General features: G+C 74.6%; 37 protein-coding genes (1 of these 37 only partly in view). 17 read left to right on the top strand and 20 right to left on the bottom strand.

The window, feature by feature from the left end; translation table 11 throughout:
• Nucleotides 1-260 precede the first annotated feature (260 nt).
• From ACFYNO_RS28445 to ACFYNO_RS28435, 3 genes are all read right to left on the bottom strand, one after another.
• Nucleotides 261-608 carry a cupin domain-containing protein gene (locus tag ACFYNO_RS28445; protein ID WP_388018532.1) on the bottom strand — a complete coding sequence of 116 codons (348 nt, stop codon included), beginning with the start codon at nt 606-608 and terminating at the stop codon, nt 261-263.
• A gap of 60 nt (nt 609-668) precedes the next feature.
• Nucleotides 669-2066 carry an NAD(P)/FAD-dependent oxidoreductase gene (locus ACFYNO_RS28440; protein WP_388018529.1) on the bottom strand — a complete coding sequence of 466 codons (1398 nt, stop codon included), beginning with the start codon at nt 2064-2066 and terminating at the stop codon, nt 669-671.
• Nucleotides 2067-2187: 121 nt separating this feature from the next.
• A complete protein-coding gene (locus ACFYNO_RS28435) occupies nt 2188-2889 on the bottom strand; it encodes a TetR/AcrR family transcriptional regulator (protein ID WP_388018526.1) in 702 nt (233 codons plus the stop codon).
• Nucleotides 2890-3120: 231 nt separating this feature from the next.
• On the opposite strand from ACFYNO_RS28435, the gene ACFYNO_RS28430 reads away from it, so the two are divergent.
• The 3 genes from ACFYNO_RS28430 to dacB all read left to right on the top strand — a co-directional run bounded on the left by ACFYNO_RS28430 (nt 3121) and on the right by dacB (nt 7962).
• The gene (locus tag ACFYNO_RS28430) at nt 3121-4545 is read left to right on the top strand and encodes an APC family permease (protein ID WP_388018556.1); all 1425 of its coding nucleotides are present in this window, start codon (nt 3121-3123) and stop codon (nt 4543-4545) included.
• A gap of 34 nt (nt 4546-4579) precedes the next feature.
• Nucleotides 4580-6217, top strand: coding sequence for an amidohydrolase (locus ACFYNO_RS28425; protein ID WP_388018523.1), 1638 nt, complete (start codon nt 4580-4582; stop codon nt 6215-6217).
• A 167-nt stretch (nt 6218-6384) separates the two neighbouring features.
• Nucleotides 6385-7962, top strand: a complete 1578-nt coding sequence (gene dacB, locus ACFYNO_RS28420; protein WP_388018520.1) for a D-alanyl-D-alanine carboxypeptidase/D-alanyl-D-alanine-endopeptidase — start codon at nt 6385-6387, stop codon at nt 7960-7962.
• 191 nt (nt 7963-8153) lie between these two features.
• Here the strand turns inward: dacB and ACFYNO_RS28415 are convergent, their stop codons facing one another.
• The 4 genes from ACFYNO_RS28415 to ACFYNO_RS28400 all read right to left on the bottom strand — a co-directional run bounded on the left by ACFYNO_RS28415 (nt 8154) and on the right by ACFYNO_RS28400 (nt 10732).
• Nucleotides 8154-8567 carry a (4Fe-4S)-binding protein gene (locus ACFYNO_RS28415; RefSeq protein WP_388018517.1) on the bottom strand — a complete coding sequence of 138 codons (414 nt, stop codon included), beginning with the start codon at nt 8565-8567 and terminating at the stop codon, nt 8154-8156.
• Nucleotides 8567-8869 carry a GNAT family N-acetyltransferase gene (locus ACFYNO_RS28410; RefSeq protein WP_388018514.1) on the bottom strand — a complete coding sequence of 101 codons (303 nt, stop codon included), beginning with the start codon at nt 8867-8869 and terminating at the stop codon, nt 8567-8569. The genes ACFYNO_RS28415 and ACFYNO_RS28410 overlap by 1 nt, the downstream gene beginning before the upstream one ends.
• 58 nt (nt 8870-8927) lie before the next feature.
• Nucleotides 8928-9098 carry a hypothetical protein gene (locus ACFYNO_RS28405; protein ID WP_388018511.1) on the bottom strand — a complete coding sequence of 57 codons (171 nt, stop codon included), beginning with the start codon at nt 9096-9098 and terminating at the stop codon, nt 8928-8930.
• A gap of 119 nt (nt 9099-9217) precedes the next feature.
• Nucleotides 9218-10732, bottom strand: a complete 1515-nt coding sequence (locus tag ACFYNO_RS28400) for an FAD-binding oxidoreductase (RefSeq protein ID WP_388018508.1) — start codon at nt 10730-10732, stop codon at nt 9218-9220.
• A 198-nt stretch (nt 10733-10930) separates the two neighbouring features.
• Between ACFYNO_RS28400 and ACFYNO_RS28395 the strand changes: the two genes are divergently transcribed.
• Nucleotides 10931-13432 (top strand): lamin tail domain-containing protein, encoded by a 2502-nt coding sequence (locus tag ACFYNO_RS28395; RefSeq protein WP_388018505.1) that lies wholly within the window; start codon nt 10931-10933, stop codon nt 13430-13432.
• 62 nt (nt 13433-13494) lie between these two features.
• Here the strand turns inward: ACFYNO_RS28395 and ACFYNO_RS28390 are convergent, their stop codons facing one another.
• The 3 genes from ACFYNO_RS28390 to ACFYNO_RS28380 all read right to left on the bottom strand — a co-directional run bounded on the left by ACFYNO_RS28390 (nt 13495) and on the right by ACFYNO_RS28380 (nt 16529).
• Nucleotides 13495-14883, bottom strand: coding sequence for a nucleobase:cation symporter-2 family protein (locus ACFYNO_RS28390; RefSeq protein ID WP_388018502.1), 1389 nt, complete (start codon nt 14881-14883; stop codon nt 13495-13497).
• Between the two features lie 303 nt (nt 14884-15186).
• Complete coding sequence (locus tag ACFYNO_RS28385; RefSeq protein ID WP_388018499.1) at nt 15187-15915, bottom strand: DUF5995 family protein; 729 nt, start codon at nt 15913-15915, stop codon at nt 15187-15189.
• Between the two features lie 89 nt (nt 15916-16004).
• On the bottom strand, nt 16005-16529 hold the full coding sequence (locus tag ACFYNO_RS28380) for a GNAT family N-acetyltransferase (RefSeq protein ID WP_388018496.1): 525 nt from the start codon (nt 16527-16529) through the stop codon (nt 16005-16007).
• 245 nt (nt 16530-16774) lie between these two features.
• Between ACFYNO_RS28380 and ACFYNO_RS28375 the strand changes: the two genes are divergently transcribed.
• Nucleotides 16775-17410 (top strand): GNAT family N-acetyltransferase, encoded by a 636-nt coding sequence (locus ACFYNO_RS28375; protein ID WP_388018493.1) that lies wholly within the window; start codon nt 16775-16777, stop codon nt 17408-17410.
• Nucleotides 17411-17613: 203 nt separating this feature from the next.
• The gene (locus ACFYNO_RS28370; protein ID WP_388018490.1) at nt 17614-20049 is read left to right on the top strand and encodes a SpoIIE family protein phosphatase; all 2436 of its coding nucleotides are present in this window, start codon (nt 17614-17616) and stop codon (nt 20047-20049) included.
• Nucleotides 20050-20064: 15 nt separating this feature from the next.
• On the opposite strand, the gene ACFYNO_RS28365 is transcribed toward ACFYNO_RS28370, so the two are convergent.
• The gene (locus ACFYNO_RS28365) at nt 20065-20676 is read right to left on the bottom strand and encodes a helix-turn-helix domain-containing protein (RefSeq protein WP_388018487.1); all 612 of its coding nucleotides are present in this window, start codon (nt 20674-20676) and stop codon (nt 20065-20067) included.
• A 48-nt stretch (nt 20677-20724) separates the two neighbouring features.
• On the opposite strand from ACFYNO_RS28365, the gene ACFYNO_RS28360 reads away from it, so the two are divergent.
• Entirely contained in the window at nt 20725-21654 is a 930-nt protein-coding gene (locus ACFYNO_RS28360) for a class I SAM-dependent methyltransferase (protein ID WP_388018484.1), read from the top strand.
• Between the two features lie 51 nt (nt 21655-21705).
• Here ACFYNO_RS28360 and ACFYNO_RS28355 read toward each other — a convergent pair whose 3' ends face one another.
• Nucleotides 21706-22722, bottom strand: coding sequence for an alpha/beta hydrolase (locus tag ACFYNO_RS28355; RefSeq protein ID WP_388018481.1), 1017 nt, complete (start codon nt 22720-22722; stop codon nt 21706-21708).
• A gap of 183 nt (nt 22723-22905) precedes the next feature.
• On the opposite strand from ACFYNO_RS28355, the gene ACFYNO_RS28350 reads away from it, so the two are divergent.
• The 3 genes from ACFYNO_RS28350 to ACFYNO_RS28340 all read left to right on the top strand — a co-directional run bounded on the left by ACFYNO_RS28350 (nt 22906) and on the right by ACFYNO_RS28340 (nt 25099).
• Nucleotides 22906-23262, top strand: coding sequence for an STAS/SEC14 domain-containing protein (locus tag ACFYNO_RS28350; protein ID WP_388018478.1), 357 nt, complete (start codon nt 22906-22908; stop codon nt 23260-23262).
• Nucleotides 23263-23339: 77 nt separating this feature from the next.
• Complete coding sequence (locus ACFYNO_RS28345) at nt 23340-24311, top strand: metallophosphoesterase (protein WP_388018475.1); 972 nt, start codon at nt 23340-23342, stop codon at nt 24309-24311.
• A gap of 188 nt (nt 24312-24499) precedes the next feature.
• Nucleotides 24500-25099: a hypothetical protein gene (locus ACFYNO_RS28340; protein ID WP_388018472.1), complete on the top strand. Its 600-nt coding sequence runs from the start codon at nt 24500-24502 to the stop codon at nt 25097-25099.
• Between the two features lie 40 nt (nt 25100-25139).
• On the opposite strand, the gene ACFYNO_RS28335 is transcribed toward ACFYNO_RS28340, so the two are convergent.
• Nucleotides 25140-25547 (bottom strand): hypothetical protein, encoded by a 408-nt coding sequence (locus ACFYNO_RS28335; protein ID WP_388018469.1) that lies wholly within the window; start codon nt 25545-25547, stop codon nt 25140-25142.
• Between the two features lie 260 nt (nt 25548-25807).
• On the opposite strand from ACFYNO_RS28335, the gene ACFYNO_RS28330 reads away from it, so the two are divergent.
• The 3 genes from ACFYNO_RS28330 (at nt 25808) to ACFYNO_RS28320 (ending at nt 29348) form a co-directional block, all read left to right on the top strand.
• Nucleotides 25808-26755: an alpha/beta fold hydrolase gene (locus ACFYNO_RS28330; RefSeq protein WP_388018466.1), complete on the top strand. Its 948-nt coding sequence runs from the start codon at nt 25808-25810 to the stop codon at nt 26753-26755.
• A 27-nt stretch (nt 26756-26782) separates the two neighbouring features.
• Nucleotides 26783-28042 (top strand): glycosyltransferase, encoded by a 1260-nt coding sequence (locus tag ACFYNO_RS28325; protein WP_388018463.1) that lies wholly within the window; start codon nt 26783-26785, stop codon nt 28040-28042.
• A 64-nt stretch (nt 28043-28106) separates the two neighbouring features.
• Entirely contained in the window at nt 28107-29348 is a 1242-nt protein-coding gene (locus tag ACFYNO_RS28320) for a wax ester/triacylglycerol synthase domain-containing protein (protein ID WP_388018460.1), read from the top strand.
• 51 nt (nt 29349-29399) lie between these two features.
• Here ACFYNO_RS28320 and ACFYNO_RS28315 read toward each other — a convergent pair whose 3' ends face one another.
• Entirely contained in the window at nt 29400-30251 is an 852-nt protein-coding gene (locus ACFYNO_RS28315) for an ABC transporter permease (protein ID WP_388018458.1), read from the bottom strand.
• Nucleotides 30248-31159, bottom strand: coding sequence for an ATP-binding cassette domain-containing protein (locus ACFYNO_RS28310; RefSeq protein WP_388018455.1), 912 nt, complete (start codon nt 31157-31159; stop codon nt 30248-30250). The genes ACFYNO_RS28315 and ACFYNO_RS28310 overlap by 4 nt, the downstream gene beginning before the upstream one ends.
• Before the next feature lie 132 nt (nt 31160-31291).
• Between ACFYNO_RS28310 and ACFYNO_RS28305 the strand changes: the two genes are divergently transcribed.
• Nucleotides 31292-32464, top strand: a complete 1173-nt coding sequence (locus ACFYNO_RS28305; RefSeq protein WP_388018452.1) for a sensor histidine kinase — start codon at nt 31292-31294, stop codon at nt 32462-32464.
• The gene (locus tag ACFYNO_RS28300) at nt 32461-33129 is read left to right on the top strand and encodes a response regulator (RefSeq protein WP_388018449.1); all 669 of its coding nucleotides are present in this window, start codon (nt 32461-32463) and stop codon (nt 33127-33129) included. Before ACFYNO_RS28305 ends, ACFYNO_RS28300 begins: the two co-directional genes overlap by 4 nt.
• A 47-nt stretch (nt 33130-33176) precedes the next feature.
• Here the strand turns inward: ACFYNO_RS28300 and ACFYNO_RS28295 are convergent, their stop codons facing one another.
• From ACFYNO_RS28295 to ACFYNO_RS28280, 4 genes are all read right to left on the bottom strand, one after another.
• Nucleotides 33177-34382, bottom strand: coding sequence for a sensor histidine kinase (locus tag ACFYNO_RS28295; protein WP_388018553.1), 1206 nt, complete (start codon nt 34380-34382; stop codon nt 33177-33179).
• A 41-nt stretch (nt 34383-34423) separates the two neighbouring features.
• Nucleotides 34424-35839, bottom strand: a complete 1416-nt coding sequence (locus ACFYNO_RS28290) for an MFS transporter (RefSeq protein WP_388018446.1) — start codon at nt 35837-35839, stop codon at nt 34424-34426.
• Nucleotides 35840-35972: 133 nt separating this feature from the next.
• On the bottom strand, nt 35973-36890 hold the full coding sequence (locus tag ACFYNO_RS28285) for a Gfo/Idh/MocA family protein (protein ID WP_388018443.1): 918 nt from the start codon (nt 36888-36890) through the stop codon (nt 35973-35975).
• A gap of 43 nt (nt 36891-36933) precedes the next feature.
• A complete protein-coding gene (locus ACFYNO_RS28280; RefSeq protein WP_388018440.1) occupies nt 36934-37251 on the bottom strand; it encodes a UBP-type zinc finger domain-containing protein in 318 nt (105 codons plus the stop codon).
• Nucleotides 37252-37533: 282 nt separating this feature from the next.
• On the opposite strand from ACFYNO_RS28280, the gene ACFYNO_RS28275 reads away from it, so the two are divergent.
• On the top strand, nt 37534-38886 hold the full coding sequence (locus ACFYNO_RS28275) for a ricin-type beta-trefoil lectin domain protein (RefSeq protein ID WP_388018437.1): 1353 nt from the start codon (nt 37534-37536) through the stop codon (nt 38884-38886).
• A gap of 11 nt (nt 38887-38897) precedes the next feature.
• On the opposite strand, the gene ACFYNO_RS28270 is transcribed toward ACFYNO_RS28275, so the two are convergent.
• Nucleotides 38898-39413, bottom strand: a complete 516-nt coding sequence (locus ACFYNO_RS28270; protein ID WP_388018434.1) for an HAD domain-containing protein — start codon at nt 39411-39413, stop codon at nt 38898-38900.
• Between the two features lie 192 nt (nt 39414-39605).
• On the opposite strand from ACFYNO_RS28270, the gene ACFYNO_RS28265 reads away from it, so the two are divergent.
• A protein-coding gene (locus ACFYNO_RS28265) for a phosphocholine-specific phospholipase C (protein WP_388018431.1) crosses the window boundary here: on the top strand, nt 39606-41627 show its 5' portion. It continues 48 nt past the right edge of the window; 2022 of the gene's 2070 nt are visible here — the first part of the coding sequence; it begins with the start codon at nt 39606-39608; its stop codon lies off the right edge, out of view.

Genomic DNA, 41627 nt, shown 5'->3' with positions numbered 1-41627 from the left:
AAAACCTCAACGCTGCGCCAAGTCTTGACGGCCTGTTACTCCAGGAGTTGAATCCGCTCACATCGACTCAGGGAGACACCGATGCCTTCCCGACCCCAACCCCCCCCCCCCCCCCCCCCCCGCGCCCCCGGGCCGCGGCGCCCCCCCCCCCCGCGCCGGGCCCCCCGGGGGGGGGCGGGGCCCGCCGCCCCCCCCCCCCCCCCCGGCGCCGCCCCCCCCCCCCCCCCGCCCGCCCCCCCCCGGGGACCCGGTCGGCGGGGTCAGGCGAGGGTGATCGCGTACGCCTTGCGGAGCGTCTCGTGGACGGTCCAGACCGTGCGGTCGCCCTCCTTCAGGACGCAGACGTCGCCCGGGCCGACTTCCAGCACCGGTCCGTCCTCGATCTCGATGGTGGCCCGGCCGCTGACCACCACGAACATCTCGTCGGCCTCGGTGTCGGTGACGGTGCCGGGGGTGATCTGCCAGATGCCCCGGATGGTGCGGCCGTCCGGGGACTCCCAGAGCACCTTGCCGGTGACCTCGGGGGTGCCGGCCAGGATCTGCGCCGGGTCGAGCGGGTCGGGCTCCAGCTCGGCGTTGGGGACGTAGACGGCGAAACTGTCGGTCATGGGGGGTGACGTGCTCTCAGGTACTCGGATTGACGGGTGGTCGGCTGTGCCCGGCGGCGGTCAGCTGTCGAAGCCGAGGCCGGCCTTGTCCAGCGCGCGCAGCCAGAGGTTGCGCCTGCCGCCGTTGGCGTCGGCCCGGGCCATCGACCACTTGGTGAGGCCGATGCCGATCGAGCGGGCGGGCTCGGGCGGGAACGGCAGCGGCTTGCGCCGCACCATCTCCAGCGCGGTGCGCTCGGTCCGCTCCCCGGCGAGCAGGTCCAGCATCACCTCGGCGCCGAACCGGGTGGCTCCCACGCCCAGGCCGGTGTAGCCGGCCGCGTAGGCGACCCGGCCCCGGTACCCGAGGTCGAAGAAGGCGCTGAACCGGGAGCAGGTGTCGATCGCGCCGCCCCAGGCGTGGGTGAACCGGACCCCGTCCAGCTGGGGGAAGGTCCGCGCGAAGTGCCGGGCCAGGGTGGCGAAGGTCTGCGGCCGCTGGTCGCGTTCGGCCCGCACGCCCTGGCCGGGCCGGTAGACGGCGTCGTAGCCGCCGAACAGGATCCGGTTGTCGGCGGAGAGCCGCACGTAGTGGAACTGGTTGGCGGCGTCCGCCCAGCCCTGCCGGCGCTGCCAGCCGACGGCGGCCAACTGCTCGGCGGTCAGCGCCTCGGTCATCAGCGCGTAGTCGTAGACCGGCGCGGTGTAGAAGCGGTGCCGGCGCACCAGCGAGGGGAAGGCGTTGGTGGCGAGCGCGACCTGGCGGGCCAGCACCCGTCCGTAGGAGGTGCGCACGGCGATGCCGGGGCCGGACTCCTCCAGCGCGGTGGCCTTGGTGTTCTCGTGGATCCGCACCCCGAGGTCGAGGCAGGCCTGCTTGAGGCCCCAGGCGAGCTTGGCCGGGTGGACCATGGCGACGCCCGAGCGGTCCCAGACCCCGCCGAGGAAGGTCGGCGAGTCGATCTCGGCGCGCAGTTGCTCGCGGTCGAGCACGGCCAGGTCGCCGCCGTACCGGGTGCCGAGCTGGTGCAGCTCCTCGAGGTCGGCCAGCTGGTGGGGCTCGGTGGCGACGGTGATGGAGCCGGTGCGCTCCCAGTCGCAGTCCATGCCGTAGCTCCGGATGGTCTCCTCGATGCCCCGGAGGTTGCGCTCGGCCAGCTGCTCCAGGGCGTGCATCTCCGCGGGCCAGCGCTGGTGGCCGTTGAAGGTGCCGTGGGTGAGGCTGGCCTCGCAGAAGCCGCCGTTGCGGCCGGAGGCGGCCCAGCCGGTCTCCTGCGCCTCGATCAGCAGCACGTCCCGCTCGGGGTGGCGCTCCTTGGCAATCAGCGCCGTCCACAGTCCGCTGTAGCCGCCGCCGACCACCAGCAGGTCGCACCGCACGTCGCCGACCAGCGCGGGCAGCGCGGCGGGCCGACCGGGGTCGTCCAGCCAGTACGGCACGGGCTTGGCGTCCTGCAGCGAGCGGACCGGGTCGGGCATGGCGGGGTACTCCTTCGGTGCTTGGGGAGGACCGGCCTCCTTCCCGCCATCAGAACCCGCTCCCCGCATCAACGTCAATGGCGTTGACATAAGGGGGCCGGAAGGCCCCCTGACCAGGGCCTCAGGCCGCTGGCAGCCGGGCCGCGACGGCGTCCAGCAGCAGTTCCAGCGCCACCGGATAGCCGCTGCGCGGCATGTCGGCGGCGAGCAGCGGGGCGGTGGCCGCGATGTTCGGATAGGTCTGCGGGTCGAGCCGGGCGTAGGCCCGCTGCCAGACCCCGAGGTCGGCGGCGGCGGCCGGCGCGGGCATCGCCAGGGTGGCCGCGTCCTGCGCCGCGAAGGCCAGCGCCTGGTCGACGAAGGCATGGTAGATCCGCACCGCCTCAGGGTCCGGCATCCCGGCCCGGCGCAGGATGCCGAGGATCGCCTCGACCGCCCGGATCTCGTTGTCCCGCCCGGTGGTGCGGTGCGCGGCGAGCAGCGCGGCCTGCGGGTGCGCCTGGTAGCAGCGGTGGATCCGCAGCCCGATCTCGGCGAGGTCGGCCCGCCAGTCGCCGGTGGCCTCCCAGCCGTGCTGGGCCAGGCCGATCAGCTCCTCCGCGATGGCCAGCAGCAGGTCGTCGGTGCTGTGGAAGTACCGGTAGATCGAGCTCGGGTCCGCTCCCAGCGCCAGGCCCAGGCGCCGCACGGTCAGCGCCTCCGCGCCGTGCTGGCCGACCAGCCGCAGCGCGGTCTCCACGATCAGCTGCTCGGAGAGCACGGTGCCCTGCTTGGTCGGGCGCCTGCGCCGCCGCTCGGGGCCGGGAACCACTCGGTCTACCATGGCCGGAGCTTACGACAACGGCATTGACGTGTGAAGTGGTGCCGGGTTTCATGGCGAGCCAACCGGCCGGTGGCCGGCCCGGCTCCGCTCGCGGAGCGCTCCTCCCCCACGCTCCGTTCCGGAGCACCCCCTTCCCCCACACCCCACGAGCACGGTGGTGATCCGTTGGCAACAAGAGTCAGGGACGCGGGCAGCAGCCCGGTCGCCTCCACCAGCACCGACCAGCCCGGGATGCGCAAATCCCTGGGCGTCACCGGCGCGATCGTCATCTCGGCCTCCAGTACCGCCGCGACCAGCAGCATCGGCATCGGCCTCGGCCTGATCGCGGGCGTGGTCGGCCTGCACCTGCCGGCGATCATGCTGCTGGCCTTCCTGCCGGTGCTCTGCATCGCCGGCGCCTACGGCCGGCTCAACCGGGTCGACCCGGACGCGGGCAGCAGCTACCGCTGGGTCGGCCAGGTGCTCAACCCCTGGCTCGGCTTCCTGACCGGCTGGGTCAACGTGGTCGGCACCATCGTCTTCATGGCCTACACCGTCGCGGTGACCGGCTCGGCGATCATCCAGCTGGCCGGCCAGGCCACCGTCCACCACCTGGCCGGCGTGGCCCTGGACCCGAACTCCACCCTGCAGTCCACCCTGCTCGGCCTGGTGGTGCTGTTCGCCGCCGCGCTGGTCGCGGTGCGCGGGGTCGACCTGGCGGCCCGGCTGCAGAAGTACCTGCTGGTCTTCGAGTACGTGGTGCTGATCGGCTTCCTCGGCTACGGCCTCTTCGCCGGCTCCCAGTCCTTCTCGCTGGAGTGGTTCAACCCGTTCGGTATCCCCTCGATGCAGGCGCTGGCCCAGGGCATGGTGCTCGCGGTCTTCTGCTACTGGGGCTTCGAGTCGGTCTTCAGCATCGGCGAGGAGGTCAGCGACCCGCGGGACGCCTCCCGGGCCGGGTTCGGCTCGCTGGTGCTGATGCTGCTGCTCTTCGTCTTCGCCTCGGTCGCCTTCCAGCGGGTGCTGCCGCTGCAGGAGCTGGCCGACAACGGCGCCCAGGGCCTCACCTACTACGGCAACAAGCTGGCCCACCAGCCGCTGGCCTCGCTGCCGCTGATCGCCCTGATGTTCTCCGCCACCGCCTCGCTGCAGGCCTCGGTGATCCCGACCGCCCGCGGCATGTACGCGATGGGCCGCGACCGCACCCTCGGCCCGGTCTGGACCCGGCTGCACAAGCGCCACCGGACCCCGGCCGCCGGCACCCTGCTGGTCACCGCGATCGCCGCGGCGCTGGCCCTGCTGGCGCTGGTGATCCCCACCGTGGGCCAGCTGATCTCGGCCGCCGTCAACGCGATCGGCATCGTGGTCGTCCTCTACTACGCGCTCACCGCCACCGCCGCCGCCGTCCGGTTCCGCGGCCTGCTGCGCAGCGCCCCGCTGGAGGGGCTGCGGGTGGTGGTCGCCCCGCTGGTCGGCGCCGTGGTGCTGCTGGCCGTCGGCGGCTACCTCGCCTGGAGCTTCTACGACTCCGCCGACCACTTCGCGCTGGCCGCGGAGAACGGCTGGTTCGAGCTGATGATGCCGGTGCTGATGATCGGCTCCGGACTGCTGGCCGCCGCCTGGGCGCGCTGGTACCGCCGCTCGCCGTACTTCACCGAGCGCCACGCCACCTCCTGACCACCCCTCTCTGACACCTCCCTGGAGCACAACCATGTCCAAGGCCGATCTGGTCTTCACCAACGGACCCGTGCACACCGGCGACCCCGCCCGCACCCGGGCGAGCGGCCTGGCCGTGACCGGCGAGCGGATCACCGCCGTCGGCCACGACGAGGTGCGCGAGCTGATCGGCCCGAAGACCGAGGTGGTCGACCTCTCCGGCCGGCTGCTGCTGGCCGGCTTCCAGGACGCCCACGTGCACGCCGTCTCCGGCGGCCTGGAGCTGGCCGACTGCGACCTCTCCGGCACCACCGGGGTGGACGAGTACCTGCGCCTGGTGCGCGAGTTCGCCGACGCCCACCCGGAGCGGGAGTGGGTCACCGGCGGCGGCTGGTCGATGGAGAGCTTCGCGGGCGGCCTGCCGACCCGTCAGCTGCTCGACGCGGTGGTGCCGGACCGCCCGGTCTACCTGCCCAACCGGGACCACCACGGCGCCTGGGTCAACACCCGGGCGCTGGAGCTGGCCGGCCTGACCCGGGAGACCCCCGACCCGGCCGACGGGCGGATCGAGCGGGAGGCCGACGGCACGCCCAGCGGCGTGCTGCAGGAGGGCGCCACCGGCCTGGTCGCCCGGCTGATCCCACCGACCACCCCGGCCGACCGGGTCGCCGCCCTGCTCCGGGCCCAGCGGCTGCTGCACTCGCTGGGCATCACCGGCTGGCAGGACGCGCTGCTCGGCGCCTTCAACGGCAACCCGGACCCCTCGGACGCCTACCTCGCCGCCGCCCGGGACGGCTCGCTGACCGCCCGGGTGACCGGCGCGCTCTGGTGGCAGCGCGAGCGCGGCGCCGAGCAGATCACCGAGCTGGTCGAGCGCCGCCGCGAGCTGACCCACGGCCGGTTCCGGGCCGGCTCGGTCAAGATCATGCAGGACGGCATCGCGGAGAACTTCACCGCCGCGCTCGGCAGCCCCTACCTGGACGCCTGCGGCTGCGCCACCGCCAACTCGGGCCTGAGCTTCGTCGACCCGGCGGCGCTGCGCGGCTACGTCACCGAGCTGGACGCGCTGGACTTCCAGGTGCACTTCCACGCGCTCGGCGACCGCGCGGTCCGCGAGGCCCTGGACGCGCTCGAGGCGGCGCTGGCCGCCAACGGCCGCCGGGGCAACCGGCACCACCTGGCCCACCTCCAGGTGGTCCACCCGGACGACCTGGTCCGGTTCGCCCGGCTCGGCGCGATCGCCAACATCCAGCCGCTCTGGGCCGCCCACGAGCCGCAGATGGACGAGCTCACCATCCCGTTCCTGGGCCCCGAACGCGCCTCCTGGCAGTACCCCTTCGGCGCCCTGGTCCGGGCCGGGGCGACCCTGGCGGCGGGCAGCGACTGGCCGGTCAGCAGCCCGGACCCGCTGGCCGGCCTGCACGTCGCGGTCAACCGGATGGAGCCGGAGGCCACCGACGGCCGGGTCTTCCTGCCCGAGCAGCGCCTCGACCTGGCCACCGCCATCGCCGCGTACACGGCCGGCTCGGCCCACGTGAACGGCCACGACGACGCCGGCAGCCTGCGCCCCGGCCAGCTCGCCGACCTGGTGGTGCTGGACCGGGACGTGTTCGCCGCCCCGGCCGAGGAGATCCACCTGGCCCGGGTGGAGCAGACCTTCGTCGGCGGCGAGCGGGTCCACTCGCTCGTCTGACGATCGGTCACCCAGCGGGCGCGGCAATGCTGGTGCCGCGCCCGCTGGGCTGTCCGGGTGGGGTTTCGGACCGCCCCGGGCGGGCCCGGCGACCGGGGTGCCCGCGCTCCCTACGATGCGGCCGAGCGCCCGCCGAGCGGGTATCCGACTCCAGAACGGCTGATCGAATGAGCGTAAGGAACCCCCGGCGGCTGCGCGGCTGGGCCGTCGCCGGCGTGCTGCTGCTGGCCACGGCCGGCACCGCCGCCGCCAACCCGCCGCCGCCCCCGTCCGACGGGCTCTCCCCCGCGATCCGCGCGGTGATGGCCAAACCCGCCTACCAGCACGCCCAGTGGGGCCTGCTGGAGGTGGACCCGGCCAGCGGGCAGGCGGTGCACTCGCAGCAGGCCGACCGGTACTTCATCCCCGGCTCCACCGCCAAGATCGTCACCGAGTCGGCCGCCTGGCACGTCCTCGGCCCCGACTCGGTCTTCACCACCCCGGTGCTCGCCCTCGGCGACCGGCACGGCAGCGTGCTCGACGGCGACCTCGCCCTGGTCGCCCAGGGCGACCTCACCATGGGCGGCCGCACCAAGCCGGACGGCTCGGTCGACTACACCGTCATCGACCACACCTACGCCAACGACACCCCCGGCGCCACCCTCACCCCCGAGGACCCGCTGGCCGGCCTGGACCAGCTCGCCCGGCAGGTCCGCGCCGCGGGCGTGACCACCGTCAACGGCGACGTGGTGGTGGACTCCCGCAAGTTCGCCCGCCCCGCGCTGGACCCGCAGCCCACCCCGCTGATCATCAACGACAACCTGATCGACCTGCTCTCCACGCCGACCACCCCCGGCGAGCCGGCCGCGCTGAGCTGGCGCCCGCAGGTGGCGCCGTACCACGTCACCTCCACCGTGCGGACGGTGGCCGCCGGCGGCCAGACCGACATCCAGGTCGCCGCCTCCCCCGACGGCACCGCGATCACCCTCTCCGGCACCATCGCCGCCGACGCCCGGCCCACCCTGCGCACCTCCCCCGTCCAGGACCCGGACGCCTTCGGCCGCACCGCGCTGATCGAGGCGCTGGCCCGGGCCGGAGTCACCGTCAGCGCACCGCCCACCGGCGCCGACCCGGTCGGCGAACTGCCCGCCGGCTACCAGGGCGTGCCGCAGCTGGCCGCCTACACCTCCCCGCCCTACCGCGAGTACGCCAAGCTGATCCTCAAGGTCAGCCACAACCTGGGCGCCAACCTGGCGCTGTGCGACATGGCCGCCGCCCGGGGCTTCACCGACTGCACGACCGCCTTCGGCCTCGAGCACGACTTCCTGGCCGACACCGCCCAGGTGGACCCGACCGAGTTCCAGCTCGCGGACGGCCGCGGCGGCGACCCGAACGACCGGGTCACCCCCGACGGCCTCACCCGCCTGCTCGCCTACTGGCTGCGCACCCCCGACGCCGACGCCTTCCGCACCTCGCTGCCGATCCTGGGCGTGGACGGCTCCGGCGCCCTCTACTGCACCAGCGGCTGCCCCGCCAAGGGCAAGGTCTTCACCAAACCCGGCGTCTTCATCGGCCCCGACGACCTCAACCAGCGCCTCGCGGTCGGCTCCCAGACCACCGCGGGCTACCTGATCACCAACAGCGGTTGCCTGCACACCTTCTTCGTCGGGGTCAACGGCGCCTGGACGCCCACCATCGAGACCTTCTTCGACATCGCCGACGACTCCTTCCACATCGACGCCCTGCTCCAGGAGGAGTCGCCCTGACGGACCGCTGATCGACGGCCGGTCACAGTTCGCCCGCGGGCCCGGAAAACCGGTCGCCCCGTGGGCGAACGACTGCTGGACCAGGGCAGCCTCGGTCGGGCGGCACAGCGCCTGCATCGACCAGGCCGCGGCGGCCTACCTGACCGCCGGCACCCCGCCCGCCGACGGCACCCGCGGCGGCTGACGGCCCGTCAGGCCTGGCCGCAGGCGCCGCTGCGGTCGCAGTACGGCTGGTCGGCGCTGCTACCGCAGCCGCAGAGCATCGCCCGGGTCAGCTCCCGGTCGCCCTCCGGGCGGCGCAGCAGCAGCTCGCCGCGGAGCAGCAGGCGGCCGTCGGCGGTGCGGGCCACGGTGGTCGGGCTGTCCGGCCGCTCCGGCGCGCCGCCGGTCAGCTCGTAGGTGAGGGCGCTGGTCGGGCAGCGCCGGACCACCTCGGCGACCCGCTCGGGCGGTTCGGCGCCGGGGTCGATCCACGGGCGGCGGGCGGTGTCGAAGACGGCCGGCAGGCCGTGCACGCACTCGGCGGCGTGCCGGCACAGCGCCGTCTCGTAGTGCACCGTGATGCCCTCGGCCCGGTAGGACTTGACGCCCGGACGGTCGGTCATCAGTCGCTCACCCGGCTGCGGTTCTGGTAGGCGAGGTCGGTGTACTCGGGGTGGCTCAGCATCCAGCCCTGGATGAAGGGGCAGGTGGCCAGCACGGGGAGGTCGCGCCGGCGGGCGTCGTCCAGCGCCGCCCGGGCCAGCGCCGAGCCGACGCCCTTGCCCTCGTAGGCCGGCTCCACCACGGTGTGCGGGTAGACCACCAGGCCGTCGCTGCGCAGGTACTCGGCGAACCCGGCCAACTCGCCGCCCGCCCATGCCTCGAACCGGTGCGCCGCCTCGGCGTCGCGAATCTCGATCTCCACCCGCCCATGATCGCCCGCGGCGGCGGGCCCGGCCAGGGTGCCGCGCCGTCCGGACGGCTCATTCCTCGCCCGCGGGCGCCACCTCCAGGTGGGTGCGCCGCCGGAAGCCGGCGCCGACCAGCACGCCGAGCGCGATCGCCACCACCGTCACCAGGGTGCCGACCAGGCTCGCCAGGCTGCTCAAGCGGTGCAGCCGCCGCCAGGCCTCGCGCGGTTCTGCCGCGGGCACCGACCTCCTCCGAGCCCGTCCGGGTCCTGGTGACCGATGCTGACCAGGCCTATCGTCAGATTTCGTCCAATCCGCTGAGCGTGTCACCTGACGATCGGAACAGTCGGCGAGCGGGCCGCTCAGGCCGCCGCGATCGAGCGCGGGAAGGCGAAGACGCCGTCCGGGTCGTAGCGCCGGGCCACCGCCTTGAGGCGCTGCAGGTTGCCGCCGTAGTAGGCGGTGCCCCAGTCCGGCTGGGTGGCGTCCAGGTAGTTGACGTAGGCCCCCCGCGCGCCGAGCGCCGCCAGGCCGTCGCGGATCTCGCCGACCGTGCGGGTGGCCCGGTCTCGGCCGGCCGGGGTGGTGCTCGCGTAGATCTGCACGCTGGCCAGCGAGTCGCGGTGCGGGAAGGCCGTGGCGTCGGGCGCGAGCCGGGCCACGGCGCCGCCGAGCACGTCGAACAGCACGTCCACCCCGCTGCGGCCGTCCACCAGCGCGACCGCCTGCGCGGCGTCCAGCGGCCGGGAGCCGAGCATCCGGGAGCCCGCGACGAAGCCGTCCCGGGGCAGCACCCCGCCCTCCCAGGTGGGGTGGCACTGGGCGATGGTGTCGTTGGCGCAGCCGGCCATGTACTTCATCGCGTCCAGGTAGCTCTTCGGCAGCACGCTGCGCGTGGCCGGCCGCACCCCGGCGGCCGCGACCAGCCTGTCCAGCTGGCGGTTCATCGTGTCCGGGTCGCCGACCAGGCAGCCGACCACCCGGCTGCTCGGCGGGCTGCCGGCCGAGAGCGAGCAGGTGGACCAGAGCTCGAAGGGCGCCGCCGCCGCCCACTCCTGCCAGGCTCCGAGCACGGCGGCGGCCGAACCGGCGGGGAAGGAGAGCGAACAGACCGTCAGCGGGGGTGCGGGCTCGGTGGCGAACTCGAAGCCGGTGACGATGCCGAAGTTGCCGCCTCCCCCGCCGCGCAGCGCCCAGTACAGCTCGGGCTGCTCGTCGCCGGAGGCGGCGAGCAGGCAGGAGTCCGCGCCGACCAGCCGGGCCCGGGTCAGCCGGTCGCAGGTCAGGCCGTACTTGCGGGTCAGCACACCGATGCCGCCGCCCAGGGTCAGGCCGCTGACGCCGACGGTGGGGCAGGAGCCGGCCGGGAGCAGCCGGCCGGCCTGGGCGAGAGCGGCGTAGACCTCGATCAACCGGGCGCCGGCGCCGACCCGGGCGGTGCCGTCCCGGTCCACGGTGATGTCGGAGATCAGCCGCAGGTCGATCACCAGGCCGGCGTCCGGGACGCTGTAGCCCAGGTAGTTGTGGCCGCCGCTGCGGGCGGCGATCGGGATGCCGTGGCCGCGGGCGGTGTCCAGGCAGACCTGCACGTCGGCGGGCGAGGCGCAGCGGGCGACGGCCGCCGGGAGCTGCCCGTCGTAGAGGGTGTTGTAGCCGAGGCGGTAGGTCGGGTAGGTCGGATCGCCGGGCATCACCAGCCGGCTGCCGAGCCGGGCCCGCAGCCGCTGCCAGTCCGGCGGCAGGGTGCGCGGGCCCGCCGTGCGGGCGGGCCAGGCGTCCAGGCCGGCCGCCAGCGCGGCGGCGCGGCCGCCGCCGGTCAGGACCGCGGCGCCGCCGGCGCCCAGTGCGGCCAGCAGCCGCCGTCGATCGATCGTCACTTCGCCACTCCCGGATGGGCCGCGGGGCCGTCCCGGGTGCGGCCGCCGTCCCGGCCATCGTCAATTGGCGGTTGACGGTCCGCGCGTGGGACTGGGCCCTCTGGAGGACAGGCGTTCACCGGCTCCTCAGGTGCGGGCCTCTTGCGGTTCAACTCCTGCACCCACCATCCTTCTGATACCTGATCAGCAGGGAGAGGCATGACCAGAACTCTACGCGCGTCGCTGGCCATCGGGGCCACCTCGGTGGTGATCGCGGCGATCGCCGCGGTGCCGAACGCGCAGGCGGCCCGTTCGTCCGACGTGGTGATCAGCGAGGTCTACGGCGGGGGCGGCAACTCCGGCGCCACGCTGAAGAACGACTTCATCGAGCTGCACAACGCCGGCACCGCCCCGATCAGCCTGGACGGCTGGTCGGTGCAGTACCTCCCCGCCGCCCCCGGCGCGAGCACCACCTGGCAGGTGACCCCGGTCGGCGGCACGCTGGCGCCGGGTGCGACCTACCTGATCGCCGAGGCGGCCGGCACGGGCGGCGCCCAGGACCTGCCGACCCCCGACGCCACCGGTGCGATCAACCTCGGCGGCACCAGCGGCACCGTCGCGCTGGTCAGCGGCAGCACCGCGCTGACCTGCAAGACCGCCGCCGACTGCGCGGCCGACTCCACCGTCCACGACCTGGTCGGCTACGGCACGGCCGTGGTGCACGAGGGCAGCGCCGACGCGCCGGCCGCGAGCAACGCCACCTCGGTGGCCCGGGACCCGCACGGCACGGACACCGACCAGAACGGCGCCGACTTCACGGCCGGGGCTCCGACGCCCGGTCAGCCCGGGACCGCCGACGGCCCGAGCGCCTCCGCCTCGCCGTCGGCCTCGGCTTCCGCTTCGGCCTCCGCCTCGGCTTCTCCCTCGGCCTCGGCGACCCCGACCGGCACGCCGGCCCCGACGCCCGGCCCACTGCGGATCCACGACATCCAGGGCGCCGGCTGGATATCCCCGCAGAACGGCAAGAGCGTCACCGACGTGCCCGGCATCGTCACCGCCGTGCGCACCAGCGGCACCAAGGGCTACTGGATCCAGGACCCGCAGCCCGACAACGACCCGGCCACCAGCGAGGGCCTGTTCGTCTACACCGGCTCCGCCCCGACCGTGCAGGTCGGCGACTCGGTGCTGGTCTCCGGCAAGGTGTCCGACTACTACCCGCTGGCCAGCGGCGACACCGCCGCGACCACCTCCAACCTCTCGGTCACCGAGCTGACCGGCTCCACGGTCAGCACCGTCGGCAAGGGCAACCCGCTGCCCGCGCCGATCGTGCTGAGTGCCGCCGACGTGCCCGCGGTCTACGCCCCCGACCTGGGCGGCGCGAGCATCGAGAGCACCCCGGTGACCCCGGCCCGCTCCGCGCTCGACTTCTACGAGTCGATCGAGGGCATGCGGGTCGAGGTGGACGACGCCCGGGTGGTCGGCCCCTCCGACAAGTACGGCGAGCAGTACGTGACGGTCCGTCCGGACCAGGCCGCCACCTACCGCGGCGGCACCGAGCTGCTCGGCGAGAACCAGGTGCCCTCCGGCCTGCTCGAGGTGGTCCCGGCCGACGGCAGCAACCCCGGCGTGAACGTGGGCGACCGCTTCAGCGGCGCCACCGTCGGCCCGATCGACTACTCGCAGTACGGCGGCTACCTGGTCGCCGCCTCCACCCTGGGCACCCCGGTGCACAACACCCTGGCGCCGGTCACGGCCGCGCCCGGCGGGGCGAAGGACCTCTCGGTCGCCACCTACAACGTGGAGAACCTGGCCCCCGGCGACCCGGACGCCAAGTACCAGCGGCTGGCCGGCGGGGTGGTCACCAACCTGGCCTCGCCGGACGTCATCGCCGTCGAGGAGATCCAGGACAACAGCGGCGCCACCGACGACGGCACCACCGCCGCCGACCAGACGCTGGCCAAGCTGACCGCCGCCATCTCGGCCGCCGGCGGCCCGGCCTACCAGTACCGCGAGATCGACCCGGTCAACGACAAGGACGGCGGCCAGCCCGGCGGCAACATCCGCACCGTCTTCCTCTTCAACCCGGCCCGGGTCTCCTTCGTGGACGCCGGCGACCCCTCGGTGGACCGCAGCGCCACCGCCACCAAGGTGGTCAAGCAGCACGGCGGCCCCGCGCTGACCCTCTCGCCGGGCCGGATCGACCCGGCCAACCCGGTCTGGACGGCCAGCCGCAAGCCGCTGGTGGGCCAGTTCAGGTTCCGCGGCGACGACGTCTTCGTGATCGCCAACCACTTCACCGCCAAGCTGGGCGACCAGAACCAGTTCGGCCGCTACCAGTACCCGGCGCAGAGTTCCCAGGTGCAGCGGGCCGGGCAGGCGCAGGTCGAGCACGACTTCGTGCAGCAGCTGCTCGCGGTGGACAAGAAGGCCGCGGTGGTGGCCGTCGGCGACCTGAACGACTACCAGTTCAGCCCGGCGCTCAACGCCCTCACCACCGGTACCGCGGACGGCAGCGGCGACCGGGTCCTCACCGACCTGATCACCACCCTGCCGGCCGACCAGCAGTACACCTACGTGTACGACGGCATCTCCCAGGTGCTGGACCACATCCTGGTCTCGCCCGGGGTCCGCGACTACCGCTACCAGGTGGTGCACGTGAACTCCGAGTACTCCGCCCAGGCCAGCGACCACGACCCGCAGGTGGTGCATTTCCGGCCGTAGCGCCGGGGCGCGGCCCCGGGCGCCCGCGCGGCGCCCGGGGCCGTTGCGCGCCTGCGGCCGGATCAGCGCACCGCCACCATCCGGCGGGCGCCGAGGTGGTTGAAGACCAGGTTGAGCAGCACCGCCGTGAGCGCGCCGGCACTGATCCCGCTGTTCAGGATGGTCTGAGCCCAGGACGGGAAGTCGTGGTAGATCCCGGGGGTGACCAGCACCCCGTGCGCGTCGTGCACCTCCGGCGCGGCCAGCGGGATCAGGCCGACGGCCAGCGAGACCGCGATGATCACGATGTTCGGGGCGTCGTCCAGGTCGATCTTGACCAGCGAGCGGATCCCGCCCACCGCGATGGTGCCGAAGAGCACGATCCCGGCGCCGCCCAGCACCGGCATCGGCACCAGCGAGACCGCCGTGCCCAGCTTGGGGAAGAGGCCGAGCACCACCAGCACGGCACCGGCCGAGGCGACCACGTACCGGCTGCGCACCCGGGTCAGCGAGACCACGCCGACGTTCTGCGCGAAGGCGCTGGTCGCGCAGGAGCCGAAGAGCGAGCCGACCAGGGTGGCCACGCCGTCGGTGCGCAGGCCGCGGGTGATGGTGGCGCGGTCCACCGGGCGGTCGCAGATCTCCCCGACCGCCAGCATGCCGGCCGAGCTCTCGGTCATCAGCACCAACATCACCAGCGCCATCGAGACGATCGCGGCCGGCTGGAACTCCGGCACGCCGAACCGGAACGGGGTCGGCACCGCGACCGCCGCGGCGGTGGAGAAGGCGTGGGTGTCCACCCTGCCGAGCGGGATCGCGGCCAGCGTGCCGACCAGCATGCCCAGCAGCAGCGCGATCTGCTTGAGGAAGCCCGTGAAGAACCGCTGCATGGCGACGATCACCACCAGGGTGAAGGCGGCCAGCGCCAGGTTGGACGGCGAGTTGAAGCCCGCCGTCGTCGCGCTCCCGCCGCGCGCCCACTGCACCGGCACCGGGATCAGCGTGACGCCGATCAGGGTGATCACCACACCGATCACCTGGTGCGGGAAGAACCGCATCAGCCGGCCGAAGAACGGGCCGGCCAGCAGGCAGAACGCACCGGCGACCAGCACCGCGCCCAGGATGGTCGGCAGCCGGTGGGTGCCGTGCGACTGGTCGGCGATGGCCAGCATCGGGCCGATGCCCGCGGAGGAGGCGGCGTTCACGAAGGGCAGCCGGTTGCCGGCGAACCGGCCCAGCCCGAGGGTCTGCAGCAGGGTGGCGGCACCGGCCACCAGCAGGCTGGCGGCGATCAGATAGGTCTGGTCCCTGGCGTCCAGGCCGCAGGCCGGTCCGATGATCAGCGGCGGCGCGACCACGCCCGCGTACATCGCCGCGATGTGCTGCAGCGCCGCCGGCACCAGGCGGCGCGCCGGGAGCCGTTCGTCGACGGGGTGGACGGGCTGGTCGGATGCGGGTGCGGATGCGGGCATGGTGGTTCCCCCTCCTCACTCGGCCGGCCTCCTGGCAGGGACGGTGCGGAAGGGGGCGCGATGTGGTGGTGGTGTGACGGAGGCGCGGCGCTGCGCCGGGCCCGACCGTGCTGATCGGATGCCAACTCTCAACTGACAAGCAGCGAGCGGTGGTTGTGCTCGTGGCGACCGGCCTCGCTGCCGTGTTGGCGTTCAGCTAAGCGCCTCGGCAACATCACGTCAACACTCTGTTGAATATTGTCCCGCGCCGGCCCACCGCTGGTCACGGTGCCGGTCCGGCCGCTCACCGACCGTGCGGAGGGCTCAGGCGGCGGCGCGGACCACCGGGGTCAGCAGCAGGCGGCCGGCCATCCCGACGGCCCGGGCGAGCGCGTCGCAGGAGAGGTCGTAGGCGAACCTCACCTCGCGCTGCGCCCAGAGCGACTGCACCGAGAGCCAGGCCGCATCGCGGGCGGCGTCGATGGTGAAGCTGGAGAGGATGTGCTCCAGCGGCTCCGCCTCCGCCGTCTCCAGCCTGAGCCGCTCGGGCTCGAACTCGGCCCGCACCTGCGCCTCCACCTGGGAGAGCAGCTGGTTCACCTTCTGGTAGTCGGCGTGCACCGACGGGGCCTCGGGTGTGGTCCCCCGCTCCTGGCAGGTGAGGATCACGGCCAGCGCCAGGTCGTGGTTGATGTGCGCGTTCATCCCGCTCAGCGCGAACTGGATCGGCAGGACCCGGTCGCCCTCGCCGCGCGCCGCGATCAGCGGCCCCCAGGCCGGGTTCACCGGCCACCCGGCCGACCCGGCGTCCACGTTGCGGAAGTACAGGCTCGCGAAGAGCACGTCCATCCGCTCGATGAAGGCGCCGTCCTCGAAGAACCCCTCGGTGAGCTTGGCCGCGACCAGTTCGGTGACCGTCAGGTACATCCGGTTGAAGCAGGCCACGCCGTCGGCAGCGGCCAGCGAGCCGTCGATCTGCTTCATCCGCTGGATCACGCCGTCGACCGCCGCCGGGAGCTGGGCGGTGGGGGCCGGAGCCGGCTCCGTGCTCATGGGGGCCTCCTGGAAGTCACAGTGACATCGCGTGATGATATGACTTTAACGGGTCACCATGATCCACTGCTGCCCCGCGGCGAGCGCGCTCAGAACGGCAGCGACAACAGCCGGACCGCGCCTTCGGGCCACTGCGCCCCGTCGGCCAGCGGCGCCCACATGGTCCGCATCGGCATCACCGCCGGGCCGCCCGGCTGCTCCACCAGCACCTCCCCCGCCACCGGCCGCCAGCCGAGCCCGCCGTAGAGCGGAACCAGCCGGGGCCAGCAGAAAAGCAGCCCGAACTCCAGCCCCTCGGCCCCCGCCCGCTCCATCGCGGCCGTCACCACCGCGCCGGCCAGCCCGCGCCGGCGCAGCTCCGGCGCCACCGCTACGGCCCCGATCCCGGCCGCCCGCAGCTCACCCGCGCCGACCCGCACCGGCACCTCCACCCACCCGGCGTGGGCCACCAACCGCTCGCCGTCCCGGATGCCGACGTGCCGCTCCTTGAGCCGCCAGGTCAGCCCGGTCACCGCGACCCCGGCCGGGTCCTCGTTCTCGCCGACGACCTGCCGCTTCTCGGCCGGACCGTAGGCCGCCAGGTCGAGGATCCCCGTCAGCCGGTGCTCGTCCATCGTCCGTCTCCCCCGGTGGTGCGCCACTACTCCGCCGACAACCCGAAGATCATCTCATCCTGGAACCCTCCGTCCACCCACGCCGAGCAGCACCTCCTCCGCGGCCGCGCTCCCCGGCCGGACCGCCCGCCCCGCGTGATCGCCCGCCCCGCGTGTGCTCGACCGAAATTCGTTCGTGGCGCCGGCACCGGGGTAGTTAACGTCCCCGGCAGCAGTCGGCGAGCGAACTTGGAGGGTGGAGCGCGATGAGCTTCCAACTGGTGGGGCCGGTCCTTGAGGGTGAGTCGGTGCGGCTGGAGCCGCTGGATCACCGGCACGCGGCGGGCCTGGCGGAGGTGGTCGGCGAGCGGCGGGAGTCCTTCGGCTACACCTGGGTGCCGAACCCGGACCAGGTCCCCGGCTATATCGAGGCGCAGCTGGCCCGGCACCGCGAGGGCAAGCTCGCGCCCTACGCGCAGATCGACCTGGCGACCGGCAAGCCGGTGGGGGCCACCGCGTACTGGGATCCCCGGCTGCTGCCCGACACCGGGACGCTGTTCGCCATCGAGGTGGGCTTCACCTGGCTGGCCGGGGCCGCGCAGGGCACGGGGTTGAACACGGAGTCGAAGTTCCTGCTCTTCCGGCACGCCTTCGAGGAGTGGGGCGTGGCCCGGCTCGACCTGAAGACCGACGCCCGCAACGCCCGCTCCCGGGCGGCGATCGAGTCGGTCGGCGCCCGGTTCGAGGGGGTGCTGCGCAACTGGTCCCGCTCCTGGGCGCCGGGTGAGGACGGCCTGCTCCGGGACTCCGCGATCTACGCGATCACGGCCGAGGACTGGCCCGGGGTCCGCGACCACCTGACCGCGCGGATCGAGCGGCTCCGCGCCCGCCGGGCCGGCTGAGGCGCTCCGCGGCGCTACGCGGCCCGGCTGGTCCCCCGGACGAGTGCCTGACACGGGGTCAGCCGGCCGCCTGCCAGGGTGGCCGACGGCGGCCGGGGGAGATCGGGGCAGCGCTCCGTACCCCGTGCGATGACGCTCGGTGGCGGCCGACCGCGGGTCACCGCAGAATCGAGCTCACACCCCCGTCCCAGGAGGCCACGCGGATGCGCCACTCGGAGCACCCCGACCGGCTCGACGACCCCGGCGCGGCCCGCCCGTTCGACCTGCTGCCCACGGCCAGCGCGGTGCTGGACCGGCACGGCAGGCTGGTCGGCTGGTCGGCCGCCGCCGAACAGCTGCTCGGGCATCCGGCGGCGGAGGTGCTGGGCCGCCCGGCGCGCGAGCTGCTGGCCGACCCGGCGCAGCAGGCGGACGGGGTCTCGGGGGTGGTCCGGCTGCGGCACCGCGACGGCACCGCCCGCACGGTCGGCGTCGAGGCCACCCGGCTGGCCGACATCGGCGGCGCCGACCGCTGGCTGCTCAACGCCCTGGACCTGGCCGGCGCCCCCTGGTGGAGCGCCAGCCACTCGGTGCTCGGCCGCTTCCTCGCCCACTCCCCCTACGGCATCGCCGTGCTGGACACCGACCTGCGCTACCTCTGGCTGAACGAGACGCTGGCCCGGATGGGCGGCATCGGCCTGCCGGAGCGGCTGGGGCGCCGGTTCGGCGACGTGCTGCCCGACCTGTCACCGGAGATCGTCGAGAGCAAGCTGCGCCAGACCCTGGAGACCGGCCGGCCGGTCAGTCAGCTGGAATACCGCGGCCGGCTGCCCACCGACCCCGACCGCCAACACGTCTTCTCCTGCTCGATGCTGCGGCTGGACGACGCCGACGGCCGGGTGCTGGGCGTCTGCTACATGGGCACGGACATCACCGACCGCTGGCGGATCCGGCAGCGGCTGGGGCTGCTGACCGATTCGGGCGCCCGGATCGGCACCACGCTGGACCCGGTGACCACCAGCCGGGAGCTGGTCGAGCTGGTGGTGCCGCGGTTCGCCGACTTCGCGGCGCTCGACCTGCTGGAGCCGGTGCTGCGCGGCGAGGAGCCCGGGCCGCCCACCGCCGGGTCGGCCGCCGCCCTGCGCCGGATGGCGCACCTCTCGGCCCGGCCCGGCAACCCGGAGGTGGTGACCGAGCTGGGCAGCGCCCCCGGCTACCCGCCCTCCTCGCCGATGGTGCGCTGCCTCGCCGAGGGCACCGCCCTGCTGGACGCCGACACCGACAGCGACTCGCTGGCCTGGCTGGCCGAGGACCCGCGGCGCGAGCGCACCGTCCGGGCGTGGTCGCTGCGCTCGCTGATGGCCGTGCCGGTGCGGGCCCGCGGGGTGGTGCACGGGGTGGCGCTGTTCATCCGCACCACCGGCTCCGACCCGTTCGAGGCGGGTGACGTCTCGCTGGCCGAGGAGCTGGTCTCCCGGGCCGCCGTCTGCCTGGACAACGCCCGCCGCTACACCCGCGAGCACGACACGGCGCTCACCCTGCAGCGCAGTCTGCTGCCGCAGACCCTGCCGGCCTGCCCCGCGCTGGAGGTGGCGCACCGCTACCTGCCCGGCGACACGCACGGCGGCGTGGGCGGGGACTGGTTCGACGTCATCCCGCTCTCCGGCGCCCGGGTGGCGCTGGTGGTGGGCGACGTGGCCGGGCACGGCATCAACGCCGCGGCCGCGATGGGCCGGCTGCGCACCGCCGTGCACACCCTGGCCGACATGGACCTGCCGCCGGACGAGCTGCTGGCCCACCTGGACGACCTGGTACTGCGGCTGACCGACGACCAGGCCGGGGCGGGCGGACAGCCGGGCGGCGAGCCCGGGACGGGCGAGCCGGCGGTCGGCGAGGCGCACAACGCCAAGTGCCTCTACGCGGTCTACGACCCGGCAACCCGGCTGTGCACCATGGCCCGGGCCGGCCACGTGCCGCCCGCGCTGCTGCTGCCGGACGGCGAGGTGCGGTTCGCGGACCTGCCGCTCGGCCCGCCGCTGGGGGTCGGCTCGCTGCCCTTCGAGTCGGCCGAGTTCGAGCTGCCGGACGGGGCCACGCTGGCGCTCTTCACCGACGGGCTGCTCGGCCACGCGACCCGCGACCCGGACCGGGCCGCCGAGCTGCTGCTCAGCACCCTGGCCGCCGCCCGCCCCGGGCTGGACAACGCCTGCGCGGACCTGCTGGCGGGCATGCTGCCGGACCGGATCGAGGACGACATCGCCCTGCTGCTGGCCCGGCCCCGGCCGCTGGCGCCCGACCAGCTGGTCACCTGGGAGCTGGCGGCCGACCCGGCGCAGGTGGCCGAGGCCCGGGCGAAGGTGACGCAGGTGCTCGCCGACTGGGGGCTGTCGGAGCTGGCGTTCACCACCGAACTGATCGTCAGCGAGCTGGTCACCAACGCCATCCGGTACGGCGCGGCGCCGATCCGGCTGCGGCTGATCCGGCAGTCGGCGCTGATCTGCGAGGTCTTCGACGGCAGCTCCACCTCGCCCCGGCTGCGGCACGCCCGGACCACGGACGAGGGCGGGCGCGGGCTCTTCCTGGTCGCCCAGCTGGCCCGCCGCTGGGGCACCCGGTACACCGGCGAGGGAAAGGTGATCTGGGCGGAGCAGAGCGTCTAGCCGTCTCGCGTCGGATCAGGCCGGGCCTCCCCCGGCCTTCGGCTGGGAGGTGTCCGGCAGCTCGGCGGCGTCGAGGTGGGAGCGGCGGCCGTCGGGGTCGAAGATGCCCAGGATCTCGGCCGGGCCGCCCTGGGCACCGAGGGCGTGCGGGGTCATGGTGGAGAACTCGGCGGCCTCGCCCGCCTCCACGGTGATCCGCCGGTCGGCCAGCTGGAGCACCAGGGTGCCGGAGAGCACGGTGAACCACTCCCGGCCCGGGTGGGCCTTCAGCTCGGCGGTGCCGGTGGGGGCCGGCCGGGTGATCCGCATCCGGGCCGCCATCACTCCGGTGTCCCGGTTGAAGGTCCAGCTGGTGACGCCCCGGCCGGGCTCGTAACGCGGCCGGATCACCACGTCCTCGTCGCCGGCCGTCTGGACCAGCTGGTCCAGCGTGGTGCCGAGCGCCTTGGCCAGCGCCACCAGCTGGTCCAGGCCGATCCGGCGGCTGCCGGTCTCGATCCGGCTGAGCGTGGAGGCGCTGAGGTAGCAGCGGGCGGCCAGTTCGTCGAGCGACCAGCCCATCGCCGAGCGCAGTCCGCGGATGCGCTTGCGCACCAGGGCGTCCAGGTCGCCGTCTTCTTGCGTCATACGCAAGATGCTATGCCTCAGGCGCAAGGATTTCGTAGGGTCGGGGGCATGGCAGATCTCACGCACGACCACGACGGCCACTCCCACCGGGCTCACGGCCACCAGCACGGCCACGGAAACGGCCATGGCCACGGCGGCCACCAGCACGAGCACGACCCGGCGCGCGAGGCCGAGCTGGCCGAGATGCTCGACCTGGACGCCGAGCTGCTGCACCAGCCGCTCACCGGGGTCACCGAGTGGCTGGCCGAGCTCACCACCGGGCAGACCGTGCAGTCCGTGCTGGACCTCGGCACCGGCACCGGCGCGGGCACCTTCGCGCTGCTGGAGCGCTTCCCCGACGCCCGGGTGACGGCGGTGGACATGTCCGCCGGCATGCTGGAGCGGGTGCGCGCCAAGGCCGCGGCGGCGGGCCTGGACGGACGGGTGCGGACCGTCGAGGCCGACCTGGACGCCGACTGGCCCGACTTCGGCACCGTGGACCTGGCCTGGTCCGCCGCCGCCCTGCACCACGTCGCCGACCCGCAGGACGCGCTGCGCCGGCTGCGCGCACTGCTGCGCCCGGGCGGGCTCTTCGCCCTGGTCGAGATCGACGGCCTGCCCAGCTTCCTGCCCGAGGACCTCGGGCTGGGCGAGCCCGGCCTGGAGCGGCGCTGCCGGGCTGTCGTGGCGGCCCGGCTGGCCGAGGAGCTGCCCTACCTCGGGGCCGACTGGGGGCCGATCCTCACCGGGGCCGGGTTCGAGGTCGAGCCCGAGCGGCGGTTCACCGTCGAGCTGGCCTCCCCGCTCCCGGACCCGGCCGCCCGTTACGCGCGGCTGGTGCTGGCCCGCAACCGCGAACGGCTCGGCGACCAGCTCGGCGCGGCGGACCTGGAGGTGCTGGACGCCCTGATCGACGGACCGGGCCCGGAGAACGTGCTGCGCCGCTCCGACCTGCTGGTGCGCGCCGAGCGCCGGGTCTGGGTGGCCCGCCGCCCCTGATCCGGCCTCAGGTGCGGGGCTGACCGGGCGTCGGCCGCGGCCGACGCCCGGTCAGCTCAGCGCGAGCCGGAGCGCACCGGCCGCCTCGGCGGTGGCCTCGCGGAACCGGTGACCGATCCCCAGGTAGCTGATGTACCCGTGGATCAGGTCGGGCTGGCGGCTGAGCGCCACCCGCACCCCGGCCTCGCGCAGCCGCTCCGCGTAGGCCTCGCCCTCGTCGCGCAGCGGGTCGAAGCCGGCGGTGGCGATGTAGGCCGGGGGCAGTCCGGTCAGGTCCTCGGTGAGCAGCGGGGAGATCCGCGGGTCGGTGCGGTCGATCCCGGGCGGGGCGTAGTGGTCGCCGAACCAGTCCATGCCGTCGCTGGTCAGGTAGTACCCGTCGGCGAAGAGCTCCCGGGAGCGGCGCCACCGGGAGGCGTCGGTGGCCGGATAGCAGAGCAGCTGGAAGGCGGGCGAGGGGCCGCCGGCGGCCACCGTCTGCTGGGCGACCACGGCCGCCAGGTTGCCGCCGGCGCTGTCCCCGCCGACCGCGATCCGGTCCGGGTCCACGCCCAGGTCGGCGGCGTGCTCGTGGGCGTGGCCGAAGGCGGCGAGGGCGTCGTCCACGGCGGCCGGGAAGACGTGCTCGGGCGCCAGCCGGTACTCCACCGAGAGCACCCGGACGCCGGCGTGCCGGGCGAAGAACCGCGCCGTGTTGTCGTAGCCGGCCCGGGAGCCGATCACCCAGCCGCCGCCGTGGAAGAAGACCAGCAGGCCGGAGGGCTGCTCGGCGGTCTCGGGGGTGTAGAGGGTGGCGGGCACCTCGCCGTGCGGGGCGGGGATCAGCAGCTCGCGGACGGCCACCGGTTCGATCCGCGGACCGCCGACCAGGTGGCGGCCGAGCTCCACCCCGCTGCGGGAGGGTGCGACCTGGCCGCTGCGGTGGACCAGGGTGGTGCCGGAGATCCGCTGGAGGCGGAGCAGCAACTGGGCGTCCAGGGAGAGCACCTGACCGTCCCGGCGGACCGCCGGGCCCGCGATCGCCCGCAGCACCGCCGCCTGCACCCGCACCTCCACCGGGACCGTCATCGCGCTGCCTTCCCTCTCCGCCGTCGTCGCCGTCGGCCGTCGTCCGGCCGTCGTCCGGCCGTCCGCGACAAATTACCGGACAGTAGGGCCGTTTGGGCAGAGGCCCGCGACCTCGTGGCGCTGCCGGGGTGACCAGTGCGCTTGTCGTAGGGTCGGGTTCCGGGACCCCCAGAGGAGGCAGCTGTGATCAAGGAACTGGAAGACCTGCCCGACGGCGTGATCGGCTTCGAGACCGGCGGCACCCTGGAGGCGGAGGACTACCGCGACGTGGTGATCCCGGCGATCGAGCACGCGGCGAGCGAGGGCGAGGTCCGCTTCGTCATCGTGATCCCGGACTTCCACGGGATGTCCGGCGGCGCGGTCTGGCAGGACCTGAAGGTCGGCCTGGAGCACCTGCGGCACTGGAAGCGGATCGCCCTGGTCACCGACATCCCCTGGATGACGCACATGACCTCGGTCTTCGGCTGGATGACCCCCGGCGAGCTCCGCACCTTCCCCCTCGCCGAGCGCGACCAGGCCGTGGCCTGGGCCGCCGCCTGACCCGTACCGGACAGAATTCACGGAGCCGACCCTGCGTCGACCCTGGACGGCCACCTCCGCGGTCCAGGGTCGGCGGTATGGACTACCAGTACTCCCTGCTGCACCTGACCGACGTCCACGTGATCCCGGAGGGGCTGCTGTACGGCGAGGCCGACACCCGGGCCGCGCTGGCCGACGCGCTCGACGCAGCCGTCGCCTCCGGGCGGAAGTTCGACGCGATCATCCTCTCGGGTGACAACACCGACTCCGGCGACGAGGCCTCCTACCGGATCATCGCGGAGCTGGTGGAGGCCGCGGCGGCCGAGCTCGGTGCGCAGGTCGTCTACGCGGCCGGCAACCACGACGAGCGCGGGGCGCTGCGCGCGGGGCTGCTGGGCCTCGACCCGACCACCGAGCCCTTCGACCACGTGGTCCGGGTCGGCGGCCTGCGGATCGCCACGCTGGACACCTCGCTGCCCGGCAAGCCCTACGGCCAGCTCGACCAGGAGCAGCTGGACTGGCTGGCCGGGCAGTTGGCCGAGCCGGCCGAGCACGGCACCGTGCTGGTGCTGCACCACCCACCGCTGGCCGGGCTCAGCCCCGGCTTCGAGGACCCGCAGCACGGCCGGCACCTCGATCTGCGCGAGCCGGAGCGGCTGGCCGAGGTGGTGCGGGGCACCGACGTGCGGCTGATCCTGGCCGGGCACACCCACAGTGCGGCGGCCGGCCAGTTCGCGGGCATCCCGGTCTGGATCGGCCCGGGCAACGCCTACGCCGCCGACCCGATGGCCCCCCACCGGCCAGGTCCGCGCCGTCCCGCTGCAGGCCTGCACCCGGGTGGACATCACCCCGGAGGGCTGCCGCACGGTGCTGGTGCCGCTGCGCCAGGGGAAGCCGGTGTACCAGCTGCCGCTGACCGAGCTGGTCGGATACCTGACGGACGGTCACTGACGGAGGACTGGTACCCGCTCAGGGTTCAGCCGCCCCCTCGCCGGTCACCGGCCTCACGGCTCACCAGCGCCGGCCCTGGATCGGACGCCCGGTGTTGCCCGGCGGGACCGCACATCTGAATGATCGACATGCCCCCAGCCTGCCGAAACGCCGGCCCCGCCGCGTCGGCCGGACGGACAGCCTCCTGCCCCCGATCGGGCTACCCACGTGTCAGCCGATCGTCTGATGCCCTGTCAGCTGACTGGCCGAGGCGCCGCCCCGGCGCCGCGTGTCAGGGTGGTGGCAACGACGACAGGAGGTGGCTCGCATGAGCTGGATGGGCATGTGGGTGGTGGGTGCGCTGCCCGACAGTGCGGTGCGCGCGGTGCGCGAGCAGCACGGTGCGCAGCCCTGGAGCGGCGCGGCGGCGGAGTACCGGGAGGATCTGGCCTGGTGGGCCGCCCAGCCGCCGGTCGCGCTCACCCGGGAGTCGGCGCAGCCGCTGGCCGAGCTGATGCTGTGCCACGTCGAGCTGGCGGAGGCGGCCGAGGCCGAGGAGGCCTGCCTCCAGCAGCTGTCGGGCACCCCGGCGGAGGGTGTTTTTGTGGCCGGCGCCCGGAAGACGCACCCGCCGGCGGCGCTCTGCCACGGCCTCGGCCCCGGGGCGACGGGTCTGCTGCCGGGGCGGTTCGGGTCCTTCCTGCTGACGGCCGATGAGGTCCGGTCCGCGCTGCCGGAGGTGGAGCGGGCCCTGGCGGTCGGCGGCCACCGGCGGGCGGTGGTGGCTGAGCGGATCGAGGAGTGGCTGGAACGGCTGGGCAACGGCTCCCAACACCAGGCCGGCGAGTTCCTGGACGGCCCGCTGCGCGTGCTGCGCTACGCGGAGCGGGCGGGTGACGGGGCGGTGGGCTGCTGGCGCACCTACTGACGCCGGCCAGGGCCTCCTCCGTGGCGGCCGGGCGTCCGGCTCACAGGGTGAACGGGTAGAGCCAGACCCGCTCCACCTCAACCGTCAGCTCGACCCAACTGCCCTCCGCCAGCGCAGGATCCGCCGAGCTCGCCGCCCCCGCCAGATCCACCAGGACCGGCTCGCCGCCCAGGTCCAGCACGGCCGTGCCCTCCCAGGGCGCGAGCAACTGCCCGCGCAGCAGCAGCCGCTCGCCCGCCACCCGCACACCCGGCAGTGCTTCACCCGCCGGTACCGCGTTCCGGCCCAGCTCCAGCTCCTCGTCCAGCGTCCACTCGACGTGGTGCGGCCCGAGCCGGGCGTCCGGCGCACCGTGCCAGACCGCGACCGCCGGTCCGAGCGGTGTCCGGACCCGGGCCAGCGGGGGCCGTCCGGGGCGGGCCTGCAACTCAGCCAGTTCGATCAGCACCCGCCGATCATGGCACGACAAGCCGCAGGGGCATCCCATGCCCTGCGCACCGCCGCTCGCGCACACGCGTTCCAAACCTCCGTTCGCCAGCAGTACGTTCATCTCAACAGTGGCAACCCCCGCACCCACATTGGAGAGTGGCCTCTGGCGGCTGGGCCGTGTCGCGCCGACCGGTACGGCGCCGTCCGCATAGCGTGATCGGCATTGCCGTTTCCGGCAATGGCCCCTGGTGGTCCGATCGCTCCGAAGGTGTCGCTCCCATGACAATGACCCTGCCGCCGCTCACCCCGGCGGAACCGCTCGTCATCGGCCACCACTGGCGCGGCTACCGCTGCGCCTCCCGCCTCGTGCACTCCCACTCCCCCGAGCCGCGGCTCGCCCCGGTGGTGCTGATCGGCGGTGCCTTCCAGACCAAGGAGAGCTGGGGGCGGATCGAGCGCGGACTGGTCGAGCACGCGGACCTGCTCACCGTGGACCTGCCGGGCTGGGGCGCCGGCGAACCGCTACCGGAGCGCTACGGCGCCGACTTCATGGCCGATGCGCTCTGCCACATGCTGGACGAGGTCGGCCTGCCCCGGGTCAACGTGCTGGCCGGCTCCTACGGCACCGCCGTCGCCTACCTGCTCGCCCAGCGCCGCCCCGAGCGGGTGGCGAAGATGGTGCTGGCCGGCACCATGACCTCGATCCCGCCGACCGCCCGGGCCGCGATGCAGCGCACCGTCGACCTGCTGACGGCCGGTCGGGTGGCGGAGTTCGCCGACGCGACCGCGGCCCTGCTGGTCAACCAGGAGCGGATCGGGGCCGTCACCCGGGGCAGCCGGGTGCACCGCTTCCTGATCCGCCGGATGACCTCGCTGGCCCCCGACGAGATCGAGCAGCACCTCACCAACACCCGCCGCCTGCTCCAGCACCAGATGCTCGACCCGAGCCAGGCCCCCACCGCCCCGGTGCTGGTCACCACCGGCGAGCACGACATCTTCACCACCCCCGACCTCTGCCGCGAGCTGGCCGCCACCTGCGCCGACAGCTGGTTCGCCAAGGTCGCCGAGGCCGACCACATGCTGCTGCTGGAGCGGCCGGACGAGCTGGTCGACCTGATCCTGCGGTTCCTGCACGGCCGCCCGCTCGCCGGGCTGCCCTACTGCCGCTCGGTGGAACGCGTCTCGCCGACCCCGGCCCTGGTGGCCGGCCCGCGCTGGCGCGGCTGACCCGGCAGCGGAACGGTCCGCCGACAGATGCGCATCCAGCTCGTCACCGTGGGCACCACCGGCTCGGTCGCCCCCTACACCGGCCTGGCGCACCGGCTGCTGGCCGACGGGCACCAAGTGGAGCTGGCCACCCATGCGGCCTTCGAACCGCTGGTGGCCTGCTGCGGGCTGCGCCTGAAGCCGCTCGCGGCCGACCCCTTCGCCGAGCTGATCGCCGCGCATGCCGAACGGCCGCGCGGGCTCGGCGGGCTGCGCGCGGCCGGCGCGCTCGCCACCGCCACCTCCCGGGCCGCCCTGGCGCTGGTCGACGACCTGCTCGACGCGGTCGACCCGGCCGCCGATCTGGTCCTGCTCTCCACCCTGGCCGCTCCGGTGGGCGCACTCGGCGCCGCCGCGCGCGGGGTGCCGAGCGCCGGCGTCTTCCTGCAGCCCGACACGCCCACCCGCGAGTTCGGGCCGTGCACCTTGCCCTGGCGGCCGGCCGGCCGGGGCAACCGCTCGCGGGCCCGGGCCGCCAACGGACTGCTGGACGCCATGCACCGCTCCGCCGTCCGCGCCGCCCGCCACCGGCTCGGCCTCCCGCCGCGCGGGGCGCACCAGTTGCGCGCCGACCGGGAGCGCAGCCGCTGGCCGATCCACCACGGCATCAGCCCGAGCGTGCTGCCCCGCCCCGCCGACTGGCGCCCGGGCCTGAGCGTCGACGGCTACTGGTGGCCGCACGAGTGCCCGCACTGGCGGCCGCCCGCCGCGCTCACCGACTTCCTGGCCGCCGGACCGCCGCCGGTGCTGATCGGCTTCGGCAGCATGATGCCCGGCGACCCCGAGCGGCTGGGCCGGCTCGCGGTGCGGGCGGTGCGGCGGGCGGGGCTGCGCGGGATCATCCAGTCCGGCTGGGCGGGCCTCAGCGGCGAGGGCGAGCACACCGGCGGCAGCGACGACATCCTCACCGTGGGCGCCCTGCCGCACTCCTGGCTGCTGCCGCGGACCGCCGCCGTGGTGCACCACGCGGGCGCGGGCACCACGGCGGCCACGCTGCGCGCGGGGGTGCCGAGCGTGCCGGTGCCGGTCTTCACCGACCAGCCGTGGTGGGCGGCGCGGCTGGTCCAGCTCGGCACGGCGGTCGGCGTGCTGCCATTCGACCACCTGACCGCCGACCGCCTGGCCGACGCCCTGCGCCGGACCGTCGGCGCCCCCGCCCCCACCCGCAGCGCCCGCGCCCTGGCGGCCCGGCTGGCGCGCGAGGACGGCGCGGGCGCGGTGGCCCGCGCCGTGGTGCGCCGTGCCTGACATCACGCCAGGCCCGGCCCCGACATCACTCCGGCAAGACCAGAGCGCCCAGGAGACCCCCGGCATGACTGACGACCTGTCACCCGCCACCACCCCCATGCCCCCGCAGGACGCCTGGCTCTACCGCCAGCAGGGCCCCGCCACGGCCGCCGCCCCGGTGAGCCTGGTCGCCTGGTTCGACGGCCCGGCCCCGACTCTCGCCGAGCTGCGCCTGCTCACCGACAAGCAGTGGAGCGCCCTCCCCCGCCTCCGTATGGTCCCCCGCGCCGCCCCCACCGCCGCCGGCTGGCCGCACTGGACGGACGGCGGCCCGTTCGCCCCCGAGCGGCACGTGCACTCCGGCCCGGGCTGCCGCACCGAGCTGATCGGCCGCCTGGCCGCCGACCCCCTCCCGACCGACCGACCGCCCTGGCAGCTCCACCTGCTCCCCACCCGCACCGGCTTCGCCCTCCTGCTGCGCGCCCACCACGCCCTGCTCGACGGCATCTCCCTCGGCACCCTGCTGGACGCCCTGCTCGGCCTGCCTCCGGCGGAGCCCGAGCCGGGCCCCGAGCACCACCGGCCCGGTCCGCTGACCCGCCTCGCCCGCCTCGCCGGCGACCTGGTCCCGCAGAGCCGCCGCCTGCCGATCCACGGCTCGCCGGGGCCCGGCCGCAAGGTCGCCTTCGCCACCGTCGGCAGCACCGAACTCGCCGCCGCCCGCGCCGCCCTGCCCGCAGCCCGCAGCTCCGGCACCGCCGTCTTCCTGGCCGCGGCCGCCGGCGCGCTGCACCGCCTGGACCTGCTCGGCCCCGCCCGCCCCGGCCGCCCGACCGCCCTGGTACCGGTCGACGCCCGCGGTCCGGAGCAGCGCGGCCTGCTGGGCAACCGCTACGCGACGGTGCGGATCCCGCTGCCCCGCCACCCCGACCCGCGCGCCCGGCTCGCCGAGCTGTCCGCCCGCACCAGCCGGGAGCAGCTGGCCCCGCGCGCCGCCGCCCAGGCGGCGCTGGTGGCGGAGCAGCCCTGCCGGACCACCGCCCTCGGCACCCTGCTGGCCCGCTACTTCGACTCCCCGCAGTACTTCTCCCTGCTCTGCAGCAGCCTGCCCGCCCCGGCCGGCCCGGAGCGCACCCTGGGCGTGGCCCGGTTGACGGCGCTGGCGGCGCTGCCGCCGCTCGGCCCGGCCCACCCGGTCGCCCTGACGCTGCACCACCACCCGACCGGTGCCACGGTCGCCGCGGTGACCGACGACCGGATGGCGCACCTGGCCGAGCCGCTGGCCGCGGCCGTCCGCGCCGAGATCCGCCTGCTGGCCCGGCCCTGACGGCCGGTCGGCCCGTCGGTCCGTCAGCCCGCGGCCCCGTCGGCCGGCCCGTCAGGCGTCCCGCCGCCGCACCGCGACCACCGTGACCGCCGCCCCGGCCAGCGCCCAGCCGGCCAGGGTGAGCCAGGCGCCGGTCACCGTCGGCGGATAGAGCCCCAGGCTGGCGGAGGTGTGCGGATTGAGCGCCAGCCGGGCCTCGGCGGTCAGCGGCAGGCAGTTGCCGATCTCCCGCAGCAGCCTGTACCGGTCCCCGCCGAACAGCATCGGCGCGAGGAAGAGCAGCCCCACCACCGTGCTCACCGAGGCGGTGGCGTGCCGCAGCACCGCCCCGATCGCCATCCCGACCAGCGCGCAGACCGGCACCGCCAGCGCGTACCCGGCCACCGCGCGCAGGCACCCGTCGTCGCCGATCGACAGGCCGACGTGCCGGGAGGCGAGCATCGCGTTGCTGCCGAAGAAGGAGACGGCGGCGACCAGCACCCCGAGCGGCAGGGTGATCCCGGTGACCGTGATGATCTTCGCGGCCACCACGGCCCGCCGGTCCGGTACGGCCGCGAAGGTGGCGCGGATCAGCCCGGTGGTGTACTCGCCGAAGACGGTGATCGCCCCGAAGACCGCCGCCGCGAGCGTGATCACGTCGGCGGCGATGCTGTTGAGGCCGTGCCAGAGCGGGTCGTACCTCGGGATGGTGAGCCCGGCGGCGAGCCGGGGCGGATGGTCGAGGTAGCGCAGGTCGCTGTGCACGGCGTTGAGGTTGATCGCGATGGCGGCGACGGCGCTCAGCGCCAGCACCCAGTAGGTCGAGCGGAGCGAGCGGATCTTGATCCACTCGGCGGCCAGCAGGTCGCGCAGCCGCGGCGCGGGCTCGGGCTCGGCGGCGCCGGCGGTGGGACGGGTACTCATCGGACGGCTCCTGCGCGGTGGTGGCGGTCGGCGGTCAGTTCCATGAAGGCGGCCTCCAGCGAGGGCCCGCGGTCGGCCAGCTGGTGGAGCACCAGGCCGTGACGGTGCGCCAGCTCGCCGATCCGGTCGGCGGTCAGGCCCGTCACCAGCACGGCGCCCTCGCCGTCCGGGCGCAGTTCGGCGCCGGCCGCCCGCAGCACGGCGGCCAGCGCGGCCGGGTCGGCGGCGCGCACGGTGACCCCGGCGGCGGCGCCGTCCCGGGCGGCGAACTCGGTGAGGGGCTGGTCGGCGATCAGCCGGCCCTGCCCGATCACCACCACCTGGTCGGCGGTGTGCGCCAGCTCGCCCATCATGTGGCTGGAGAAGAAGACGGTCCGCCCCTCCCCCGCCAGCCGCCGCAGCAGTCCGCGCAGCCAGCGCACGCCCTCCGGGTCGAGCCCGTTCAGCGGCTCGTCGAAGACCAGCACCGGCGGGTCGCCGAGCAGCGCGCCGGCGATGCCGAGCCGCTGCTTCATGCCCAGCGAGTAGCCGCCGATCCGGCGCCGGGCCACGGTCGCGAGCCCGACCTCGGCGAGCACCCGGTCCACCCGGGCGAGCGGGATCCGGTTGCCGCGGGCCAGCGCCGCCAGGTGGGCCCGGGCGGTGCGGCCGCCGTGCACGTCCTGCGCGTCCAGCAGGGCGCCGACGTGGCGCAGTCCGCGCGGCCGGTCGGCGAACGGCGTGCCAGCCACGGTGACCGTGCCGGCCGTCGGGGCGTCCAGGCCCAGGATCATCCGCAGAGTGGTGGACTTCCCGGCGCCGTTGGGCCCGAGGAAGCCGGTCACCCGGCCGGGGTGGACGGTGAAGGTCAGTCGGTCCACGGCGGTGCGGCCGCCGTAGCGCTTCGTCAGCTCGGTTGCTTCGATCACGGGCTCCACGATGGCCGTCGGCCCAGGTCAGCGGCATCGGACCGGCGGCCACTCCCGCACCGTCCGGCTGGCCCCGGGGCGTACGCCCCAGGGCCGACGCGCCGCTCCGACCGGCTGGATACGATCTTCCGCATGATCCCCGCGCTCCGACCGCCGCTGCTCCGGCGCCTGCCGCCCGCCGCCTGGGTGGCGGCCTGCTGGCTGCTGCTGATCCTGCTTCGCTGCTGTCAGCGGTCGGACGAGCTGCGGCAGTTGACCCGGTTCGACGGGAATCTGGAGGACGCGCCGCTGCTGCTCGCGGCGGTGGTCAGCACGCTGGCCGCGCTGCTGCTGCGGGCGGTGCCTGCGGGTGCCGTCGCGGTGGCACTGGCGGGCGCGATGCTCGCCCTGCGGCTGCCGGTGCGGGAGGCCCCGGTGGTCTTCTTCCTGCTGGCCGATCTGCTGGTGGGGTACACGGCCGCGACCCGGGACCGCCGGGTGTCGGTGCCGACGGCGCTGCTGCCGCTCGCCGTGCTCGCGGGCTACGCGGCCCGCCGGCCGGACGGCGCCGGGGTGTTCACCGCGCTGGCGCTGGCCGGCACGGTGGCGCTGGCCTGGCTGGTCGGCCACACCCAGCGGCTCGGCCGCGCCCACGCCGAGGCGCTGCGCGCCCGGACCGCCCGGCAGGCGGTGACCGACGAGCGGCTGCGGATCGCCCGGGAGCTGCACGACATGGTCGCGCACTCGATCGGCATCATCGCCATCCAGGCGGGCGTAGGCAGCCGGGTGATGGAGACCCAGCCGCAGGAGGCGCGGGCCGCGCTGCAGGCGGTGGAGGCGACCAGCCGGGAGACCCTGGCCGGGCTGCGCCGGATGCTCGGCGCGCTGCGCGAGGCGGACGGCGAGCGGGCGCCGGTCGGTCCGGCCCCGGGCCTGGCCGATCTGGACGCCCTGGTGGAGCGGGCCGGCGAGGCCGGGGTGCGGGTGGAGCTGGTGCGCGACGGCGAGCCGCGGGAGCTGCCCGCCGAGCTGGAGCTGGCCGCCTTCCGGATCGTCCAGGAGGCGGTGACCAATGTGGTGCGGCACTCGGGGACCGCCCGGTGCCGGGTGACGGTGGGTTACCGGGCGGAGGAGCTGAGCGTGGAGATCGTCGATCCGGGCCGGGGCGGGCCGGTCGCCGGCCCGGGTACGGACGCGGGCTACGGCATCGCCGGCATGCGGGAGCGGGTCGGCCTGCTGCACGGCCGGTTCAGCGCCGGTCCGCGGCCGGGCGGCGGCTTCCGGGTCGCGGCCGAGCTGCCGCTGCCCGCGGCGGTGCGCGGATGATCCGGGTGGTGCTGGTGGACGACCAGGCGCTGATCCGCACCGGGCTTCGGGTGCTGATCGCCGACGCGCCCGACCTGGAGGTGGTCGGCGAGGCCGGCGACGGCCTGGCGGCGGTGGAGCTGGTCCGCCGGGTCCGGCCGGACGTGGTGCTGATGGACATCCGGATGCCGGGGCTGGACGGGCTGGAGGCCACCCGCCGGATCCTGGCGGAGCCCGGCAACCGGTCCCAGGTACTGGTGCTGACCACCTTCGACGACGACGAGTACGTCTACGGCGCGCTGCGCGCGGGTGCCAGCGGGTTCCTGGTGAAGGACTCGCAGCTGGAGAACATCCTCGACGGTGTCCGGGTGGTGGCGGAGGGGGACGCGCTGCTCGCGCCAGGCGTCACCCGGCGGCTGATCCGCGAGTTCGCCGCCCGGCCGGAGCCCGGCCGGGCGGCGGCGGTCCGGGCCCGGCCGGTCGAGGGGGTCACCGAGCGGGAGCGCGAGGTGCTGACCCTGATCGGCCGGGGGCTCTCCAACGGGGAGATCGCCGGGCAGCTGTGCGTCAGCGTCTCCACGGTGAAGGTGCACGTGGCCCGGCTGCTGCAGAAGCTGTCGGCCCGGGACCGGGTGCAGCTGGTCATCCTGGCGTACCAGCACGGGCTGGTCGCGCCGGCCGGCTGAGCCGCTGCTGACGGCGGGTCAGGTCGAACCAGGCGGGTCAGGTCCGGTCAGCCCACCGGCACGGCGGAGGCCGGCAGGGTGAACCGGACTTCGTAGCCGCCGCCCGGCAGCGGGCCGGTGTGCAGGGTGCCGCCGTACAGGCCGACCCGTTCGCGCATGCCGATCAGTCCGTGGCCGCTCCCCTCCACCCGGCCGGGGCCGGGCGGCCCCGGGCCGTCGTCGGTGATCCGGCCGGTGAGCCCGCCCTCGCCGTAGTGCAGGGCGACGGTGGCGGTGGCGGCCTTCCCGGCGTGCTTCAGCACATTGGTGAGCGCCTCCTGGACCAGCCGGAAGGCGGCCAGGTCCACGCCCGGGGCCAGCCGGTGCGGGGGGCCGGTGCTGCTCAGGCGCACGTCGAGGCCGGCGGAGCGCATCCGGTCGGCAAGCTCGGGGAGCCGGTCCAGCCCGGGCACCCGGGCGGGCTCGGCCGGGTCGGCCGGGTCGCCCGACTCGTCCTGACCGATCCGCAGCATGCCGAGCAGCGCCCGCAGTTCGCGCAGGCTCTCGCGGCTGGTGTCGGCGATGGTGTCGATCGCGGCGGCGGCCGTCTCCGGCTCCCGGGGCAGCAGGTAGTGGGCCAGCCCGGCCTGCACGGCGATCACCGACATGTGGTTGGCGAGCACGTCGTGCAACTCGCGGGCGATCCGCAGCCGCTCCTCGGTGACGGCGTGCCGGGCCCGGGCGGCCTGCTCCTGGGCCAGTCGGCGGGTGAGCCGGTCGAGCTCGGCGTTGCGGGCCCGGATCGCCCGGGTGCGGGTGCCGAACCGCCAGGCGATCCCGGGTCCGAGCCCGGCCTGGCCCGCGGCGATCAGCGGGCCGACCCGGCTCTCCAGGCCACTGGCGAACCAGAGCGCGCCGGTGAACGCGGTGGCGGTGGCGCCCGCCCCGCCCGAGCAGCGGCTGGCGACGGTGTAACAGGCCAGCAGCGGGCCCCAGAGGTTGGGCCCCGACTGGTAGCCGGCCCCGGTGTAGCAGGCCAGCCCCGTCCCGGTGACCAGCAGCACGGCGCGCGGCCAGCGCCGGCGCACCGCCAGCGGCAGGCTGCAGGCCAGGCCGAGCAGCACCGCCCAGCCGTCGAACGGCCGCCAGTTGCCCGGCGGCGGGTAGCGCAGCGCGAAGACCAGGATCAGCACGGCCAGCAGGCCGGCCACCCCCGCGTCGGCCCAGGCCGCGCGCCGCGCCGACAGGCGCTGCCACCACCGGTCCACGGTCATCCGCACCCGCAGCAGCGTACGGTGCGCGGCGGTCCGGCTCCTCAGCGGGCCCGGGCCCGGGCCGCCAGCGCCGCCAGGAGCAGGCAGGGCAGCACCAGCAGCAGGAAGACGGTGCGGAAACCGGTGACGCCGTGGGCGGTGCCGCCCAGCAGGTCGAAGAGCGCGGAGGCCAGGCCGAGCACGCCGATCTGCCCGAGGTTCTGGGTGGTCTGCATCGAGCTGCTGGCGTAGCCCTGACGGTCCGCCGGGGCGTGCCCGAGGCTGAGCAGGGTGAGCGAGGGTGCCAGCAGCCCCATGCCGACGGCCGCCAGCACGATGGCCGCCGCGGCCAGCGGCGCGGGCACGGCCGGCACCGTCGCCAGCGCGGCCAGCAGCACCGCGCCGCCCAGCACCAGCGCGCCGCCGGCCACCAGCCGGTGCCGCGCCACGCCGTCCCACCAGCGGCTCTGCACCCAGGAGGCGCCCGCCCAGGCGAGCGCCGCACCGGTGAAGCCGAGCGCGGGCACCAGCGCCGGCTGGCGCCGCACGGTGTCGAGCAGCAGCGGCACGAAGGCCTCGGTGGTGAAGTAGACGCCGGAGCCGAGGCCGCGCAGCAGCAGCGAGGCGGGCAGGCCGCGGGCAGCCCGCCAGGTGCCGGCCGGCAGCAGCCGGGTGGCGAAGACGGCGAGCAGTGCCACCCCGGCCGCGCCGCAGGCCAGGTGGAGGGCGCCGGAGCCGCCGACCGCGTACTCGGCCAGCGCCGCACCGAGGCTGACGGCGGCCGCCGGGCCGAGGCCGGGCCGCTCGGCGGACGCGCGCTCGGTGCGGCCGGTCCCGCCGCCGCGCCGCAGCACGGCGACCACGGCGAGCGAGGGCAGCACGGTCAGCGCGGCCAGTCCGAAGAAGACCACCCGCCAGGACCACCAGGAGGCCACCAGCCCCGCCAGCGGCGGGCCGGCCAGCGAGGGCACGATCCAGGCGGAGCTCATCATCGCCAGCATCCGCGAGCGCAGCCGGTCGGGGTAGGACTGGCCGATCGCGGTGTTGATCGACACGGCCACCATGCCGGCCGCGATGCCGTCCAGGAAACGGCCGGCTGCCAGCTGCCAGATGGTGGTGCTGGTGGCGGAGACCAGCAGGGTGGCCACCGAGAGCACCACGCCGACGGCGAGCGGGCGCCGGGCGCCGGCCCGGTCGGCCCAGTCGCCGCCGATCACCCCTCCGAGCAGGCTGGCGGCCACGAAGCAGCCGGCCGCGAGCGGGTAGAGCGCCAGCCCGTGCAGGTCGCGGGCGGCCAGCGGGAGGGTGGGCAGCACGGCGAGCGCGGCGAAGCCGGTCAGGAACATCACGGCGCTGTAGCTGAGGGTCGCCGCGAGGTGCCGCCGGCCGAACAAGCCGTCGGCCTGGCCGTCGGCCGCGTCGTCCGCCGGGTGATCGGCCGGCGGTGCGTGGTGCACCGCCGGCCGACGGGTGCTCATGGGTGCCGCCGGTCCACCGCTGCCGTGCTCGCCGTCATCGCGCATGGTCAGCGAAGCTACGCAGCGGGCTGCCGGCCCGGCTACTGGAATTAATCCGGACAGGTCTAGACCAGCTACCAGGAATCCGGCGGCCTCAGACCGGTCGGACCGTCACCGTGCGCCCCGCGCACAGCGATTCCTCGGCCGCCGCGAGCAGCGAGACCACCCGCAGGCCGAAGACCAGGTCGCAGGGCGGCAGGGCACCGGCCGCCGGGGCCTCGCCCCGCACCTCGGCCAGCAGCTCGTCGACCGCCCGGCCGAAGGCCACCCGCGGCCCGTTCGGGAAGTCGGGCAGCCGGGTGACCCCGGACTCGCCGCGCAGCTCGACGGAGACCTCGGAGGCGGCCTTCGGCGCGCTCAGGCTCAGCTCGGCGGAGCTCGACGCGCCGCTGGTGTGGCGCAGCACCAGGTGCACGGTGTCGGCGGGCCCGGGGACGGCGGTGAGCCGTTCGACCTCGCCGAGCGCGGGCAGCAGCACCGACAGCAGGTGCGGTCCCACGTCCCAGAGCGCGCCGCGCTCCTGCCGCCAGGGCGAGTCGGCGTACGGGCTGTCGCTGGTGAAGACGGCGGAGAGCCAGCGGGCGTGCGCGGTGAACCAGTCCCCGGCCGCCGCCTGTTCGGCGATCCAGCGGGAGGTGTCGGCGTCGAACCGCAGGGTGAAGAAGACCCGCGCCGCGATCCGGGCCTGTGCGGCGACACCCAGCAGCTCGGCCGCCTGCTCGGGCCGCAGCGCCACCGGCTTGTCCAGCAGCAGGTGCCGGCCGGCCTCGGCGGCGCGCATGGCGAGCGGGGCCTGCACGTCGGGCGGCAGGGCGATGGAGACGGCGTCCACCGCGGCGAACAGCTCGTCGGGCGTGTCGAAGACGGGCACGCCGTGCTCGCCCGCCAGGGCCGCCGCCGCCTCGGGCCGCCGGCCCCAGACGCCGGCGAACTCCACCTCGGGATGGTTGGCCAGGGCCGGCGCGTGGACGCGGTGCGCCCAGGGTCCGGTGCCGAGAAGTCCGATGCGCATGCCGGCCAGCCTGCCACAGGCCGGCCGGGGCGCCGCCCGCGGGTCAGCCGGCGTCGGGCTCCAGCATCAGCTCGTCCTCGTAGCACCAGCCCCAGGTCTCGCCGGGCTCGAAGGAGCGCATCAGCGGGTGGCCGAGGCGCTGGAAGTGGGCGGTGGCATGGCGCTCCGGCGAGCTGTCGCAGCAGCCGATGTGACCGCAGCTCAGGCACATCCGCAGGCTCACCCAGTCGGCGCCCTCGGCGAGGCAGCCCTCGCAGCCCTGCCGGGTGGACGGGAGCACGCCGGGCAGCGCCGCCGCCAGGTGCGAGCAGACCGGCAGTTGGGGCCGGCCGGGGTCGGGGGCGACCCTCCATCCGGACATCGGCTTCTCCCCTCACAAGGCTCGGTGGTGGTGAGGCGCGGCCGCGGTCCGGCGGCCACGCGGTCACCGTACCGGCCCGCCCTGACAACGGACCAGCGACGCGCGCGACGGGAGGGCGGCTGCGTGATCATGACATCAGATAGTGCAATCAGGGCATGATGCAAAGGATTGAACGCTCCATGACTTGAAGTCAAAAGCCCGAAAACCTCAACGCTGCGCCAAGTCTTGACGGCCTGTTACTCCAGGAGTTGAATCCGCTCACATCGACTCAGGGAGACACCGATGCCTTCCCGACCCATCCCCCACCCCACCCCCACCCGGGCGCCCGCGGGCCGGCTGCGCCGCGCCCTGCGGCGCTGGACCGCCGGTGCCGCCACCGCCGCCCTGGCCGCCGCGCTGCTCGGCCTGGCCGGTCCCGCCAGCGCCGCGCACGCCGACACCGTTCCCGGCGCACCGGCCGGCTGGGCCACGGTCTTCAGCGACGACTTCTCCGGCGCGGCGGGCAGCGCGCCCTCCTCCGCCAACTGGACCTACGACACCGGCCCCGGCTCCAACTTCGGCACCGGCGAGATCGAGACCATGACCAACTCGACCGCCAACGTGCACCTGGACGGCAACGGCCACCTGGACATCACCGCCCTGAACAACGGCGGCGCCTGGACCTCCGGCCGGCTGCGCACCCCCAGCGCCGTGGTCGGCGCGCCCGCGGGCGGCAAGCTCCAGGTGAGCGCCGAGATCCAGCAGCCCACCGGCGGCCCGGGCTACTGGCCGGCGTTCTGGATGCTCGGCCAGGGCCAGTGGCCGGAGAACGGCGAGGTCGACATCATGGAGGACGTCAACTCGCTCTCCGAGGTGGCCGGCACCATCCACTGCGGCACCTACCCGGGCGGCGTCTGCAACGAGGGCAACGGCATCGGCAGCGGCCTGCGCGCCTGCTCCGGCTGCCAGAGCGGGTTCCACACCTACTCGATGATCCTGGACCGCACCAACACCGCCGCCGAGACCATCACCTGGTACCTGGACGGCTCGGCCTACTTCAGCGTCGCGGAGAGCCAGGTCGGCACGGCGGTCTGGCAGCAGGCCTTCGACCACAACCTGCAGATCATCCTGGACCTGGCGATCGGCGGCAGCTTCCCCAACGGCGTCTGCGGCTGCACCACGCCGACCTCGGCCAGCGCTTCCAGCGGCACCATGACCGTGGGCCACGTGGTCGCGTACACCACCACCGGCGGCGGGGGCGGCACCGGTGGCGGCGGCGCGGTGGTCGGCTACGGCGGCCTCTGCCTGGACGACCGCAGCGCGAACACCGCCGACTACAACCCAGTCCAGGTCTACACCTGCAACGGCACGCCGGCCCAGCAGTGGACCTTCGTCCAGGCCGGCACCACCCTGCACGTGCTCGGCAAGTGCCTGGACATCAACGGCGGCGGCACCGCCAACGGCACCACCGTGGACCTCTACACCTGCAACAACACCGCCGCCCAGGTCTGGATCCCGCGCTCCGACGGCTCCCTCTACAACCCCCAGTCCAACCGCTGCCTGGACGACACCGGCTGGTCCACCACCCCGGGCACCCAGGTGGAGATCTGGGACTGCACCGGCGGCGCCAACCAGCAGTGGAAGCTCCCCGCCTGACCCGCCCCCACCTACGCCGGGCCGCCCCGCCCCCACCTCGCCCGGGGCGGCCTGGCCAACAACTGCTCCACGTGGTGCCGCTGCAGCCCGAACCGCGCGTCGACCGGCAGCAGCAGCCGGTCCCGCCGCAGCAGCGAGTTCCGCACCAGCCGGGGCGGGATCACATCGTCCACCCAGGCGAACGGCCGCCCCTCGGCGTACCGCAGCAGCGGCGCCCACTTGGCCCCTGAGATCAGCTCCATCAGCCGGATCCGGGGATCCCCGGGCTGCCGCCGGTAGCCGACCACCCGCACCACCGGCAGCGGCCCGAGGCCGAGCAGCGGGGCGATCAGCCGGTTCGCCTCGTCCTGCCAGGTGGTGGCCCAGCAGATTTCGTAGACCTCGGCCAGCTCGGCCAGCCATTCGCCGTGCCGCGCGGAGAGCCAGACCCGGTAACCCGCCAGCTCGTGCGCCGCGAAGTCGTCGACCGGGACCGGCTGCACCGGGTTGAGCACGCCGTCCACGTCGAGGTAGAGCAGTGGGCGCAAATCGCCTCTCCTTCCACAGCAGTCACCGGCTCCGACGTCCGGCCGGCGGCCCGGGTTCGGTCCCGAACCGCTGGACCGCCAGTCGACCGCTCGGCTTCATCTGACCGACATTTTGTTACCCGCCAGTCGCAACCTGGTGGCCGGACAGTCCTCCATGGCCAAAGTTGTATAACCTTCTTCCCGGAGGCCCTGGTGTCCCCCGTCACCCGCCGCACCTTCCTCGGCTCCGCCGCCGCGCTCGGCGCAGTCGTCGGCCTGGAGGCCCTGCCCGGCACCGCGTCCGTCGCGGACGCCGCCACCGCGCCCACCGGCACCATCCGCGACGTCAAGCACGTCGTGGTCCTGATGCAGGAGAACCGGAGCTTCGACCACTACTTCGGCACGCTCAAGGGCGTCCGCGGCTTCGGCGACCGCAGTGCCATCCAGCTCCCGGACGGCAACAGCGTCTTCAACCAGCCCAACGGCAGCGGCCGGCAGTACCCCTGGCAGCTGAGCGCCACCAGCACCTGGTGGTGGGGCGTCAGCAAGGAGCAGCTGGCCCAGTGCGACGGTTCGCTGGACCACTCCTGGGGCACCCAGCACGGCGCCTGGAACAGCGGCAGGATGGACTCCTGGATCTCCGCCAAGGGCTCCAACCGGACCATGGGCTTCATGAACCGGTCGGACATCCCGTTCCACTACGCGCTGGCCGACGCCTACACCATCTGCGACGCGTACCACTGCTCGATCCTCTCGGCCACCGGCCCCAACCGCACCTACCTGTGGTCCGGCACGATCGACCCGGCCGGCACCGCGGGCGGCCCGGCCTACGACGGCGGCTCCGAGTCCGGCCTGAAGTGGCAGACCTACGCCGAGGCGCTGCAGAACGCCGGGGTGAGCTGGAAGGTCTACCAGAACGCCTCGGACAACTTCGGCGACAACGGCCTGGCCTACTTCTCCCAGTTCAGCGGCGCCGCCGGCTCCAGCCCGCTGGCCCAGCACGGCATGGGCTCGGTGCCGAGCACCGGCTCGACCCCGGACGACATCGCCGCCGCGATCCGCGCCGACTCGGTCAACGGCACGCTGCCGCAGGTCTCCTGGGTGGTCTCCAACCAGCTCTTCTCCGAGCACCCGGACGGCCCGCCGGAGAACGGCGCGCACTTCATCAACCTGGTGCTGCAGGCGCTGGCTGCCAACCCGGACACCTTCAACTCCACCGTCCTCTTCCTCAACTACGACGAGAACGACGGCTTCTTCGACCACGTGCCGCCGCCGGCCGCGCCGGCCGGCACCGCGGGCGAGTTCTACAACAGCACCAACATCGGCCTCGGCTTCCGCGTCCCGATGATCATCGCCTCGCCGTGGACCCGCGGCGGCTGGGTGGACTCCCAGGTCTACGACCACACCAGCGTGATCCAGTTCCTGGAGACCTGGACGGCGGCGCTCGGCACCCCGGCCGCCTGCCCCAACATCAGCGCCTGGCGCCGCCAGGTCTGCGGCGACCTGACCGGTGCCTTCGACTTCGCCAACCCGGTCTTCGGGCTGCCCTCGCTGCCCGACACCAGCGCGACGATCAGCCAGGCCACCGCCAACCTGCAGATCAACCCGAGCCCGGGCACCAACTCGATGCCCGCCCAGGAGACCGGCACCAAGCCGGCCCGCGCGCTGCCCTACCAGCCGAACGCCTGGGTGGACCGGATCGAGTACGACGCCAACAACCAGATCCTGCTCTGGATCGACATGGCCAACCAGGGCCCGCAGGCCACCGCCTGGGCGCACTACTCGATCTACGCCAACGCCCACCGCACCGGCGGCCCCTGGCAGTACACCGTCGCGCCCTACAACGCGGCGACCGGCACCGACGGCAGCACCAGCGACTTCTTCAACATCGGCGCCAACTTCGGCAACGGCCAGTACGACCTCTCGGTCTTCGGCCCGAACCGCTTCCTGCGCCGCTTCACCGGCGACGCCACCGCGGCCGGCCGGACGGCCGAGGCGAGCACCTACTACGCCCCGGCGCCGGACACCGGCAAGCAGGCGGTCTGGTTCAAGATGACCAACACCGGCACCGCCGCGGTCACCTTCACCATCACCTCCACCAACTACCGCGCCGGCACCTGGACCTACCAGGTGGCGCCGGGCGCCACGGTCACCGACTTCTTCAACAACGTGGTGATCTGCAACGGCTGGTACGACTTCACCGTGACGGTGAGCGGCGACTCCTCCTGGACCCGC

This window comes from Kitasatospora sp. NPDC006697 (assembly GCF_042869935.1).
Lineage (GTDB): Bacteria > Actinomycetota > Actinomycetes > Streptomycetales > Streptomycetaceae > Kitasatospora.
Note: the sequence above shows the minus strand (reverse complement) of the source record. Positions and strands in the feature narration are given on the sequence as shown.

Excerpts from the sequence above, each read along its gene's own strand:
- ACFYNO_RS28355 (WP_388018481.1), bottom strand. The coding sequence starts at position 22,722 with ATGACGGTCCCGGTGGAGGTGCGGGTGCAGGCGGCGGTGCTGCGGGCG.
- ACFYNO_RS28315 (WP_388018458.1), bottom strand. The coding sequence starts at position 30,251 with ATGAGTACCCGTCCCACCGCCGGCGCCGCCGAGCCCGAGCCCGCGCCG.
- ACFYNO_RS28345 (WP_388018475.1), top strand. The coding sequence starts at position 23,340 with ATGGACTACCAGTACTCCCTGCTGCACCTGACCGACGTCCACGTGATC.
- ACFYNO_RS28395 (WP_388018505.1), top strand. The coding sequence starts at position 10,931 with ATGACCAGAACTCTACGCGCGTCGCTGGCCATCGGGGCCACCTCGGTG.
- ACFYNO_RS28425 (WP_388018523.1), top strand. The coding sequence starts at position 4,580 with ATGTCCAAGGCCGATCTGGTCTTCACCAACGGACCCGTGCACACCGGC.
- dacB (WP_388018520.1), top strand. The coding sequence starts at position 6,385 with ATGAGCGTAAGGAACCCCCGGCGGCTGCGCGGCTGGGCCGTCGCCGGC.
- ACFYNO_RS28340 (WP_388018472.1), top strand. The coding sequence starts at position 24,500 with ATGAGCTGGATGGGCATGTGGGTGGTGGGTGCGCTGCCCGACAGTGCG.
- ACFYNO_RS28380 (WP_388018496.1), bottom strand. The coding sequence starts at position 16,529 with ATGGACGAGCACCGGCTGACGGGGATCCTCGACCTGGCGGCCTACGGT.
- ACFYNO_RS28300 (WP_388018449.1), top strand. The coding sequence starts at position 32,461 with ATGATCCGGGTGGTGCTGGTGGACGACCAGGCGCTGATCCGCACCGGG.
- ACFYNO_RS28360 (WP_388018484.1), top strand. The coding sequence starts at position 20,725 with ATGGCAGATCTCACGCACGACCACGACGGCCACTCCCACCGGGCTCAC.
- ACFYNO_RS28385 (WP_388018499.1), bottom strand. The coding sequence starts at position 15,915 with ATGAGCACGGAGCCGGCTCCGGCCCCCACCGCCCAGCTCCCGGCGGCG.
- ACFYNO_RS28320 (WP_388018460.1), top strand. The coding sequence starts at position 28,107 with ATGACTGACGACCTGTCACCCGCCACCACCCCCATGCCCCCGCAGGAC.
- ACFYNO_RS28430 (WP_388018556.1), top strand. The coding sequence starts at position 3,121 with ATGCGCAAATCCCTGGGCGTCACCGGCGCGATCGTCATCTCGGCCTCC.
- ACFYNO_RS28415 (WP_388018517.1), bottom strand. The coding sequence starts at position 8,567 with ATGACCGACCGTCCGGGCGTCAAGTCCTACCGGGCCGAGGGCATCACG.
- ACFYNO_RS28435 (WP_388018526.1), bottom strand. The coding sequence starts at position 2,889 with ATGGTAGACCGAGTGGTTCCCGGCCCCGAGCGGCGGCGCAGGCGCCCG.
- ACFYNO_RS28330 (WP_388018466.1), top strand. The coding sequence starts at position 25,808 with ATGACAATGACCCTGCCGCCGCTCACCCCGGCGGAACCGCTCGTCATC.
- ACFYNO_RS28290 (WP_388018446.1), bottom strand. The coding sequence starts at position 35,839 with ATGAGCACCCGTCGGCCGGCGGTGCACCACGCACCGCCGGCCGATCAC.
- ACFYNO_RS28365 (WP_388018487.1), bottom strand. The coding sequence starts at position 20,676 with ATGACGCAAGAAGACGGCGACCTGGACGCCCTGGTGCGCAAGCGCATC.
- ACFYNO_RS28440 (WP_388018529.1), bottom strand. The coding sequence starts at position 2,066 with ATGCCCGACCCGGTCCGCTCGCTGCAGGACGCCAAGCCCGTGCCGTAC.
- ACFYNO_RS28305 (WP_388018452.1), top strand. The coding sequence starts at position 31,292 with ATGATCCCCGCGCTCCGACCGCCGCTGCTCCGGCGCCTGCCGCCCGCC.
- ACFYNO_RS28280 (WP_388018440.1), bottom strand. The coding sequence starts at position 37,251 with ATGTCCGGATGGAGGGTCGCCCCCGACCCCGGCCGGCCCCAACTGCCG.
- ACFYNO_RS28375 (WP_388018493.1), top strand. The coding sequence starts at position 16,775 with ATGAGCTTCCAACTGGTGGGGCCGGTCCTTGAGGGTGAGTCGGTGCGG.
- ACFYNO_RS28295 (WP_388018553.1), bottom strand. The coding sequence starts at position 34,382 with ATGACCGTGGACCGGTGGTGGCAGCGCCTGTCGGCGCGGCGCGCGGCC.
- ACFYNO_RS28285 (WP_388018443.1), bottom strand. The coding sequence starts at position 36,890 with ATGCGCATCGGACTTCTCGGCACCGGACCCTGGGCGCACCGCGTCCAC.
- ACFYNO_RS28445 (WP_388018532.1), bottom strand. The coding sequence starts at position 608 with ATGACCGACAGTTTCGCCGTCTACGTCCCCAACGCCGAGCTGGAGCCC.
- ACFYNO_RS28275 (WP_388018437.1), top strand. The coding sequence starts at position 37,534 with ATGCCTTCCCGACCCATCCCCCACCCCACCCCCACCCGGGCGCCCGCG.
- ACFYNO_RS28390 (WP_388018502.1), bottom strand. The coding sequence starts at position 14,883 with ATGCCCGCATCCGCACCCGCATCCGACCAGCCCGTCCACCCCGTCGAC.
- ACFYNO_RS28370 (WP_388018490.1), top strand. The coding sequence starts at position 17,614 with ATGCGCCACTCGGAGCACCCCGACCGGCTCGACGACCCCGGCGCGGCC.
- ACFYNO_RS28325 (WP_388018463.1), top strand. The coding sequence starts at position 26,783 with ATGCGCATCCAGCTCGTCACCGTGGGCACCACCGGCTCGGTCGCCCCC.